This window comes from Stenotrophomonas sp. S49 (genome assembly GCF_016624905.1).
In the GTDB taxonomy this organism is placed as follows: domain Bacteria; phylum Pseudomonadota; class Gammaproteobacteria; order Xanthomonadales; family Xanthomonadaceae; genus Stenotrophomonas.
This window is the reverse complement of the sequence record NZ_JACVUD010000017.1, coordinates 1-55,618: the sequence shown is the minus strand read 5'-3', so window position 1 is coordinate 55,618 and position 55,618 is coordinate 1. Positions and strand designations below refer to the sequence as shown.

The following is a 55,618-nucleotide window of genomic DNA, read 5'->3' as shown; positions in this document are numbered from 1 at the left end:
CCCCCCCCCCCCCCCCCCCCCCCCCCCCCCCCCCCCCCCCGACTCTACGAACGGCAGAAGCAGTCGAGCATGGCTCGACTCTACAGAATGCCTGCGCCTCAATCGCTGCAGCTGCCACCATCGCTGCCACCGCTATCACTGCTGCGGTCCGATCCGCCATGGCTGTGGCTGCTGTGGCTGTCACTGGAATAACTGCCCGAGGAATCGTAGCTGCCACCGCCACTGCCATCGGCCCGGCTACTGGACCCGTCAGCCGTGGCCGCGGCCATGCACAGGATCGCCCCCACCAACGGCAGCAGCCAGACCAGCAGCAGCTGCACCGTCCGCCCACCCGCCGACACATCTTCGCGCCCCAGTACCACGAAGGTGGCGACGAGGTTCAAGCCCACTACCAGGGCGACCAGGATCAGGGTTACCACCAGCATGCTGTGTCTCCGTAAGGGGGAACTGGTCCGGTCATGGTGCACCCATCAGTGCCTTGATCCGCGCGCGCTCCTCCAGCGGCCGCTGGAAGTCCATCGGATACACCGGCGCATGGCGCTCGCCTTTCAGGAGAAACAGGCCTTCGCTGTGCAGATAGGCGCCACGGGCGCGACCCAGGCTGTCATGCCACATCGTCCACAGCGGGACCCTGATCGTGCCCGGGACCTTGCGGGACGAGCGCAGCACGTCCTGCACCTGCAGCACCAGGCGGATTTCATTGCTCACGCCCGGCCCCGTAGGGGCGCCTGGATCGGTCAGTGGCCGCCCCCTGCCATCGACCAATTCCACCGCCACCACCGTGGCCCGGACAATCTGGTCGGCCTCGGCAACCATTTCCTGCAACGGCTTGGGCGCCAGCGAGGTGGCCAGTGCCGGCATGGCCGCGCCTAGGCACAGCAGCCCAGCCAGCAGGATCGCGGGGGATTTCATGGCGGTACTCCGTCCCTGGATGCCCGCTGACGATAGTACCGCCGCGCCGGTTCGCCCTGCCTGTCATGAAGATGGGACAATGTGGGGCGCGCCGGCCCGGCCCTGTGGGTCCGCCGGCCCCCTTGCACCACACGGAAGAAGAAGAACAACAACATGCTGAAAGTCATTTTCGATACCGACCCGGGCGTGGATGACGCCCTGGCCCTGCTGTACCTGCACAAGCACCCGCAGATCGACCTGGTGGGCGTGACCACCACCTTCGGCAACGCCTCGGTGGAATCGACCACCCACAACGCGCTGTACCTGAAGCAGGCCTGGGGCTTTACCGCCCCGGTCGCGCGTGGCGCAGGCGGCCCGCTGCAGCCCGAGGCCACCCCGGAAGCCTGGCCGGTGCACATCCACGGCCACAATGGGCTGGGCAACCACCCGGTGCCCGCCACGCTGGACGTGGCCGCCGATGCGCGCCCGGCGCACCAGCTGATCATCGACCTGGTGCGCGCGCACCCGGGCGAAGTGACCCTGGTGGCCGTAGGCCGCATGACCAACCTGGCCCTGGCCCTGCAGCAGGCACCGGATATCGCCGGCCTGGTGCGCGGCGTGGTGCTGATGGGCGGCGCCTTCCACGTGAACGGCAACATCACCCCGGCCGCCGAGGCCAACATCTGGGGCGACGCCGAAGCGGCCGACATCGTGTTCACCGCGCAGTGGCCGGTGACCGCCATCGGCCTGGACGTCACCACCCGCGTGGAAATGGACCGCGATGGCCTGGACCAGCTGGCCGCCATCGGCGGTGCCGATGCCGAACTGGTGCGCGCGTTGTCGCAGGATTACGTGGACTTCTACCTGCAGGCCGGGCACAAGGGCATGGTGGTGCACGACTGCTGCGCCTGCATCGCGCTGACCCGCCCGGAGCTGTTCCAGTTCGAACGCGCCAGCGTGCGCGTGGCCACCGACGGCGTGGCCCGCGGCATGACCATTCCCAAGCCGGAAGGCCTGGCCTTCGGCCCCAGCGTGTGGGATGGCCACGTGCTGCAGTCGATCGCCATCGGCGTGGATGCGGCGGCCGTACTGGACGATATCGCGCAGACCCTGAAGGTCTGATCGCCTAGCGTCTGGCCCTGCCCGGGGTTGTCTCGGGCAGGGTCCACAGCACCGGCAGCACCAGCACGGCCACCAACGCGATCATCGCGCCCGGCGCCGCCGCCCAGCCGCTGCGTTCCACCCACCACTGCGCCAGCCAGGGTGTCGCCCCGCCGAACACCGCCGTGGCCATGGTCACGCCCAAGGCCAGCCCGCTCACCCGGCCCTCGCCGGGAAACTGCTCGGCCGTGGCCGGTGCGGCCACCGCGCTCACTCCGCCGGCCACGCAGGCCAACACCACCGCCGCCAGCGCAATGCCCAGCGGCGAGGCCTGCGCCATCGCGCCGAACATCGACAGCGGCAGCAGCGCCGCCAGCGCGGTGAGTACCAGCAGCAGCGGACGCCGCCCGAAACGGTCGGACAGCGCGCCGCACAGCGGCGTGATCGCAATCACCGCCACCGCCGCAACCGTGGACAGCCACAGCGCATCGCCCTCGTCGTGGCCCTGCGCATGCAGGAACGCCGGCACATAGGTGATGCCCACGTAGTAGGTGATCGACCCGAGCGCGGAAATCGCGAACGTACGCGCCACTGCGCCAGGATGGTGGCGCAGGACGTGCCGCAGCGGCGTGGCCGGAACGCTGCCCTCGCGCCGCTGCCGCTCGAATTCGGGGGATTCGTGCATGCCCGAGCGTGCAATCAGGATCACCAGCGCCAGCGCGGCGCCGACGAAGAACGGAATGCGCCAGCCCCAGCCATCCAGCTGCGCCGGCGTGAGCAGAGCCACCGTCACCGCGGAAATCGCCACCGCCAGCAGCGCGCCGACCTCACTGGCGGCCGACGCCAACGAGGTGACCAGGCCGCGCCGCCGCGCCGGTGCGCTTTCCAGCAGATAGGCCACCACGCCGGTGTATTCGCCGCCCACCGAGAACGCCATCACGCAGCGCAGGAGCAGCAGCAGCACGCCGGCCGTGGTGCCCGCCGTCGCTGCGGTCGGCAGCAGGGCGGTGGCCAGCATCGCCGCCGCCATCAACGCCATCGAGGCCAGCAGCATCCAGCGCCGGCCAAGACGATCGCCCAGGTGGCCGAAGCACAAGGCGCCCAGCGGACGCATCAGATAGGAGACCGCGAAGCCGGCCAGGGTGACCAGCATGGCCTGATCACCGCCACCGAAAAACACCCGTGACAGCACGGTGGCGAAGTACAGGTACAGGGTGAAGTCGTACCACTCCACCACGGTGGACAGGCCAGCCACCCACATCGAACGCTGCCGCGCCGCCGTCATCTCATTCATGGCCGCAAGGTGTCACGCGCGCAGTGACGGCGCAGTGCACCGGGGTCAGAGCCCTTTGCCGATGGCAAAGGGATCTGACCCCTGCTCTTCATCCCGGCAGCTGCAGCAGCGCCTGCAGACCGCCACCGTCGCGGTTGCGCAGCTGCAGCGAACCGCCCAGCGACTGCGCCAGCTGCACGGCAATGGCCAACCCCAGCCCGGTGCCGCCGGTATCGCGGTTGCGCGACTGTTCCAGGCGATGGAACGGCGCCAGTACCGCCTGCAGCTCGGCCTCGGGAATGCCGGGGCCGCGGTCGGACACGGCGATCCACACCTTGCCCGCCGCATCGCGCCCCGCCTCGATCTCGGCGCTGCCGGCGTAGCGCACTGCGTTGTCGACCAGGTTGCCGACCACCCGCCGCAGCGGCTGCGGCCAGGTCTGCACGGTCAGGCCCGCGGGCGCGCCACCCGTAACCGGCTTGCCCATGTCTTCATAGTCACCCACCACACTGGCCAGGAACGCGCCCAGATCCATCGCCACCGGCGCGCCGCTGGCCACATGGCTGCTGCGGGCATAGGCCACGCCTTCGCGTACCAGTTGCCCCAGGTGGTCCAGGTCATCCAGCAGGCGCTGCTGGGTGGCATCTTCGGGCAGCGTTTCCACGCGCAGCTTCATGCGCGTGATCGGCGTCTGCAGATCGTGCGAGATGGCCGCCAGAATCTGCAGGCGCTCGCTGACATGGCCACGGATGCGTGTCTGCAGGCCATTGAGCGCCGCGGCCGCCGCACCGACTTCGGCCGGCCCATCCTCTGCCAGGGGCGCGGCATCACTGCCCGGCTGCAGTTGTTCAACCGCCTGCGACAGGCGCGCCAGCGGCTTCATGGCCAGGCGCACCGCCAACCATGCGCACGCCAGCAACAGGGCCAGCTGCAGCAGCAGCACCGCCGGCAGCCAGCGCGCCAGCGGCAGCCCCGAAGGGGTCACTTCGATGGTCAACGGCGTGCCGTCGTGCAGCTTCAGCTCCACTTCGAAGCGCTCCGGCAGGCGTGCAACCTGGCGTGCCTGCAGCGGATAGCGGTGTTCCAGGCTGTCATCGATGATCGCGGTAACCTGGCGCGCACGCTCGGTTTCCAGCGCCGGCCCCGCTGCCGCCGGGCGCAGGAGGTAGCGATACGTGCGCCGCTCCAGCCGCGGCACCCAGGCCGTACGCTCACTGGCCGGCAGGTGCTCCAGCAGGGCCACGCTCACCGCCACGTCTTCGTCCAGGTTGCGCAGCATCATGCTGCGGGTGGCCTGGTAGCGCTCGAAGAACAACAGGCCGAAGGACAGCGCGTGCGCCAGGGTCAGCCCACCCAGCAACAACAGCAGCAGGCGCGCGGACAACGTGCGCGGCCACGGAAGGCGGCGCGCGACGGTATTCATTCCTGCGGTCCCAGCAACTGCACCGGTACGCTGAACACATAGCCTTCGCTGCGCACCGTCTTGATGTAGGTCGGCTCGCGCGCATCATCGCCCAGGCGCTGGCGCACGCGGCTGACCAGCAGGTCGATGGAGCGGTCGAACAGTTCGGCATCGCGACCCTGGGTGAGGCTGAGCAGCTGGTCGCGGCTGAGCACGCGGTTGGCATGGTCCAGGAACACGCGCAGCAGGCGGAATTCGGCGCCACTGAGCGGATAGGCCGTGTCCTGCGCATCCAGCAGGTGGCGTGCGGTGGTATCCAGCCGCCATTCGCCGAAGGCCAACTGGCGGCCGGCTTCGCTCACCTGCAGGTTCGGCGGCAGCATCTGCGTGCGGCGGATCACCGCATTGATGCGTGCCAGCAGTTCGCGCGAGGAGAACGGCTTGGTCACGTAATCATCGGCGCCCATTTCCAGGCCGATGATGCGGTCGGTTTCATCATCGCGCGCGGTCAGCAGCACCACCGGCACCGCTCGATGTTTGCCCGCACGCAGGTTGCGGCACAGGCTCAGGCCGTCCTCGCCGGGCATCATCACGTCCAGCACCACCAGGTCCACCGCGTGGGTATCCATCAACGCGCGCATGGCCCGCCCGCCGTCGGCCTGGCTGACGCGCAGGCCATTGCGCTGCAGGTAGTCGGCCAGCATCTGCCGGATGTCGCTGTCATCGTCGACGACAAGAATATGCGGTACGTGGTTCATGGCGTTCTCGATGAAGACAGGGAAAGGCCGCGCGGCGCGGCCATGGTAGCGCGGCTCAGGGGCTGGCCAGCAGGCGCTGGATCTCGCTTTCGGTACGTGCATAGTCGCTTTCGCCGTAGTGCCGGTAGACCACCCGGCCCTGCCGGTCGATCAGGTACAGCGCCGGCCAGAAGCGGTTGCCCCATGCGTTCCAGATCCGGTACTGGTTGTCCTGCACCACCGGCCAGGTGATATCCAGGCGACGGATCGCGTGGCGCACGTTGCCCTGCAGTCCCTCATAGGCGAACTCGGGCGTGTGCACGCCCACCACGCGCAGGCCCTTCGGTGCGTAGCGTGCGTGCCACTGGTGCACATAGGGCGCCACGTTCAGGCAGTTGCTGCAGGCATCGGTCCAGAACTCGACCAGCACCACCTGCCCGCGCAACTGCTCCAGGCGCAGCGGCGGGCTGTTGTGCCAGGGTCCGCCGCCGTCGAAACCGGCCGCGGCAACGGGCTCGGCCGGTTGCGCGTCTGCGGCGGGGCTGGGCCAGACCAGCAGCAGTGCCGCGCCACCGATCAGGGCCAGCAGCAACGGCAGGGCGTAGGTGCGCAGCGTGGCCATCGCTCAGCCCCCCTGCTCGGCCAGCGGCAGCTCGGCCGGCTTCACCCCCGCCGCTTCCAGTATGGTGTCGGCCACCTGGGCCGGGTGCGAGAGCAGCGACACGTGGCTGCTGCCGACCGACTGCAGCTGTGCCCCGATGCGCTTTGCGGTGGCGGCCTGCAGCTGCGGCGACAGCATGCGGTCGTCGCGACTGAGCACGTACCAGCTCGGCTTGCCACGCCAGGCGGCGGTGGTGACGACTTCGCCAAGGGCGCTGGCCTTCAGTGGCACCTGGGTGCTGTACAGCAGCGCTGCGGTCTTTTTCATCACGTCCGGCGCGAAGTCTTGGGCGAAGGCATCGGCCGGCAGGCTCAGGTAGCCATCGCGGTCCTGCAGGCGGGTCAGGCCCGGACCCACCGGGAAACCTTCGCCCTGCTGTGCCGACGATTGGCCGACATCGGGTGCGAAGGCGGCCACGTAGACCAGCGCCTGCACCTTGGGATCGTTGCCCGCTTCGGTAATGACCGTGCCACCCCAGCTGTGGCCGACCAGCACCACCTTGCCGGGCGCCGCGGCGATCGCACGACGGGTGGCCGCGACATCGTCGGCCAGAGACGTGAGCGGGTTCTGCACCGCCACCGCCGGTACCTTCCAATCGTGCAGCGTGCTGATGACCTTGTTCCAGCTGGAGCCATCGGCGAAGGCGCCGTGCACCAGGATGACGGTGGGGGGCGCGCCGGCATCGGCCTGCGCGGCGAAGGCGGGGGTGGCGGCGCCAGCGATGGCCAGGGCGGCGGCAAGCAGGGTGATGCGGATCATGGGAGCACTCCAGGGTTGGGAGTGGCCATTTCCGCCTGCGGGTGTATCGGCGCTGTTTCGCTGCAGGGCCGAGTTGTACCGGACTGTAGGGCGGTAGCGGGTTTCTACAATGGAATACATTCGGCCGCCGGTCGTCCTCGTGCGTACGTGCGGGCAACCTTTACCACCCGGTAGCGGGGGGGGGCGCCCCCCGCCCCCCCGCCCCCCCCCCCCCCCCCCCGCCGCGGGGCCGCTGTGCATGGCGGTCCAAAACCCATCACCCCCCGGTAGCGCCGGGCCACGCCCGGCGAACGCGCGACCCGGCGTCTTTGTATCGGACTGTACGAAACCCGTGCCCCAGCCACAGTGGCTGACAAAACCCCGGGCAACGGCACACGTTGCCGATACCTGCGTGGCTCGAAATGGTCTCCATCGACCACTGGCCCGCAGGACACCTCCATGATCAGCACCGCCGCTTCGCGCTATACCCCCCGCCTGGATGCCGTTGGTCGCTGGCTCTCGCCGCTGGCCCTGCGAGCACTGCTGGCCTGGGAATTCTTCGAATCCGGCCGCGAGAAGCTGGGCGGGCAGAACTGGTTCGCCGATCTGGACGGGCGCTTCCCGTTCCCGTTCTCCACCCTGCCGGCGTCGCTGAACTGGCAGTTGGCCACCTGGCTGGAGCTGGTCGGTGCGGTGCTGTTGCTGCTGGGCCTGGCCACGCGTTCGGTGGCTTACATCTTCTGGGTGCTGACCATCGTCGCCATTGCCGCCGTGCATTGGCCCGACCAGTGGAACGGCCTGGGCGAACTCTGGCAGGGCTATGCGATCACCGACCAGGGCTACGGCAACTTCAAGCTGCCGCTGCTGTTCCTGGCCATGTTGCTGCCGCTGATCCTCAACGGTGGCGGCGCACTCAGCCTGGATCAGCTGCTTGCCGGCCGACAGCACGCCAGGGTTGGCGATGACGGCCTGGGCTGGGGCGTCAGCCTGATCGCCCTGCTGCTGCCCGTCGCCGCGCTGCTGCCCGGCACCGGTTTCGGCGGCGCCGCGCTCGGCGGGGCCCTGCTGCTGGCCTACGCGCTGCGCCGTCGCCGCAGCGCCTGATCCAGCGCACTCACTGCGCATCCCATTCGCTTTCCGTCGCGCCATGCGGCGTCCATCCCGCACGCCCTGCGTGCAATCCCAAGGAGTCACCACCATGTCCGTCTCGACCAAGAACACGTCTGCTTCCCGCCTGCCGCGCATCGGTGCCATTGGCATCGCCCTGGCCGGTGGCCTGCTGCTGGCCGGCCAGGCCGCTGCGATCCAACCGTTGGCGATCAGCGCGGTATCCATGAGCGCCGCCGCCGAAGGCAAGTGCGGCGAAGGCAAGTGCGGCGCCAATAAGGCCAGCACCAGCAAGCCCGCTGGCAAGGCCAAGGTGGCCGAAGGCCAGTGCGGTGAAGGCAAGTGTGGCGATGCCTCGTTTGCCCGCACCGACCGTGACCACGACGGCCGCGTCTCGCGGGCCGAGTTCAACGCCGTGGCCGGCAAGCGCGCCGCCGAGTTCGATCGCATCGACACCAACCACGATGGCTACATCAGCGAACAGGAAGCACACGACTACCTGCGCAGCGTCTACACCGCCCACGGCAAGCCGATGCCGAAGGGTCTGTTCTCGCGCGTCAACGACTGATTGACCCCACCCGGCGCCGCCGCAACGGCGGCGCCCTTGCCCAGGAGTAAGCGCATGCACACGCCCCTGCCCCCTGCCAGCGCCGGTCTTGGCCTGCGCCGCGGCCTGATCGATGAACTGCTGGCCATGCCGGCCGATGCCCTCGATTTCCTGGAAGTCTCGCCGGACAACTGGATCGGCGTGGGCGGCGCCCACGGTGCCGCGCTGCGCCAGCTGAGCGAGCGCCATCGCCTGACCTGCCATGGCCTGTCGTTGTCGCTGGGTGGGCCGGACCCGCTGGACCAGACCCTGCTGGCGCAGACCCGCGCTTTCCTCGATCTGCACCAGGTGCAGCTGTACAGCGAACACCTGAGCTACTGCGCCGCCGGCGGCCAGGTCTACGACCTGCTGCCGCTGCCATTCACTGCCGAAGCGGTACACCACGTCGCCGGTCGCATCGCCCAGGTGCAGGACATGCTGGGGCGGCGCATCGCGGTTGAAAACATTTCCTACTACGCCGTGCCGGGCGCGGACATGAGCGAGATCGACTTCATCAATGCCGTGCTGGACGAAGCCGACTGTGACCTGCTGCTGGACGTGAACAATGTCTTCGTCAACGCCTGCAACAACGGCTACGACGCCTTCGATTTCCTGGCCCGTGTACCGGCCCACCGCGTGGCGTCGCTGCATGTGGCCGGGCACTTCGACGAAGACGACGGCTTCAAGATCGACACCCACGGCGCGCCGGTGAAAGGCGTGGTGTGGGCGCTGCTGCGCGAGGCGTACACGCGTGTTGGCGTGCAACCCACCCTGCTGGAACGCGATTTCAATTTTCCGCCGCTGGCCGAGCTGCTGGCTGAGGTGGAACAGATCCGCCAGGCCCAGGTCGATGTGCTGCAGCCCGAGGTGGCCCATGGCTGAGACACTGGCCACCCTGCAGCAGCGCTGGGCCGGGCATGTGCGTGACCCGTCGATGCCGGCACCGGCGGGCATCGACACGCGGCGGCTGGCGGTGTATCGCCGCCTGTGCATCGACAGCCTGGACAGCCTGCTGGCCGGCAGCCTGCCACGCCTGCAACAGCACCTGGGCGCGCCGCGCTGGCGCGGCGTGGTCGAGCATTACTACGCCCGCCATGCCTGCCATACCCCGTTGTTCCCGCAGATTGCCGGCGAATTTGCCGCCTGGCTGGCGACGCAGGACACGCTGGCACTGCCTGGCTGGGCCGCAGAACTGGCGCACTACGAAAGCACGCAGCAGGCGCTGCACATCGAGGCACGCGATTCCGGGCAAGCGCTCGAACAGGCCGCAACGGGCACGCATGTGCTTGCACTGTCCGCACACGTGCGTGTGCTGGGCTACCAGTGGCCGGTGCACCAGGACGAGCCGCTGACCACGCGACCCGCGGCGGCGCCTACCCTGCTGTTGCTGCATCGCCACGCCGATTTCAGCCTGCACACGCAGGTGCTGGCACCGCTGGCCTACGCCCTGCTGAGCGCATTGGGCAATGACGGTGCGCGCGTGGATGAGGCACTACAGGTGCTGGCCGACGCTCACGAAGTCGACCCCGGCGAACTGCAGGCCGCCACCGCACCGCTGCTCGCCCACCTGTGCGCCGCCGGCGTGCTGGTCGCGGCGCGCAGCGCCTGAACCCTGCGGCCACCGGCCGCCCTTCCCTTCTTCCTCGATCGAGGTCTGACCATGGCTGCTTCAACCCCTTCCTCCCTGCACGGCTGGCGCCTGTTCGTGGCCATCGCCGTGGTGCTGATCGCCTTCGCAATGGCCGCATTCGCTCTGCAACCCGACGTGGTGGAGGGCAGTCGCGCGGCCATCCGGGTGACCGCACGCACCTCGTTCGTGCTGTTCCTGGCCGCGTTCACCGCGTCGTCGTTCGCCAGCCTGCTGCCCGGGCCAACCACCCACTTCCTGCTGCGCGAGCGCCGCATCATCGGCCTGTCGTTCGCGTTCTCGCACCTGCTGCATGCCGTGGCGATCACCACGTTCGGCATGCTGAACCCGGCGTTCTGGCCGGCGCGCTCGGCCCTGGCCAACCTGCCCGGCACGGTGGGCTACGTGGCGATCCTGGCGTTGGCGATAACCTCGCACCGCGGCATCGCCCGGCGCATGGGGCCCACTGCATGGCGACGCCTGCACACCACGGGCATGTGGATCATCGCCGCAGTGTTCACCTACTCGTACTTCAAGCGCGTACCGGTCAATTTCTGGTACGCCGTGCCTTCGGCCCTGCTGTTCACCGCCTTCGTGGTGCGCGCCATTGCCAAGCATGCTCAATCGCTGAAGCGCAGTGTGCATGCACGGCCGCTGCGGGCGGGGTGATGAGCCAGGGCGCGCGGGGTCGGAACCCTTTGCCGGGCAAAGGGATCTGCCCCATCAGGCATCACGTGCAGCACAATAGGCGCTGTAGGCCTCCACGATCTTCTGCATCCTGGCCTGCTGCTTCGTGCCCATCGGCACCCGCTGCACACGCTTGTACAGGGTTTTCCACATGTACCCGGAACGGAAGAAGTACGGCCGCACTTCCAGGAAGGTCAGCACCACATCCACGATATTTGGGTTGTGCCGGGCAGCTCCTGCAGGGCATGGTCGTAGCCGCCGGGAAACACCAGCTGCGGGTAGCGCTGGTTGAACTCCGCGCACGCATCCGCATGTCGCTGCTTCTCTTCGGGCCCCCGCCAGCGCAGTGCGGCCGTCTCGCGGATGAGCTGCTGCAGCCGGTTGATTTCATCCGCGTTGGCGCGTATCAGCCGTTCCATGGGTGCGCGGGTATGGGACATGGCTCCTCACCTGGAGTGCGTAGGGGTCAGAGTCCTTTGCCGATGGGAAAGGGATCCGACCCCATCAGAATTCACGGCGCGCGGCGCAAGGTGAACAGGGTGATTTCCGAAGGCACGCCGATGCGCGCGGGGAAACCGGCCCACAGCCCGGCGCCGTTGCTCACGTACAGGGTCATGCCATCCACCTCGTAGCGGCCGGAGACAAAACCACCGTTGGCACGCTTCACCAGCTGGTCCATGCCGATGATCTGCCCGCCATGGGTATGGCCGGACAGCTGCAGCTTCACTCCGCGCGCGGCGGCATCGGCGGCATTGCGCGGGCGATGGTCTAGCAGGATCACCGGTGCGGCCGGATCGGCACCGGCCAGCGCCGCCTGCAGGTCGGGCAGCGGCAGGCCGTAACGCGCCGCGACCGGATCGGTGACACCGGCGACGGTGATCGCTGCATCGCCGCGACGCACCTGGGTATGGCTGTTTTCCAGCACCTGCATGTGCAGCGCGCGGAACGCCTGCATCCATTCGCGGTACTGCGCGTAGTACTCGTGGTTGCCGGTGATGGCGATCACCCCGTCGGGGGCCTGCAGTTCACCCAGGGGTTGGAAATCATCGCGACGCGCAGCCACTGTGCCATCGATCAGGTCACCGGTGATCACGATCAGGTCCGGCTTCAGCGCATTGCTTTCGGCCACGACCCGGCGCACCCAGTCGCCAGTCAGCAGGCGGCTGGCGTGGATGTCGGTGAGCTGCAGTACGCGGTAGCCGTCGAACGCCGCCGGCAGCCCGGCGATGCTCACTTCGATCTGCCGCACCTTGGGTACCGCCATGCCCTGGCTGACACCATAACCACTGAGCAGCAGGGCCAGGCCAGCCGCCAGCGGCCGCAGCATGCGGGCGCGCAGCGCTGTCACCACGCGCGGCCAGCGCAGCAGGCGCGACAGCAGCAGGCCCGCATCCATCACCAGCAGGGCCAGCGCCAGCAGCAGCACGGCAGTGGAACCGGTGGCCAGCACGGCGATGGCCAGCTTGGGAATTTCCGGCGAGGCCATCGTGCCCCAGAAGGTGGCGACAATGCGCAGCTGCACCGCCAACGCCACCAGCAGCAGCGACAACAGCGCCTTGGCCCAGAGCGGCAGCCGCAGCGGCCAGAAAAGGCGCCAGGCCACGTACAGGCCCATCAACAATCCAACAGTACTCAGCACAACGTGAATCCAGAACGTGGGGCGGCCATGGTGACCGACCAAGGTTGCAAAAGGTAGAGTCGAGCTTGCTCGACTTCCCCAAAGGTAGAGTCGAGCTTGCTCGACTTCCCCAACGGTAGAGTCGAGCTTGCTCGACTGCTTTTCGCAGAAACAGTCGAGCAAGCTCGACTCTACGAAAAAATTGCTGCGCGTTACGACGCCAGACGCTTCACGCGCAGGCGGGCGATGCGGCGGGTTTCCATGGCCAGCACGGTGATGCGGAAACCGGCCACGTCCACGCTGTCGCCCACGTCGGGCAGGCGCCCCAGCTGGTCCAGCACCAGGCCGGAAATGGTCATGTAGTCGGCGCTGCGCGGCAGCGCCACGCCAGTCATCCGCTGCAGGTCATCCAGGGTCAGCGCGCCATCGGCCTCCCATTCGTCCTCGCCCTGCGCCACCACGCCGTAGCGCTCGTCCTGGGTGTCGGCCAGATCGCCGGCAATCGCAGCCAGCAAGTCATTGGCGGTCACCAGGCCTTCCACGCTGCCGTACTCGTCCACCGCCACCGCCAGCGGCACCGGGTGCTGGCGGATCAGCTCCAGCGCCTGCAATGCACTGGCGCTGGACAGCACGTACTGCGGCGCGCGCAGGTTGGCCTCCAGCTGCAAGGGCCGGCCCTGCAGCAGGTCGGCCAGCAGGTCGCGGCTCTGCACCACGCCCCGCAGGCTGTCCAAATCACCCTCGCCCACCAGCAGTCGTGTATGCGGCGACGCCACCAGGCGCGCCACCACATCCTCGTGGCCACGGGCCAGGTCGATCCACTGCACATCGGCACGTACGGTCATCACGCTGGACACCGACCGATCGGCCAGGCCCAGCACGCTGCGGATCATCTCGTGCTCGGCCGGCTGCAGGCGCTCCTCATCTGCATGTTCTTCCTCGCCGTGACCATCGTCGTGGCCGTTGGCCGGGCGTGCCCCCAGCATGCGCAGCACGGCGTCGGCGGTACGCTGGCGGAACGGCTGCCGGCGCTCGTTGCGCTCACGGTTGAAGCGCACCCACTGGTTGAAGGCTTCCACCAGGATCGAGAACGCGATGGCCGCGTACAGATAACCCTTCGGAATCTTGTAGCCCAGGCCTTCGGCCACCAGGCTGAAGCCGATCATCAGCAGGAAGCCCAGGCACAGCACCACCACGGTGGGGTGCTTGTTGACGAAGCGGGTGAGCGGCTTGCTGGCCAGCAGCATCAGCGCCATGGCGATGGTCACCGCGGCGTACATCACGCCCAGGTTGTCGACCATGCCGACGGCGGTGATCACCGAATCCAGCGAGAACACCGCATCGAGCACCACGATCTGCGCCACCACCATGGCGAAACTGGCGTAGACCTTCTTGCCATCGTCGTGGTGCTGGCGGCCTTCCAGCCGTTCGTGCAGTTCCATGGTGCCCTTGAACAGCAGGAACAGGCCACCGCCCAGCAGGATCAGGTCACGCCCGGAGAAGCTGTGCTCGAACAGCACCAGCAGCGGCTCGGTCAACTTCATGATCCACGACAGTGCCGCCAGCAGCACCAGGCGCATCAGCAGGGCCAGGGCCAGGCCGATCACCCGTGCGCGGTCGCGCTGGTGCGGGGGCAGCTTGTCGGCCAGGATCGCGATGAACACCAGGTTGTCGATGCCCAGCACGATTTCCAGCACGATCAGGGTTGCAAGGCCCATCCAGATCGAGGGGTCAGCCAACCATTCCATTTCAGTTCCGTTTGTTCAGTAGTAGGGGAAGAAACATCAGCGTTCAGTCGTCCTGCTGGGCCTGTCTGGGGTCGTGCCCCAGCAGGTCGCCCGGCGTGCACTGCAGCTCGCGGCAGATCGCATCCAGGGTGGAAAAGCGGATGGCGCGGGCCTTGCCGGTCTTCAGGATGGACAGGTTGGCCAGGGTGATGTCGATGCGCCCGGCCAGCTCGGACAGGGTCATGCCGCGCGCCTGCAGCATGCGGTCCAAGGTGATGATGATGGCCATCAGTGCGCGCCCATCAGATCACGCTGTCCAGGTCGTCGCGCATGGCTGCACCCACGGCGAACACGCGCGCCAGCACGAACAGCATAAGCACCGCCAGCAGGCCGGTGATGGACATGCCACCGCCCACTTCCATCCAGGCAAAATCCGGCCCCATCCAGCTGGCGTAGATGCCGATGATGATCGACAGGGTTTCCATGGCCAGCATCAGCCAGGCCATGCGGTGCAGGCGCAGCGCGTTGGCGTGGTTGAACGGGCGCTCACGGGCGGCCGAACGCAGCAGCCGCGCCAAGTGCCGCAGGAACACCAGGCACAGCACCAGCAGCGCCACGATGGTGCCCAGGCCCAGGCAGAAATGCAGGAACAGGTCGTTGCCATGCAGGGCGGCCGCCGTAGCGTCGTGCACGGTATCCATCAGCCAGCGGCGGTCGTAGGCGACCAGCGGCACCGCCAGCAGCGCGGCCAGGATGCCCAGCCAGCACATTGCCCGCACCGCCTGCACGGCGGTCTGGGCCAGGGTGAACACGCCGCGCGCAGGTCGGGCACGGGCAGAACGAGCGGTCAAGCAGCCTCCGGCGTGGGGCAGATCACCTGCCCGGTGGATTTATCGATAAACGATATACCACATCCGGGTCGGGGTGGCTGAACCGCTACTTGGCGACCGCCGGAGGCGTTGTGTCCTGGCGCATGGCCTCGCCCGGCGTGGCCGAGGCCATGGCCTGCACGCCGGCTTCGGCCGCCTGCCGGGTGACCAGGCGGAAGCGCACGCGCAACGCGCTTTCCCCGGGCGTGGCCCAGCCGTACTGGATCGCCACCTGGTCGGCCGACAGCGGCCCGCGGCCGGGCAGCGAGCGCACCTGCAGCGGCTTTGGCGCGGCCTGCATCAGCCGTGCGAAGCCCTTCTGCACCACCGCCGGTTCGGCCTTTTCCGCGTAGACGGTGCAGGTGCCATCGTCGGCCCAGCTGACCGCGTAGCGACCACTGGCCAGCGGCACCATCCAGGCCACACCGCCCTGCCCCTGCAGCAGCGTGGCGGCTTCGGCCGGCGGCAGCGGGCTCAAGCCGTTGGCATCCATAAGTGCCTGCAGCCGGGCCGGCGCGCCGATGTGCTGCATGCAGGCCGTATCGAACAGCTCGCTGAAGGGGTCCTGGGTGGCCGCCGCCTCCTTCGGCGCGCGCGCCGGCTGCGCCGCGGCCAACGCAGGCACCAACAGACCGGCCATCAACCAGGGCACCGGGCGCATCGCAACTCCATCATGGGAAAACTGCGGGGAGGATGGCAAAAGCCGTGGGCGCAGTGCAATGCCGGCGCAGCTTGACACCGCCGCGGCCGCGCAGGATCATCAATTAACGAATTAGTTAATTAATGCCCTATGGATCGCATCTTCGAAGCCCTCGCCTCCGGCGCCCGCCGGCAGATCCTGGCCTACCTAAGTGCCGGCGAACTGAGCGCGGGCGAGCTGGCCGAGCGCTTCGATTTCAGCAAGCCGGCGCTGTCCAGCCACCTGCGCATCCTGGAAGACGCCGGCCTGATCGAACGCGAGAAGCGCGGGCAGTTCGTGTATTTCCGCCAGGTGCCCGAGCGCCTGGCCAACACGCTGTTCTCCTGGGCCGCTGAAGTGTGTCCGGTCGGTGGCCCGCTGAAGCGCGAAGCCCGCTCCCGCCGCAAGTCCCCTGCCCGCTGACAAGGAGTACGACGATGCCTGGTTCGACCCGCAACAGCCGCTCGTTTCCAGGTGTCCAGCTGCCCGCCCAGGACGGCGCCGGTCCCATCGAAGTCACCCTCATCGCCCAGCTCGGCATCGGTGCCGGCGATGCGCTGGTGAAGGATGCCGGGGAGCGCCAACGCCACCATCCGGCCTTCATCGATGCGCTGGATGAGCCCTCCGCGCGGCTGGGCGGGATGCACCTGCAGCACGGCGATGCGTCCTCGTTGTACAGCTTCGTGGTGGGTGCCGGCGGCCACCCGTTCCACCGCCATGCCGGCCCGCGCATGTTCACCGCCATTGCGGGCAGCGCTGGCGCGGAGCTGCGCTTTGCCACCGCCAGCGATGCGCAGATCGCCACCGATCCGGCCAGCTTCCAGCGCAGCCTGCGGCGCATCCGCGTTCCACCCGATTGCCTGTTCACCGTGCGCTTCGGCGGCGGCACCTGGCATCAGTTCGCCTCCAGCCACCGGGCACACCCGGCACTGTTCGCGCTGTCGTGCCACAGCAATGAACTGGCCGGCGCGATGAGCGATGCCACCCGCGCCCAGGTGCAGGCAAACCAGGCCGACATTCCCAGCCTGACCGACGTACTGCCGCAGGCATGCTGGCCCAGCGCCGCGACACTGGCCAGCGCGCCCCTGCTGCAGTTGTCACTGCAGGCCGCGCCGCCCAGCGTGTGTGCGCGGTTGTGCGCGCAGACCCGTGCGCTGCTGGGGCCGCTGCGCCGTATCAACCTGCGCCCGCTGCGTGGGTTCGTCGAACGCAGCACGCCGCGCTATCCGGTGCAGCATGCCGCGGCGGCCACCCAGGGCATGCTGTACCGCGCCCTGCCCCACAGCGATTACCACGACCTGACCGTGCTGCAGCTGCGCCCCGAACAGTGTGCCGGACGCTCGGCATCGGCCCTGCTGGCCGATGTACTGGACGGTTTCCTGCGAAACCCGCCGGGCGGCGTGGGCCAGCTGATGGCCCTGCGCAACCGCCTGGTGGCGCCGCTGCGCCTGCGTACCTCGCCGCTGGGCTGCCCGGTGTCGTCGCTGTTGTCCGCCGATCGCAGCCGACTGTTCGCCGGCCGCTTCCCGGTGCTGGATGCAACGGTGGATGCGCAGGACCGCAGCGCCGAAGTGCTGCTGGGTGCCGATGATCGCCACCTGCGTTTCCGCAGCAGCGTGCGCGTGCAACTGGCCGACGATGGCAGCGTGCAGATCAGCCTGGGCTCGCGCGTGCAGACCCACAACCGCTTCGGCCGCCTGTACATGGCGATGATCGATGCCGTGCACCGCCATTACATCGCCCCGGCGCTGCTGCGGCGTGCGGTGGAACATGCGCTGGCGCCGGAACTGGCCGACTGGGTGGATGACGGCGCGCCGGTGGCGGGCTGAGCCGCCGGGCATGGCCCGGCGCTACCTGGCGTTCAGACCACCAGCTCGCCCTGGTCTTCGCCGTCCCAGTAGTGGATGCGCTGCGCATGCACGTGGATCAGCACCAGGCCCGGCGTGTCCACGCCCTGCTCGAACCAGCGCTCCAGGTCTTTTACCCAGTGTTCGGCCAGCACCGCACGTTCGCGGATGGTGGAGGCGCGGCCTTTCACGTGCACGAACAGCGGCGGCTTTCCCAGCAGTGACTTGCTGCCGGTGAAACCCAGCGCGACCTTCGGGTCGGCTTCGATCTGGCGCACCATGTCCGTGCTTTCCAGGGCGAAGAACCAGCTGTCGCCGTCGTAGTCCACGTCGCCGTTGTTGCTCATCGGGCGGCCATCGATCTCGCCGGCGGCATGGGTCTGCAGCATCGCAAAATCGATGCCAGCCATTTTCTTCGCCAGTTCGGGCAGGGTCAGCGTGGTCATGGTTCGGTCTCCTGGGGCGTGCGGCCAGCGTCCGCCCGCGCAGGTAAGGCGGGCGTGCAGGTCCGTCGCGGCGGATTTCACGCGTCCGCCAAGCCGGAATCAGATCCAGCGCTGGTCCAGCAGCTCGCGCTTCACGTAGGCGTAGAACACCGGTGCGGCCACCAGCCCAGCCAGGCCGAAAGCCGCTTCCATCACCAGCATCGCCAGCAGCAGTTCCCACGCACGTGCCTGGATCTCACCGCCGACGATGCGCGCGTTGAGGAAGTACTCCAGCTTGTGGATGACGATCAGGTACAGCAGCGCCGCCACCGCCACGTAGAACGACACCGACAGCGCCACGATGGTGATGACGGTGTTGGAAATGATGTTGCCCACCACCGGCAGCAGGCCAGCCAGGAAGGTGATCAGCACCAGCGTCTTCGACAGCGGCAGGTGCACGCCGAACAGCGGCAGCACGCCCAGCAGGAACACCGCGGTGAACACCGTGTTGAGCAGCGAGATCTTCACCTGGGCGAACACCACCTGGCGGAAGGCCACCGCCAGGCGCGTGGTGCGGCCGACCAGTTCCTGCGCCAGCGGGCCCATCTTCGGCAACGGCAGCTCGTCGTACAGGGCGATCATCGCGCCCAGCACCATGCCGATCAGCACGCGCACGCCCACCTGCACCACCGACGTACCGGCCACGCCCAGCTGCCGCTGGTGTTCGGCGGCCCATTCGTTCAGCGCCTCGCGCAGCCGGGTCAGGTCTTCGGGAATGTAGGGCTGCAGCAGCGCGGGCACCTGGTGGCGCGAGGTGTTGAGGATGTCCATCAGCCGCGCCAGCAGCACGTCCGGGCCACCGGTCTCGTTGCGGAAGAACGAGGCCACGCCGATGCCGGCCAGCACCAGCGCACCGATGATGACCGCCGACAGCAGGATGACCGCGAAGGCGCGTGCGCGGCCCGGCGGCAGCTTGCCTTCCACGGTATTGGCCAGCACGTGGGTCAGCTGGAACACCAGCAGGCCCGACAGCAGGGTGACCACCAGGCCCAGCTTCAGTGCCAGCCACATGCCCAGCAGCATCAGCAGCCAGGCGGCGATGCGCGCGGCGGGGGGCTTGGGCAGGGCAAGGACGGCGTCGTTCATGGCGGTGCATTCCGGCGGGGTGGCCCATGGTAGTGGATTGTGCAGGCTCGGCCGGCGCACACTGGCGCCCCACCCTGCCGCAAGGACGCCCCATGTACCGTCTGCTGTGCATCCCCCTGCTTGCGCTCGCCGCCGGCAGCAGCTTCGCCGCCGACACCACGCCCGTACCGCCGCAGGTGCAGGCCGACGTGGAAGCCATCGCCCGCGAACTGCTGAAGGTGCAGCGCAGCGACGTCGAGCTGTCCTGCCCGAAGGCGGTGGAGAACGCGCGCTACGGTCTGGAAACGATGCTGGAAGTGGGGGCGAAGAACGCCGCTGGCGGCTACATCGATGCGGCGAAGTACGAGGCCATGGCCGCACCGATGCGCGATCTGCTGCCGCAGATCACTGAAGCCGACTGCGAAGCTGCAAGCGGTGGCCAGCGCGATTTCTACCAGTGCATGTCCAGCGACTACAACCACGTGCTGGCCTGCGCACAGGCGCACCTGAAGTAACCGCGCGCCCCGCCCTGCGGCCGCCGCTCAACCGTTGGCCGGGGCGGCCGTCGACCCGCGCAGCATCAGGCTGAAATCCAGCGTCTGCTGCAGGGGCACATCGACGCGCTCGATGATGGCCAGCAACAGGCTGACCGCACGCGCCCCGATGTCCCGCATCGGCTGGCGGATGGTGGTCAGCGGCGGCGTCAGGAAGCGCGACGAGGCCAGGTCGTCGAAGCCGACGATGGACACCTGGTCCGGCACGCGGATGCCGAGATCGCGGCATGCGGAAAGCGCACCCAGCGCCATCTGGTCGCTGAAGCAGAACACCGCGGTCGGTGCGAGCGGACGCGCGAGCAGTGCCGTGGCCGCCGCATGACCGGACTCCAGCGAGAAATCACCGGGTACGACGCTCAAGCCGCGCAGCCGACCGCGCGCCTTGCCCGCCGCGCGCACGCCTTCCAGCCGCTGCTGGTGCAACGGGTTGTCGGGCGGGCCGCCGACCACGGCGATGCGCTCATGGCCGAGGGCATACAGGTGTTCCATCACCGTGCGCGCAGCGGCGGCATTGTCGATATGCACGCTGGGAATGCCCAGCGCGGGATCGAATTCGCAGCCATTGACCACGGGCGCGGCCACGCCCAGCGCCTGCACGATCTCGCGCGCGGTGGGCGGCAGCCGATGGCCGAGCACGATCAGGCCATCGGCCTCGTTGCGCCGGAGCATCTGCGCGTAGCGTTCCTCGCGGTCGGGCTGGTGCTGGGTATCGCCCAGCAGTACCGCGTAGCCGACCGCCTGCGCGGCCTCTTCGGCGCCCTGCAGGATCTGCGCGAAGAACGGGTTGGCGATGTCCGGCACGGTCACCAGGATCTTGCCGCTGCGCTGGGTCTTCAGCGTGCGGGCCACCGTGTTGGGCACATAGCCCAGCTTGGCGGCCGCCTGTTCGATGCGCGCGCGGGTGGCCGGCAGCACTTTTTCCGGCCGCGACAGGGCCCGCGACACCGTCCCTGCGGAGACGCCTACGTGCTTTGCGATGTCGTAGATGGTTGCCATGGTCCTAGCTCCTGTTGCCGCTGTGCACTGCACAACGGATCTGCGGAAAGCCCATGCTAGGGTAATGCAATCGATTGCATCGAGGGCGAATCAACGTGGGGACGCTCAAGGGTCCGGCGCTTTTCCTGGCGCAGTTCATCGGCGACAAGGCTCCTTTTGATCGGCTGGACACGCTGGCCGGATGGGCCGCGGGGCTGGGCTATTCTGGCGTACAAGTGCCCACCACTGCGCCTCACCTGTTCGACCTGGCCGAGGCGGCGCGCAGCCAGGCCTACTGCGACGATGTCGCGGCCATGCTGGCCGGGCACGGTCTGCAGATCACCGAACTGTCGACCCACCTGCAGGGCCAGCTGGTCGCCGTCCACCCCGCCTATGACAGTCTGTTTGACGGGTTCGCACCGCCCGCGCAGCGCGGCGATCCGGCCGCCCGCCAGGCCTGGGCCGTCGATCAGCTGTTGCTGGCGGCCCAGGCCAGCCAGCGCCTGGGGCTGACCGCACATGCCACCTTCTCCGGCGCGCTGGCCTGGCCCTATCTGTATCCCTGGCCGCAGCGGCCCGCCGGTCTGGTGGACGCAGCCTTCGCCGAACTGGGCCGCCGCTGGCGCCCGATCCTCGATGCCTTCGATGCCTGCGGCGTGGACCTGTGTTTCGAGATCCATCCGGGCGAAGACCTGCACGACGGGGCAACCTTCGAGCGCTTCCTCGACGTGGTCGACCACCACCCCCGCGCGAAGATCCTGTACGACCCCAGCCACCTGCTGCTGCAGCAGATGGACTACCTGGGCTTCATCGACCGCTACCACGCGCGCATCGGCATCTTCCACGTGAAAGACGCCGAATACCACGCCAGTGCCCGCAGCGGCGTGTATGGCGGCTACCAGGACTGGATCGATCGCCCGGGCCGGTTCCGCTCGCTCGGCGATGGACAGGTGGACTTCAAGGGCATCTTCTCCAAATTCGCGCAGTACGACTTCCCCGGCTGGGCGGTGCTGGAATGGGAGTGCTGCCTGAAGCACCCCGAGGACGGCGCACGGGAGGGCGCCGCCTTCATCCGCGACCATATCATCCGGGTGACCGAGCGCGCCTTCGATGACTTCGCCGACAGTGGCACCGACGCCGCATCACTGCACCGCATGCTGGGAATCTGAGCCGACACCGCCCCGGGAGGGCAAGCCATGACGCACGCCATGTCGCGCTTGGGCGCGATGATGTTTCTGCAGTTCTTCATCTGGGGAGCGTGGTTCGTGACCCTCGGCACCTACCTGGTGCAGGGCCCGTTGCAGGCCAGCGCCAGCCAGGTGGCCACCGCATTTCTCAGCCAGTCCATCGGTGCGATCGTCGCCCCCTTCCTGGTCGGCCTGATCGCCGATCGCTACTTCGCCGCGCAGCGCATCCTGGCGGTGCTGCACCTGGCCGGCGCGGTGCTGATGTGGCTGGCCTCCACGGCCACCAGCTTCAGTTTGTTCTCCGCCTGCGTGATGGGCTACATGCTGCTGTTCATGCCGACGCTGGCGCTGGCCAACAGCGTGGCGATGCGGCACATGCAGTCGCCGGAAAAGCAGTTCCCGCTGGTGCGGGTGGCCGGCAGCATCGGCTGGATCATCGCCGGCGTGCTGATCGGCTGGCTGGGCTGGGAACAGGCGCACCGGCTTGAACTGACGTTCCGGATGGCGGCGGTGGCATCGCTGGTGCTGGGCCTGTACGCCTTCACCCTGCCGCATACGCCGCCGCTGGCGCAGCAACGCGATGCCGGGCTCGGGCAGATCCTCGGCCTGGATTCGCTGCGCCTGCTGAAATCGCGCGCCTACCTGGTGTTCTTCCTGGCCTCCATCGCCATCTGCATTCCGCTGTCGTTCTACTACAACTTCACCAACCCCTATCTCAACGACCTGGGCGTGCACGGCGCCGCCGGTCTGCAGTCGCTGGGCCAAGTGTCCGAAGTGCTGCTGATGCTGGCGATGCCGTTCCTGTTCGTGCGGCTGGGGGTGAAGACCATGCTGGCGGTGGGCATGGCTGCCTGGGTGCTGCGCTATGCGCTGTTTGCCTTCGGCGATGCCGGCAGCGGCTTCTCGCTGCTGGTCATCGGCATCGTGCTGCACGGCATCTGCTACGACTTCTTCTTCGTCACCGGGCAGATCTACACCGATGCACATGCCGGCCCGGCCGCGCGCAGCAGCGCCCAGGGCTTCATCACCCTGGCCACCTACGGCGTGGGTATGTTGATCGGCACCTTCCTGTCCGGCACGGTGGTGGAGCACTACACCACGGCCGCAGGGCCCGACTGGCAGCAGATCTGGCTGTTCCCCGCCGGCGTCGCACTGGTCGTGCTGATTGCCTTCCTGCTGCTGTTCCGCGACCGCCCCGCCGTTGCGGCGGCGCCAACCACGCACTGAGGAGCGCCGTCGATGCCCAAGCCTGGAATCGCCATCATCGGCACCGGTATGATCGCGGCGGTGCATCGCCGCGCCGCCCTGCTGGCCGGTGCCGAAGTGCGCGGCGTGGCGGCGTCCACGCCGCAGCGCGCGCGCGATGTGGCGCAGGCGTGGAATCTTGCGCGCGCCTACCGCGATATCGACGACGTGGTTGCCGATCCACAGGTGCAGGTCGTGCACGTGTGCACGCCCAATCACCTGCACCGGCCCATGGCGCAGGCCGCACTGGCCGCCGGCAAGCACGTGGTCTGCGAAAAGCCGCTGGCCACCACCCTGGCCGATGCGCAGGCGCTGGCCGCGCAGGCCGCATCCAGCGGCTTGGTGGCCACGGTGCCGTTCGTCTATCGCTACCACCCGGTGGTGCGGGAAGCGCGCGAGCGCATCGCCGCCGGCGACATCGGCCCCCTGCATCTCATCCACGGCAGCTACCTGCAGGACTGGTTGCTGGACCCGGCCAGCAACAACTGGCGCGTCGACCCGATGCTGGGCGGCACCTCGCGCGTATTCGCCGACATCGGCTCGCACTGGTGCGACCTGGTGGAATGGGTCAGCGGCGAGCGCTTCGCCGAAGTCAGCGCGGCCTTCGCGACGGTGATCGCCGAGCGCAGCGCCGGGGGCGCACAGAGCTTCAGCACACCGGCGGCAGGCGGCGCGACGCAGGCGGTGTCCAGCGAGGACGTGGCCACCGCGATGTTCCGTACCGGTGCAGGCACGCTGGCGTCGCTGACCGTCAGCCAGGTGTCGGCGGGCCGCCACAACCGCCTCTGGTTCGAGATCGACGGTGCCAACGCCAGCGTGGCCTTCAACCAGGAAGACCCCGAGCGGCTGTGGATCGGCCGGCCCGACCAGCGCGAGGAGACCTTCGTGCGCGGCCCAGGCGCCGGCAGCGACGAGCAGCGCCGCCTGTCGGCCTTGCCGCCGGGCCATGCGCAAGGCTACGCGCAGTGCTTCGAGGCGTTCGTCGCCGACACCTATCGCGCCATCGATGGCGAGCGGCCGCAAGGCCTGCCCACCTTCGAAGACGGCCTGCGCTCGGCACTGATCATCGAACGCGTCATCGCATCGGCCGGGTCGCGCGCCTGGGCCGCCATTGAATGAACCCCGGGAGCACGCACCGATGAAGGCATCAACAGGAAGGATCGCAACCTTGGCACTGCTGCTGCTCACTGCCCTGCCCGCGTTCGCCGCGGAAACCCGCAGCCCTGAAAAGCCCATCGCGGTGCAGATGTACACGCTGCGCAACGCCGGCACGCTCGACCAGCAACTGAAGATCGTCCACGACGCGGGCGTGCAGGCGGTGGAAACGGTCGGCACGCAGAACGTCAGCGCCGCCGAACTCAAGCAGCTGCTCGACAAGTACGGAATCAAGGCGATCTCCTCGCACACGGCACTGGCCGATCTGCGCAACGACCTCGATGGCGCGGTGGCCTTCAACCGCGCGATCGGCAACACCACGCTGGTGGTGCCCTACCTGGACAGCAAGGACCGCCCGCGCGATGCCGCAGGCTGGACCGCACTGGGCCAGGAACTGGGGCGCATCGCCAAACAGGTGCAGGCCCAGGGCATGCGCCTGGCCTACCACAACCATGATTTCGAGCTGGTCGACTTCGACGGCCGTACCGGTCTGGAACTGCTGTTCGACGCTGCCGGCCCCGACCTGCAGACCGAGTTGGACCTGGCCTGGGTGGCGCGTTCGGGCCATGACCCGGCGGTGATGCTGGGCAAGTTCCGCAGCCGCCTGTTCGCGGTGCACGCCAAGGACAACGCCGCCAAGGGCCAGGCCGAAGACGAAGGCGGATTCGCCGCCGTCGGCCAGGGCGTGCTGGACTGGAACGCGATCCTGCCGGCCGCGGCCGACGCGGGCGTGAAGTGGTACATCGTCGAGCACGACCAGCCGCGTGACCCGGCCAAGGTGATCCAGACCGGCGCCGACTACCTGCGCAAACACCTCACTGTCACCCTGCCCGCCCACGCATCGCGCTAGCCCGCCAAGGAGTTTCGTTTGAAAACCGTCCTGACCCTGGCCCTGACCCTGTGCACGGCGACCGCTGCGCTCCCCGCCTGGTGCAAGGAAGATCCCGCCGCCGGTGCCAAGCTGTACGCGACCAACTGCGTGGCCTGCCACGGCGCGGACCGTGCGGGCATGCCCGGCGCGTTCCCTGCGCTGACCGACATCGGCAAGCGGCTGCCGCCTGCCCAGATCAAGGAAAAGATCAGCAAGGGCGGCGGGCTGATGCCACCCTTCTCGCACCTGTCTGCGCAGGAGATCGATGACATCGCCAGCTTCCTGGCGAAATAGGCGCGGGCGTTACAGCTCGCGCACCCAGATGTTGCGGTAGCTGACCTTGGACGCGTGTTCCTGCAGATACAGCGGCGCGCATCCATGTGGCGAATACGACGGCGCACCGATGTATTCGGTCAGGCCCGCAAGCACGGTGTCGTTCTGTACCAGCACGCCGTTATGCAGCACGGTGATGCGCGCCGGCGAGGTCAGCCCGCCACCGGCCGAGAAGCGCGGCGCCTTCCAGATGATGTCGTACGCCTGCCACTGGCCCGGCGCGCGCGAGGCATTCACCAGCGGCATGGCCTGCTTGTAGATCGAACCGGCCTGGCCGTTGGCGTAGGTCGGATTGTCGTGGCTGTCGAGCACCTGCAGCTCGTAGCGCTCCTGCAGGAAGATGCCGCTGTTGCCACGGTCCTGGCCCTGGAAACCCTTCGTTTCAGTGGGGCTGCGCCACTCGACGTGCAACTGCATGTCGCAGAAATGCTGCCGGGTACGGATGCCCTTGCTACCCGGCACCACGGTCATCGCACCGTTGGCCACTGTCCACGGCACGCGACCGCCCTGCTCGGCCTCCCAGGCGGACACATCCTTGCCATCGAACAACACGATCGCATCGGACGGCGCCGCGCCAATCGGGGTTGCGACGGCAGGCACCGCTGCCCATACCTCGGTCTTTGTCGGGTCGCGCTCTGCGCCGGCCTGCGCGAACACCGGCACCGCCGCCAGCACGCCTGCGGCCATCAAGAAAGATCTGATCATCCTGTCATGCTCCATCAGCTGGTGGCCCAGGCCGGCGTGCCTGGCGCGTATGCCATGTCGCCATCGTAGCGTCCCGGCACGGCGACGTACTTCAGCACTTCGGTCGCGCCCGGCTTGGAGGTGAAGAAGCCGAAGATGGCCAGTTGCTTGATCATGGTGAACGGATGCGGCATCGCCTTCGCGGTCTCGGCGGTACCGGTCTCGCTCACGTCCACTGTGCGCCTGCGGGCTTCGGTATCCAGCGTGCGCAGCAGATCGGTGCGCGCCTCGGGTGCAAGCGCGACGAAGCTGCCGCCGGCGCGTTTGTCGATGTCGGCCAGGCCGGCACGGAACGTCGCCTGCTGCCGGGCGGTGTAGCAGTCGGTCACGAACCGCGCCATGAAGGCGCCGGTTGCCGCGTCCTTCGCGCCCGGCGTCTGCGTGCGTGGCAGGATGGTCTCGGCGATCTCATCGAGCGTGGCGATCTCGGCGTCGGTAAAGTGCACGCCCGCTGCGGCCTGCGGCAGCTTGCCGCTTGCCAGCGCAGGCAGGCCGACCATGGCCGCGCCGGTGGCGGCGACAATCATCTTCAACAGTTCACGGCGGTCCATCACAGATTCCCCGCTTTCAGTTCGCGCACCGCGTGATCGGCCGCCCGCGCGGTCAACGCCATATAGGTCAGCGACGGGTTCACGCAGGCACTGGAGGTCATGCACGCACCGTCGGTGACATAGACGTTGGGCGCATCCCAGACCTGGTTGTGCGCGTTCAGCACCGACGTCCTGCGGTCACGCCCCATGCGCGCGGTGCCCATCTCGTGGATGCCCTTGCCCGGGGCGTAGTCGTTGTCGTGCATCTCCACGTCCTTGACCCCGGCCGCTTCCAGCATCTCGGCCGCATCGGCGGCCATGTCCTTGCGCATCGCCTTTTCGTTCTCGCGCATCGCCACGTCCATCGCCAGCACCGGCAGCCCCCACTTGTCCTTGCGGTCGTGGTCCAGGCGGATCGTGTTGTCGTGGTGGGGCAGCATTTCGCCGAAGCCGGTCATGCCGATGCGCCAGTCGCCGGGCAGGCTCAGCGCCTCCGTCAGGTCGGCGCCGATGTTCAGCTCGGCAATCTCGCGCGACCAGCCGTTGCGACTGGCGCCGCCCTGGTAACCGAACCCGCGCAGGTAGCCGCGCTTGTCCGCCGCCACGTTGCGGAAGCGCGGTATGTAGAAGCCACAGGGTCGGCGGCCGAAGTAATACTTGTCGTCGTAGCCTTCCACGCGCCCCGAGGCGCCCGCACCGAAGTGATGGTCCATGACGTTGTGCCCCAGCTCGCCGGACGAGGACCCCAGGCCCCCTTCCCATACATCGGTTGCCGAGTTCATCAGCAGCCAGGTCGAATTGAACGAGGACGCGTTGAGGAAGATGACCTTGGCCGTGTACTCGTAGGTCTGGCCGGTCTCGGCGTCGAGGACCTGCACACCACGCGCGCGCTTGCGGTCCTTGTCGTAGAGCACTTCCTTGACGATCGAGAACGGACGCAATGTCAGGTTGCCGGTCTTCATCGCCGCCGGCAGCGTCGCTGCCTGGGTGGAAAAGTAGGCGCCAAACGGGCAGCCGAGGATGCACTTGTTGCGGTACTGGCAGTTGACCCGGCCCTGCTCGGGCATCGGCTTTGTGATGTTGGCGGTGCGCGAATGGATCATGTGGCGCGTGCCGCCGAAGGCTTTCTGGATCCGCGCGGCCACGTCCTTCTCGACGATGTTCAGCGGGATCGGCGGCAGGAACTCACCATCAGGCAGAACGTCCAACCCCTCGCGCGTGCCGGCGATGCCAGCGAACTTCTCCACGTGGTCGTACCACGGCGCGATGTCGGCATAGCGGATCGGCCAGTCGGTGGCGATGCCGTCCTTGAGGTTCGCTTCGAAATCCAGATCGGAGAAGCGATAGCTCTGCCGCCCCCACATCAGCGAACGGCCACCGACGTGGTAGCCGCGGAACCAGTCGAAGCGCTTCGTTTCGATGTAGGGCGAGTCCTGTTCGTCGGCCCACATGCCCTCCAGGTTCTCGGCCAGCGCATAGTCGCGCATCAGCACCGGGAAGGCCGCCTTCATCGCCTGGGTCGGCCGGTTGCGATGCGGGAAATCCCACGGCTCCTTCATCGCATTGACGTAGTCCTTCACGTGCTCGATGTTGCGCCCGCGTTCGAGCATCAGCACCTTCAGACCTTTCTCGGTCAGTTCCTTCGCTGCCCAACCGCCACTGATTCCCGAGCCAACAACGATGGCGTCGTAATGATTATCTGCCATGGGTCTATCACCTGGGTGGATATCGTTTCAGACGTCGCAGAGACGGATCGCCTCGCGCAATGAGCCAATGGGATCGGGCGCGGCAGGCATGAATTCCTGCGCCAGATACCCCTCAAAACCGGTGTCGCCGATCGCGCGACAGATGGCCGGATAGTTCAGTTCCTGCTGGTCGCCGATCTCGTGCCGGCCAGGCACGCCTGCGGTGTGGTAGTGCTTGAAGTACACGTGGTGCCGACCGATGGTGGCGATGATGTCGCCCTCCATGATCTGCATGTGGTAGATGTCGTACAGCAGGCCGAAATTGTTCGAACCCAGCCGCTTGCAAAGCGCCACGCCCCAGTCGGAGTGGTCGCACAGATAGTCGGGATGATCGACCCGGGAGTTCAGCAGCTCCATCACCAGCACCACGCCGCGCTTCTCGGCATGGCCGAGGATGCGCTTGAGCCCGGCCTCGGCATTGGCCAGGCCCTGCTGCGGGTCCATGCCATTGCGGTTGCCGGAGAAGCAGATGAGGTTGCGATAGCCGGCGTCGGCCACCTGATCGATGTGCCGCGTGTAGCGCAGAATCAGTTCATCGTGGAATTCGCGGCCGGCGAAGCCCTTGGTCAGGCCCAGCTCGGCACCGTTGCACATCGAGCTGTAGACGCCATGGGCCTTCAGGGTGGGCCAGTCCTCCGGGCCGACCAGATCGATGGCGGCGAAGCCAAGACCCTTCACGGTCTGGCAGAGCTGGGCGACCGACAACTGCGGGAAGGTCCAGCGAGCGACAGCGTGCTTCAGGCGGCCTTTGAGGGGTGCAGCATCGGCGAGGACTGGCCACGCGCCTGCAGCGGCAACACCCAGTCCCACGCCCCCGGCAAGTGCGACGCGCAATGCGTCCCGGCGTGTGATGCCCGGCGCCGGTGCCGGTCCGCTTGAATGAATGGCCATCCACTTCCCGGCCTCCCAACCGGTAGCAAACGCAAACGATTCACTGCAATGCAATCGATTGCACCATACGGGAGGAAGTATTTTTTTTGCAAGACGCGGTGCACGAAAACGCATGCTGCGGGGCACCACTGCGATGACATCGTGGAAAAAGAAAAGCCCCGCCTGAGCGGGGCTTTCTTTTCTGCTGCAGACGCGCGTTCGATCAGAACGGAATATCGTCGTCAGCGAAGTCGTCCATCGGCGGTGCCTGCTGCGGCTGCGGGCGCTGGTTGCCACCCTGGTTGCCATAACCGCCGCCCTGGTTGCCGCCCTGGTTGCCGTAGCCGCCACCCTGGTTGCCACCGCCCTGGTTGCCGTAACCACCGCCCTGGCCGCCACGCTGGCCGCCGCCGCCGTACTCCTGGCGCGGGGCCTGCTGGCGCTGCGGACGGTCGCCGCCGTAGTTACCACCACCACCGCCGCCGCCGCCGTCACCGCGGCCGCCCAGCATCTGCATTTCATCGGCAATGATGTCGGTGGAGTACTTCTCCACGCCATCCTGGCCGGTGTACTTGTCATAGCGCAGGCTGCCTTCGACGTAGACCGAGCTGCCCTTGCGCAGGTATTCGCCAGCGATCTCGCCCAGCTTGCCGAAGAACACCACGCGGTGCCATTCGGTGCGTTCCTGCTGGTTGCCGTCCTTGTCCTTGCGGACGCTGGTGGTGGCCAGGCTGATGCGGGTGATCGCCATGCCGCCCTGGGTGTACTTCACGTCCGGGTCGTTGCCGAGATTGCCGACCAGGATGACTTTGTTGATGCCGCGCGCCATAGGTACCTTCGTCCGTTGTCCAAGGGCAGGCCGCCAGTGATAGCACGCCGTGACCGGGCATGCCGTGGCCGGGGCCACCCTTGGTGAAATTTGGGGGATGCAAGAACGGTACATCTTAACATCGCCACCGGCCAGCGCCTGCCCTGCGACGACCGGCGCGGCCCGGCGGAACCCGGGAAAACCGTTGCAGGGCAATGATTTGCGGCTGAAGAACCGGGGCTCCACGGGCCGCCGTGACCCGCCCGGCGCGCAATCCGGCCGGTTCGATGCAGACAGTGGCGCAGCACGCGACCTGCGCCACGGCCATGGCAGATGCGGCACGGTCACGAGCGGGCCAACGCCTGTCTCGGCCGGGCCCACCGCATGGCATCATGCGTCCTGCACCGCCCGTTCTTCCCCACCCGGACAATGACGATCAAAGGCAAAGCCACTTCCCTGGACATCGCCCACCTGGCCGGGGTGTCCCAGCCCACGGTGTCGCGCGCCCTGCGTGGCAGTCCGATGGTGAATGCGGAAACCCGCGAGCGCATCCTGCGCATCGCCCGCGAGCTGAATTACAAGGTCGACAAGAACGCGTCCAGCCTGCGCCTGCGCAATGCCGGTACGCTGGCGCTGCTGTTCTTCGAAGATCCCACCAACGACGATTCGCTGATCAACCCGTTCTTCCATTCCATGCTGGGCTCGATCACCCGCGCCTGCGCCCTGCACGGGCAGGACCTGCTGGTGTCCTTCCAGCAGCTGTCCACCGACTGGCAGGCCGACTACGAAGACAGCAACAAGGCCGACGGCATCATCCTGCTGGGCTACGGCGATTACCACCAGTCGCGCGACCGCCTGCAGCGGCTGGTCGAACAGGGCACGCATTTCGTGCGCTGGGGTGCGGCCCTGCCCGGCCAGCCCGGGGTATCGATCGGCAGCGACAACTTCCAGGGCGGGCATGACATCACCGCCCATCTGCTAGACCAGGGTTGCCGCCGCATCGCCTTCCTCGGCCATGCGTCCAGCCATTACCCCGAATTCGAAGAGCGCTATCGCGGCCACGTGGCAGCGCTGCATGCGCGCGGGCTGCGTGCCGAGCCGGCATTGCAGCACGATGCGATCACCACCGAAGCGTCCGGCTACGAGGCCTGCCTGCAACTGCTGGGCAGCGGCGGCCCGATCGATGCGATCTGCGCGGCCAGCGACCTGATCGCCATTGGCGCGCTGCGTGCCCTGCGCGAACGCGGCCTGCGCGTGCCGCAGGATGTGGCGGTGACCGGCTTCGACGATATTCCGCTGGCGGCCTCGGTATCGCCGCCGTTGACCACCGTGCAGCAGGACACCAAGCAGGCCGGGCAGTTGCTGGTGGAAAAGCTGCTGGCGCTGATCAACGGCCAGCCGGTGGACGGCCTGAGCATTCCGGTGAAACTGGTCGCGCGCGAGTCCTCGCTGCACCGGTGACCGGTAGCGTCGAGCTTGCTCGACTGACGCACCCCGCCCGTAGAGTCGAGCTTGCTCGACTGGCCCCTTGGTAGAGTCGAGCTTGCTCGACTGCTGTGCGCAGAGCAGTCGAGCAAGCTCGACTCTACGAAGCAAAGCCAGAGCAGTCGAGCAAGCTCGACTCTACGAAGCAAAGCCAGGGCAGTCGAGCTAGCTCGACGCTACGCGAAGTCCTTCAGGATCTCGCCCACGCCGCTCGGGGAAACTTCGAAACCCAGCGGGGTGCCGGGGTTGATCACTACGCCGTAGCCACCGGGCACGCGGCGCAGCACGTCCAGCATCAGCCAGCGGATCTGGTGCGGCGCCTGCTGGCTGTAGATGCCCACACGCGCAGGGTCGGTGAATACCGCCACGTGCAGGGTGCCCTGCTTGTCGAACAGCAGCGGGTCGAAGCCGCTGCCGTCGGGGGTGACCAGGCTGCCGGTCAGCAGCACCACCTCGGAGGCCACGAAGGCTTCCATGAAGGCGCGGATCGGTACGGCTCCGTCCATGGCGGCCTTCAGCAGGGTTTCAATCGGGGTCTGCGGGGCAAGGTCGGTCATGGCGGTACGGCAGGCAATCAGGGGGGCCCATTGTAGAGTCGAGCTTGCTCGACTGCGCGAAGAGCGTGCCAACCAAGGTTGGCACCTACCAGAGCGGTAGCGCCGGGCCATGCCCGGCGGCGCCCTCAGCGCCCCAGCCGCTGGTCCCGCGCCTGCTGGTCGGCCATCGCCTTGGCCAGTTCGGCCTGCAGCGCTGGCTGCTTCACCTGCGCATCCAGCACATACACCTTCACCCCGTGCGCGGGTACCTCGGTCTGCAGACGGCCCTTCACCTTCACTTCGCCGCCGCCCAGCGCATCGCGCCAGGTGCCGGCCTGCAGGTAGCGCTCCACGCTGAAGGTCTTCGCCGCATCGCCCTTGTTCAGCAGCACCAGCGCCGTCTGCGCCACATCGCCGTGCTGCAGCACGCGCAGGAACACCGCTTCATCACCCTGCAGGCGCTCGTTCACCTGCAAGCCGCGCTGTAGGGCCGGGGTGGCTTCGCGCAGCTTGGCGATGCGCTGCAGCGGCGCGAAGATCGGGCTCTGCGGCGCGGCGTCCACGCGCCGCTGGCCGAAGTAGGCGCGGTTGCCGGCATGTTCGGCGCGGCCGCGCATGAATCCGGTTTCCGAACCGTAATAGACCACCGGAATGCCGCGTGCGGTGAACAGCCAGTTGTGCGCGTCGATGAAGCCGTTGTCGCTGGCCTGCAGGCGCGGCATGTCGTGGTTGTCGTAGAAGCTCATCAGCTCGTACGGGTTGGCATACGGCCCGCCACTCAGGTGCAGCGGTTCGGCCAGGGTTTCAAAGCCCTTGCCAGCGGTGCCGAAGGTCTGTTCCAGCGCGCCGCGCAGCGGGAAATCCAGCACGCTGACGTTGGCATTGGCCGGCCAGGTGTGCTCGGCAATGCTGGCCGCGTTGTAATCGAAGGCTTCGCCGAACATGAACATGCCCGGGTGCTGCGCCCGGATGCGGCTGACGAATTCATGCCACCACGGGTGTGGCAGCCAGCCGATGGTGTCGATGCGCAGCGCATCCACGCCCTGCGCGGTCCACTGCAGGTACGCCCCCACCAGATAATCCATCACCGCCGGGTTGTTCTGGTTGAAGTCGGACAGCTCGGCCAGGTTGCCGTCGAAGATCGAGCCGTTCTTGCTGTCGACCGGGCCGATGTTGTTGTAGAAGGCGTGCAGCGGGTTGTGCTGCGGGTCCAGCTTCTGCGGCGGCAGGTTCTGGTGGTCGGCAACCAGCTTCCCATCCTTGTCGAAGATCTGGCCGAACTGCGGCTGCCGCTTCGGCATGGTCCATGCCGGCGAACCATGGTTGCCGACGATGTCCAGCACCACCTTCAGGCCGGCATCGTGCAGTCCCTTGTTCAGGCCGGCGAAATCCAGATCCTTGCTGGGCAGGTGCTCGTCGAGCTTGTAGAAGTTGATGCCCCAGTAGCCGTGGTAGCCGGTCTTGCCGCGGTCGGTCAGCGTGCTGGTGCAGCTGATCGCCTTGCTGCCGGTAAAGGCTTCGTCCGGGTTGTCGACGATGGGGGTGATCCATACCGCACCGAAACCGAGGTTGCGGATGTACTGCGCGTTGTCCAGCACGCCGCGAAAATCGCCGCCCAGGTAGCCGATGTTGCCATCCACCTTGTCCGGGCACGGCACCGGAATATCGAACGTGCGGTGCTTGCCGCCCTGGTCGCGGTGGTCGTTGGACGGATCGCCATTGACGAAGCGATCGGTCACCACGAAGTACACCGCATCGCTGGCGAACGGCTCGGTGGTGCCGACATACGCCGGGCGCGGCGCGGCCATGGCCTGGCCGGCAAACAGGGCTACACAGACAGCAACAGGCAACACAGCACGCATCACACCACCTCCGAACGCGACGGAACCCGCAGCACGCACACACCGGCCAGCAGCAGGCTGCAGCCACCCAGCACCAGCACGTGCATCGGCTGGCCGCCCAGCCATGCGCGCAGGGCAAAGCCAAGCGCACTGGCCGCGACCAACTGCGGGATCACAATGAAGAAATTGAAGATGCCCATGTACACGCCCATCTTCCTGGCCGGCACACTGTCAGACAGCAGGGCATACGGCAGCGACAGGATCGACGCCCAGGCAAAACCCACGCCCACCATCGACAGCAGCAGCCAGTGCGGATCGCGGATGAACATCAGCGAGATCAGGCCGGCGCCGCCCAGCCACAGATTCACCAGGTGGCTCCAGCGCAGGCCCACGGCACGCACCATCAACGGAATGACCAGCGCGGCCAGCGCGGCAAAGCCGTTGTACGCGCCGAACAGCACGCCCACCCAGTTGGCACCTTCGTTGTAGGCGGCCGACTGCGGATCGGTGGAACCGAAGTGGGTGCCGGCCACCGCGGCCGTGGTGTAGATCCACATGGCAAACAAGGCGAACCACGAGAAGAACTGCACCCAGGCCAGGCGCCGCATGGTGATGGGCATCGCCCGCAGATCGTCGACGATCGCCGCCAGCATGTGGGTGCCCGGCAGCGATCGGGCCACCGCCAGCAGCAGGCCGTAGCCCGCGCACAGGCCGGCCAGCACGTACAGCATCTTGTCGCCCTGGCGCCAGGCGATCAGCACCGCCAGCAGCAGGCCCACGCCCAGCCACAGCGCCACCTGCGCCCACGGCGCGGGGCCGTTCACTGCGGCGGCAGCGTGGTGTGCCGGCGGTTCGGCGTCATCGAAGCCGGCCAGCTCGGTGGGCGAATACTCACGCGTGCTGACCACGGTCCAGGTGATCGCTGCCAGCAGCACCACGGCACCGAAGTAGAACGCATAGCGCACCGTGTCCGGCACTTCGCCGGCGGCCGCCGTATTGGCCACGCCGAAGTGGGCCAGGATGAACGGCAGGAAGCTGGCCACGATCGCACCCACGCCAATGAAGAAGCTCTGCATGGCGTAGCCGGTGGGCCGCTGGCGCGGGGCCAACTGGTCGCCAACGAACGCGCGGAACGGTTCCATCGACACGTTGATGGAGGCATCGAGCACCCACAGCGTGCCGGCGGCGATCCACAGCGTGGGCGAATTGGGCATCACCAGCAGCGCCAGCGTCGTCAGCACCGCGCCGATCATGAAGAACGGCCGGCGTCGCCCCCAGCGCGTCCAGGTGCGGTCAGACAGGTAGCCGATCACCGGCTGCACCAGCAGACCGGTCAGCGGCGCGGCGATCCACAGCCCCGGCACCGACTCCATGTCCGCACCCAGCGTTTCGAAGATGCGGCTGGCGTTGGCATTCTGCAGGGCAAAACCGAACTGGATGCCGAGAAAGCCGAAGCACATGTTCCAGATCTGCCAGAACGACAACTGCGGTTTGGCAGGACGGCTCATCGGCTACCCTCGACTGCGGCCACCGGCGCCACCTTCAGCGCCTGCACCTGGGCCTGGTTGAGCACGCCATCGCGCCCACCCTTGCCGCCGGTGTAGTGCGCGAAGTGCTGCAGCGCGCTCATGTTGAAGCCCTCTTCCAGCTTCACCGTGCATCGTCCCTTGGGCACGCTGAAGGTTGCGGCGGTGGAATCCTGCGCAGCCACGCTGTGCGGCAGCGTCACCGTCAGGCGCTGCGCGGGCTGGCCCGCGCACTGCACCGCCAGCTGCTTCACCGCGGCGGTCACCCCGGTGTTGATCGGGCCATTGGGGTTGTTGTACTGCAGGCGCAGCCGCACCGGCCCGGCCTTGGCCGCAGTGAACTGCCACTGGCGCGCGCCGCGCAGCACCTGCTGCGGGCCGACACACAGCATCGGGCTGTGCAGCGATTCCAGCGCGCCCTCGCGGCGGGTCAGGCTCAGGCAGTGCTGCAGGCCGTCATCGCCCAGGCGTGCCACGCCCTTGCTGATCGCCGTCACTGCGCGGCCGTCCTGCCACAGCACCTGGCCCTCGGCCACCGGCACGGTCCAGCCCTTGCCGCTGCGCCGCGCCTGCGGTGCGGCCGGGGTTGCCGGCGCGCGCGCATTGGCATCGGCGGTGCTGGCGGGCAGCGCGCGCGACGGCGCGGCCACCAGCTGCACCGTGGTGGTGGTGCCGCGCGTCTTCACCTTGCCGGCCACCAGCAGGCCATCACCCACCTGCTTCGGGCGCTCCAGCACGTAGCGCTTGCCGTTGGCGTCCAGGCTGATGCGGCGCTGCTTGCCGAACAGCTCGGGCACCAGCGCAGCCGGCAGTTTGGGCTGCACGCTGCCATCGTCCTGCACGCCGAACACCCCTTCGGTGACCATGGCCAGGTAGCCGGCCACCGACCACAGCTGGCGCTCGGAATTGACCACCGGCCCGCTCAGCGCGCCTTCGTCCACATGCACGGCCTGGCTGACCAGTTCGTAGTTCTCCATGTTGGAACCGGCCAGCGCCGCGCCCTGCATCAGCGAGCGGATCTCGGCGGCGATGCGCGGCGCGTCGTCCAGCTTGCGCGCGGCGCGCAGCGAATAGGCGCTGACGAACGGCCAGATGGCGCGGTTGTGGTAGATCGGCTGCTGCGCTTCCTGCGGCCACACCACCGGGCTGCCGGCCGGCCCCATCGGGTAAGCGGCCAGCGCACGCTGTGCGCGCTCGGCGGGCAGCACGTCGGCCAGGATGCCCAGCGACAGGCCCAGCAGGTCCACCTTGGCGTACGGCACCGGGTGCGCCGCTTCGCCGATGTAGCTCATGTACTGGCCCATGTCCTGCCGCCAAAAGCGCGCATCGATCTGCAGCGCCAGCGCATCGGCCCAGGCCTTGTACTGCTCGGCGCGCTCGTCGCCCAGCTGCGCGGCCATCTGCTGGGCCAGGCGCAGGGCCTGGTAATGCAGCACGTTGGTGGACAGCGCGTAGGAATCGCCGATGAAGCGCACGTTCTCGCGCGTCCAGTCCGGGTAGGTCTGCTCGCGCCAATCCAGGAACGAAGTCTCGCCGCGGTACAGGCCCATCTGCGGGTCGAACACCATCGCCCGGTCCTGCGCCAACGTGCCCTGCAGCGCCTGCCAGACCTGGTCGGCGAAGGCCGCATCATCCAGCAGATGGCGCGCGGCCAGGAACCACACCACGCGGTCGCTGCTGATCGGCCAACTGCCGCCCGAGCCAGTGTCCTGGGCCACGAACAGGCCGGGGGTATGGCCATCGCGCGCGGCCGACAGCTTGAACTGCAGCGACTGCCGGGTGCGCTGCGGGTCCAGTTTCGCCAGCGCCAGGTCGGCAGCGAAGCTGACATCGCGGGTCCACACGTACGGCCAGCGCGCGCCGGTCTGGAAGCAGTCGCAGGGCACCGGGCGGCCTTCATCGAAGGCCGGATCGCGGATCGCGTCCACGCGGTCCTGGTCCATTTCCTGCTGGGCCAGGGCGAACAGCGCATCGAACATCACGCTGCCGGTCTGGCTGCGCATGGGCGCGGCGGCAATGCGCACCTCGCCCTTGGGCGCATGCAGCACGAAGCTGCCCTTGGCAGCGGTTTCGGCACGCGCGTGGCGGCCGTTGAATTCCAGGTCGGCCGCGTGCGCGGTCGTTCCCAGCGCTGCCCCCAGGGCAGCCGTCAGGCAAATGATCTTCAGCATCGAAGCGGCAGACCGGCTTGCGCCCGTCGACCTCCCTCCCTCTCTGCACCGTTGTGGGTCCGCGCCACCGGAACCGGTGCGCGGGCGCGGCCCCTCCCTCAAGGTGCCTTGCCCCATGGTAGACGCGGCGCCGTGGCCTGCGTCCAGTTGCATACGTATTCATGGCCATCGCGTGAAGACCGGGCGCCGTGCTGGCTTATGGTCCGGGTCTGCCAATGGCGCCTTGGGAGGGGAAATGCCGGCTATTTCTGTTGCAGTCCGCGCGATGTTCGCGCCGGTGTTTGGCATGGCCCTGCTGGGTCTGGCGGTGGTGGCCCAGGCCGCGCCGCAGGTTACCCGGCTGGAATCGCCGGGCAAGGTGCTGGCGGTCAGCCTGGTGCTCGATGGCGGTACCGCGCGCTACCGGGTGGAACGCCTGGGCGCGCCCGTGGTGGACGATTCCAAGCTGGGCTTCGTGCTGCGCGACGGCCGCCTGGACCGTGATTTCGTCCAGCTGGGCGAACAGCGGCGCAGCGTGGACGAGACCTGGGAACAGCCCTGGGGCGAGCGTCGCGTCACCCGCAACCACTTCAATGAACTGACCGTGCAGCTGGCCGAAAGCACCGGCAGCAAGCGCCGCGTGGACGTGGTGTTCCGCGTCTACGACGATGGCCTGGGCTTCCGCTATGCGTTCCCCGAACAGCCCAACCTGCGTGAGGCGATCATCGATGACGAACTGACCGAATTCGCCATCGCGCCCGATTCGACTGCGTGGTGGATTCCGGCCGGCGAGCCGATCCACTACGAGTACCTGTACCAGCGCACGCCGCTGCGCGAGGTGCCGCTGGTGCACACGCCGATGACCCTGCGCAGCGTGGATGGCCTGCACGTGGCCATCCACGAGGCCGCGCTGGTGGACTACGCCGGCATGTGGCTGCGCCGCACCGAAGGCCAGCGTTTGCGCGCCGAGCTATCGCCTTCGGCCGAAGGCTGGAAGGTGCGCCGCGCCCTGCCCTTCAGCACCCCGTGGCGCACGCTGCAGATTGCCGACCGTGCCGGCGGCCTGGTCGAATCGGACCTGATCCTCAACCTCAACGAACCCAATGCGCTGGGTGATGTGAGCTGGGTGAAGCCGGCCAAGTATCTGGGCGTTTGGTGGTCGATGCACCTGGACAACGAAAGCTGGGCCACCGGCCCGAAGCATGCGGCCACCACCGCCAAGACGAAGAAGGTGATCGACTTCGCCGCCGCGCACGGCTTCCGTGGCGTACTGGTGGAAGGCTGGAACCCCGGCTGGGACGGCATGTGGGTGGGCAATGGCTATGACTTCGACTTCACCCGCGCCACCGCCGATTTCGATATCGAAGCCCTGTCGGCCTACGGTCTGAAGAAAGGCGTGCACCTGATCGGCCACCACGAAACAGGCTGTGCCATCGAACACTACGAAGACCAGCTGGATGCCGCGCTGGACCTGTATGCGCGCCTGGGCGCGGACCAGTTCAAGACCGGCTACGTCTGCGATGACGGCCAGGTGGACCGCCGCAACCCGGCCGGCGGCCCGCTGTGGCGGGAGTGGCACGACGGCCAGTTCATGGCCCGCCACCATCTGAAGGTAGTGCAGGAAGCGGCGAGCCGGCACCTGTCGGTGAACCCGCACGAGCCGATCAAGGACACCGGACTGCGCCGCACCTACCCCAACTGGATCTCGCGCGAAGGCGCGCGCGGCATGGAATACAACGCTTGGGGCCAGCCGCCGAACCCGCCCGAACATGAGGTCAACCTGGTGTTCACCCGCATGCTGTCCGGGCCGATGGATTACACCCCCGGCATCCTCAGCCTGAAGGGCCGCCACGGCCAGGCCATTCCCAGCACGCTGGCCCGCCAGCTGGCGCTGTACGTGGTGCTGTACAGCCCGATCCAGATGGCCGCCGACCTGCCCGAGCATTACCTGCAGCATCGCGAGGCGTTCCGCTTCATCGAAGACGTGGCGGTGGACTGGGAACAGAGCCGCGTGCTCGATGGCGAAGTGGGCGACTACGTGACCCTGGTGCGCCGCGACCGCAACAGCCGCGACTGGTTCCTGGGCAGCATCACCGACGAGCACGGCCGCATGCTGCCGGTGTCGCTGGGCTTCCTGGAACCGGGCGTGCGCTACCGCGCCGAGATCTACCGCGACGGCGACGGTGCGGACTTCCGCAGCAACCCGTTCGCGTTCAAGCGCGAGACGCGTGAAGTCACCAGCGCCGATGCCCTGACGCTGGTGCTGGCACCGGGCGGCGGCCAGGCGATCCGCTTCACGCCGATCCACTGAACACCCGCACTTCTGCAACGGCGGGCATGGCCCGGCGCTAACGGGAGCGCAGACTGGAATCGTTTACAACGCTGCAAACGCCATTGAATACGTATGCAGGGTGATTCCGCCGAACAACGCGCTGCCTACCATAGCGGCGACGACAGCGGCCACCGCGTCGCACGTTTCCGGCCCCGCCGGGACGACCACAAAATGCTCTACAACATTGCCTGGGAGGGGAAAATGTTGAACCACAAGCGCAGCGCGCTGAGTCTGGCGCTGGCCGTCGTACTGGTGCCGTCGCTGGCATCGGCGCAGTCCACCGAAGCCACCGCCACCGATCCGTCCGCCACCAACCTGGACACCGTGCAGGTAACCGGCATCCGCCGCGGCATCGAAAACGCCATTGCGGTGAAGCAGAGCGCCACTTCGGTGGTCGAAGCGATTTCCGCCGAAGACATCGGCAAGCTGCCCGATGTCAGCATCGCCGAATCGCTGGGCCGCCTGCCCGGCCTGGCTGCCCAGCGCGTGGCCGGCCGTGCCCAGGTCATCAGCGTGCGCGGCCTGTCGCCCGACTTCGCCACCACCCTGCTCAACGGCCGTGAAGTGGTCAGCACCGGCGACAACCGCAGCGTTGAATTCGACCAGTACCCCTCGGAACTGGTGAACGGCGTGACCGTGTACAAGACCCCGGACGCGGCCCTGGTCGGCCAGGGTCTGTCGGGCACCATCGACATGCAGACCGTGCGCCCGCTCAGCTTCCCCGAGCGCGTGATCGCCGTCAGCGGCCGCCTGCAGAAGAGCTCGCTGGGTGAAGCGGCCAACGTCGATGAATTCGGCAACCGCTTCAGCGCCAGCTACATCGACCAGTTCTTCGACAAGACCCTGGGCATCTCGATCGGTTACGCGCACAGCGACAACCCGATCCAGGAAAACCAGGTGGGTCTGTACGAACCGTGGACCACCGAGCAGACCACCAACGGCAACCGCCCGGGTCTGGCCGCTGGCACCTACTTCTCCGATGGCATCAAGGCCCTGCGCCGCACCGGCAACAACAAGCGCGACGGCGTGATGGCCACCATCCAGTTCCGGCCGAACAACGCCTGGACCAGCACCTTCGATGCGTTCCACACCGAAGCCGAACAGATCGACACCGCCAACCAGTTCGAGGTCAACCTCAGCAACTACAACGGCGGTTACACCCCGGGCCTGCTGATCAGCAACCCGCAGGTCAATGCCGATGGCACCTTCACCGGGGGCACCGCCAGCGGCGTGTACCCGCTGGTGCGCGGCATGTACAACAAGCGCAAGGACAAGATCGATGCGTTTGGCTGGAACAACGAGTTCACCTTCGGCAGCGTGAAGCTGGTGGCCGACCTGAACTACTCCAAGGCCACCCGTGACGAACTGAACCTGGAAAACAACCTGCAGCTGACCCCGATGCCGCAGCTGGACACCATCGGCCTGGTGGTGAACCCGAACGGCTTCTCGCAGATCTCGCCGGGCCTGGATTATTCCAACCCCGATGCGCTGTTCCTGACCAACACCATCTACGGTTCCGGCTACGGCAAGGTGCCGCAGGTGGAAGACCGCCTGAAGGGCGGCAAGCTGGCGGCCACCATCAGCCTGCCCGAAGCGATGGCGTCGTGGGCACCGGACTTGGATATCGGCGTGAACTACGCCGACCGCCGCAAGACCAAGACCCAGTCCGAAGGCAACATCCTGCTGGGCGCCCAGGGCGATGCCAACATCGCCTCGGACCTGCAGTATTCGCCGGTGAACCTGGGCTTTGCCGGCATCGGCAACATTCCGGCCTGGAACGTGCCGGCCGCCGTGGCCCGCTACATGACCTTCAATCCGGTCGACAACCTGGATTACCTGATTCCGAAGTCGTGGGTGGTGGAAGAGAAGATCACCACCGCCTGGGCGCGCCTGAACATCAACACCGACATCGGCGTGGTGGGCGTGCGCGGCAACATCGGTGTGCAGATGCAGCACACCGACCAGAGTTCGGATTCGCGCTACTGGGACAGCTCGCAGCCGGCCGGCAGCAACATCCAGCCGTACTCCAACGGGAAGACCTACAACGACTGGCTGCCCAGCTTGAACCTGGCCTTCATGTTCCCGCATGAGCAGACGCTGCGCTTTGCCGTGGCCAAGCAGGTCGCCCGCCCGCGCGTGGACCAGATGCGCGCTGGCCTGGAATTCGGCGTGGATACGGCCACCGGCAAGCCCGGCGGCAGCGGCGGCAACCCGCTGCTGGACCCGTGGCGCGCCACCGCCATCGATCTGTCCTACGAGAAGTACTTCGGTGAAAAGGCCTACGTGGCCGCTGCCGTCTTCTACAAGGATCTGAAGAGCTACGTGTACACCCAGTCGGTGGACAACTACGACTTCACCGACCTGCTGGGCAGCTACGTGCCGCCGCCGGGCATGACCGTGCCGGTGCTGACCACCGGTACGTTCTCCTCGCCGCAGAACGGCAAGGGCGGCACGCTGAAGGGCCTGGAACTGACCGCATCGTTCCCGCTGGACATGCTGACCGACAGCCTGCGCGGCTTCGGCGTGCAGGCCAGCGCCACCTTCAACAAGAGCGACATCGAGATCCTCGACCCGGAAAGCGCCTCCAGCGTGGGTACCGATCCGATCAGCCTGCCGGGCCTGTCCGACCGCGTGTACAACTTCACCGCCTACTTCGAGCGCAACGGTTTCGAAGCACGCGTGAGCCAGCGCCGCCGTTCGGATTTCATCGGTGAAATCGGCAACTTCAACGGCAACCGCACGCTGCGTTACGTGGTGGGCGAGAACGTGACCGATGCGCAGGTCAGCTACACCTTCAGCGACAGCAGCGCCCTGCGTGGCCTGACCCTGCTGCTGCAGGGAAGCAACCTGACCAACGAGCCGTACCGCACCTACGCCGGCACCAAGGATCGCCCGCTGGAATACATCGAGTGGGGCCGCACCTACGTGCTGGGCGTGAACTACAAGTTCTGACCCACGCCGGGGAAGCCACCGAAAACCCGCTGCGCAGGCAGCGGGTTTTCTTTTGCGCGCGTTGGTAGATGATCGGCCGTGCCCGTCCACGCGTGGCGTGGATCTACTGAAATGCCCATCCACGCATGGCGTGGATACCCAAACCCCAGGCCACCACGCACAAAAAAGGGACGGGGCGCTTCGGCCCCGTCCCCGCAAGTACCGCCACCGGAGAAATCGGTCAGCTGCGTCGGGCGCAATACACCGCGCGCGGCGGCAGCCACAGTTCATTGCCTTCCACCGTGCCCGCATCCGGGCCCGGCACCGCCACCTGTTCCCAGCGGCCTTCCGGCAGCGGATGGCTGACCGGCGCTGCCGACAGGTTGAAGGCCAGCAGAAGGGTTTCATCTGCAAGCATACGCTGGAAAAGCAGCACCGGCTCGGCGCTGTCCAGGAATTGGATGTCGCCATGCAGCAGGGCCGGCTGGGTACGCCGCCAGGCCAGGAAATCGCCGAAGGCACTCAGCACCGAGTACGGGTCGGCCTGCTGCACCGCCACCGCGGCGGCACGGTGCTCGGCCGGAATCGGCAGCCACGGCTTGCCGGTGGTGAAGCCGGCCAGCGGGGCATCGGTCCACGGCAGCGGCGTGCGGCAGCCATCACGGCCCTTGAAGTTGGGCCAGAAGGTGATGCCATACGGGTCCTGCAGATCCTCGAACGGCACCTCGGCCTCGGCCAGGCCCAGTTCCTCCCCCTGGTACAGGCAGACCGAACCGCGCAGCGAGCACAGCATGGCCACCAGCATGCGCGCCAGGCGCGGGTCGGCCGGGTGGCCGCCCCAGCGGCTGACCGCCCGCTCCACGTCATGGTTGGACACCGCCCAGCACGGCCAGCCCTCGGTCATCACCGCTTCCAGGCGCGAGACCGTATCGCGGATATAGGCCACGCTGTAGTCGTCCACCAGCAGCTCGAAGCTGTAGCCCATGTGCAGGCGGCCGTCCTGGGTGTACTCGGCGGTGGTGGCCAGCGAATCTTCCGACGAGATCTCGCCCAGGCTCACCGCGCCCGGGTACTGGTCCAGCAGCGCGCGCAGCTGTTCCAGGAACGGCAGGTTTTCCGGCTGGGTATTGTTGTAGTAGTGGTACTGGTAGGCGTACGGGTTGTCCGGGCTGAAGCCGCGGCCCACCCGCTTGTCCGCCGGCTTGGGCGGGTTGTCGCGCAGCTGCGCGTCGTGGAAACAGAAGTTGATGGCATCCAGGCGGAACCCATCCACGCCGCGGTCCAGCCAGAACCGCACGTTGTCCAGCGTGGCCTGCTGCACCGCCGGGTTGTGGAAGTTCAGGTCCGGCTGGTCGACCAGGAAGTTGTGCAGGTAGTACTGCTCGCGGCGCGGTTCCCACTGCCAGGCGCCGCCGCCGAACAGCGACAGCCAGTTGTTGGGCGGGGTGCCATCCTCGCGCGGGTCGGCCCAGACATACCAGTCCGCCTTCGGGTTGCTGCGGTCCTGGCGGCTTTCACGGAACCAGGCGTGCTCGATCGACGTATGGCTGAGCACCTGGTCGATCATCACCTTCAGGCCCAGACCGTGCGCCTTGGCCAGCAGGCGGTCGAAGTCGTCCAGGTTGCCGAACAGCGGGTCCACATCGCGGTAATCGGCGATGTCATAGCCGAAATCGGCCATGGGCGATCTGAAGAACGGCGAGATCCAGATCGCATCCGCGCCGAGCGCGGCAATGTAGTCCAGACGCTCGATGATGCCCGGCAGGTCGCCTACCCCGTCGCCGTTGGCGTCGAGGAAACTGCGCGGGTAGATCTGGTAGATGACGGCTCCGCGCCACCATGGATTGTGCGACATCGACAGCCCCCCTCCGGGCATGCGGGACCCGCCGGAAGCGGGCCGAAAAGCAACTCCGGCAAGCTTAGCGGCGGCCTCCCGGCGATGGCGCTGGCTGCATACGTATTCACGCCGCAGGGCCGGCCAGCGGCCCGCGAAAAGACCGGTCGGGTCGGTTTCCGCCCGAATTCACGGCCAGCGCCTATAATCGGGGGGAGCCTGAAAGCCTGATCGCATGACCATCACTGAAGACACCCGTCCCGCCCTGGGCCTGCCCCAGATCCAGTCGCTTGCTGCGGCCGACATGGCCGCCGTCGATGCCCTGATCCGGCGCCGGCTGTCCTCGGACGTGGTGCTGATCAACCAGATCGCCGACCACATCATTTCCGCCGGCGGCAAGCGCCTGCGCCCGATGCTGGTCATGCTGGCCGGCCACGCGGTCGGTCAGGCCGGGCCGGAGCACCACCAGCTGGCGGCCATCATCGAATTCATCCACACCTCCACCCTGCTGCACGACGATGTGGTGGATGAATCCAGCCTGCGCCGTGGCCGCAGCACCGCCAACGCCCTGTGGGGCAATGCGCCCAGCGTGCTGGTGGGCGATTTCCTGTACTCGCGCAGCTTCCAGCTGATGGTGGAACTGGACCGCATGCCCGTCATGCAGATCCTGGCCGACACCACCAACCGCATCGCCGAAGGCGAAGTGCTGCAGCTGCTGCACGTACACAACCCGGACACCGACGAAGCGGCCTACCTGCGCGTGATCGAGCGCAAGACCGCGGTGCTGTTCGCCGCCGGCACCCGCCTGGGCGCGCTGGCCAGCGGCCAGGACGAAGCCACCCAGCAGGCCCTGTACGACTACGGCATGCACCTGGGCTACGCCTTCCAGATTGCCGATGACGTGCTCGATTATTCGGCCAATGCCGAGGAACTGGGCAAGAACCTGGGCGACGACCTGGCCGAGGGCAAGGCCACCCTGCCGCTGATCCACGCCATGGCCCACTCCGACCCGGCCACCCGCGAGCGCCTGCGCAGCATCGTGCAGGACGGCGACGCCTCGGCCATGCCGGAAGTGCTGGCCGCGATCCGCGCCACCGGTGGCCTGGACTACAGCCGCCGCCGCGCCGAGGAATACGCCGAAGCCGCCGAGCGCGCGCTGGATGGCCTGGGCGACAACGATGCCGTGGCCGCCCTGCGCGGCCTGGCCCGCTACGCGGTGCAGCGCTCGCATTGATCGGCACAGAAGCATCGGTGGGTGCCGACCGTTGGTCGGCCCCGCGAGTTTTACCGGAACCGTTCCTCGAAGAACTCATCCAGCGCCTTCCACGCGCGCTTGGCCGCGCGTTCGTTGTACTGGCACCCCGGCGGGCTGTTGGCATCACGCTCGGCAAAGCAGTGCACCGCGCCGCTGTAGTTGGTGAATTCCCAGTCGACCTTGGCCGCGTCCATTTCCTTCTGGAAACTGCCGATATCCTCGGCCGTCACGCTGGTATCGTCGGCGCCATTGAGCACCAGCACCGAAGGATGCGTGCCACCGGCCTGTGCCGGCAGCGGTGAGCCCAAACCGCCGTGCAGGCTGACCACAGCGGCCAGCGGTGCCCCGGCACGGGCCAGTTCCAGCACCGTGGTGCCACCGAAACAGAAGCCGACCGCACCGATCCGGCTGGCATCCAGCGGCGCCTTGCCGGCCTGCGCCTTGAGCACGTTCACCGCTTCCAGCGCGCGTGCGCGCAGCAGCGGCCGGTCATTGCGCAGCTTGGTTGCCACCGGGCCGGCCTCGGCATCGGTCTTCGGCCGCACGCCCTTGCCGTACACATCGGCCACCAGCACCACGTAGTCATCGCCGGCCAACTGCTTGGCCTTCTCAATCGCCGATGCGTTCACGCCCTTCCAGTTGGGCACCATCACCAGGCCGGGGCGCCTGTCATTGTCGCCATCGTCGTAGACCAGCACACCACTGAAGGTCGTGCCCTGGTGCGTCCATTCCACCGGCTGGGTCTTCATCGCCGCCCAGGCCGGCATCGCCGCCAGCCCCAGCACCATCGCCACACCATACCGCCAGCTGTTCATGTGCCTGCTCCAGAGATTGGGGAAGCAGGCTGCACGGTGCCCACGCCTGCCAGTGCGCATTCTGCATTGGCGGCGTGACGCAGGTGTGGTTGGATAACCCCCTGTTCCTGCTTCCCTGCAATTGAATGAACCTGGTAGACCGTTTCCTGTCCGGCCTTGTTGCCCGCTTGCCGGAAGACGACGCCCCGCAATGGGCCCACGTGCAGGGCGCCAGCGCCGACGACCTGCAACGCCTGCGCTCGCAGTGGCCGCAGGTGCCCGACAGCCTGCTGCAGCTGCTGTCGCGCGTGGATGGCACGCACTACCGTGAATACCCCGGTGGCGAGGTCTGCGTGCTGGTGCTGGGCTCGGACGTGGGGGACTACCCGTACTTCCTGCGCTCGGTCGAACAGATCTTCGAAGACCAGCGGCAGTGGCACGACAGCATCCGTTCCATCTACGAGGAATGGCTGGACGACGAGCCGGACATCCTCGGCGCCGGCATCGACGGCGATCTGCCGATGAACCGTCGCCTGTGCTTCTCGCACTGCATGAACAACGGCGGCACCTCGATGCTGTACCTGGATTTCGATCCCGCCCCAGGCGGCACCGTCGGCCAGGTGGTGCGCTACCTGCACGATCCGGACAGCTACGCAGTGATCGCCCCCAGCTTCGATGCCTACCTGCAGGACCTGATCGACCGCGATTACAGCTTCATCGAGTAGATCCACGCCATGCGTGGACGGGGCTCACGCGCTCTCACCTGCGTTCGATCCACTCCAACGTTCCCGGTTCGAACGCCAGCAGATCGGCCGCCGCCAAGCGCGCACGCGACCAGCGACGTTCCGGCGGCGTCGGCTGCCTGGCCCCCACCGAACCGTCGTACTCGCGCACCAACAGGCCAATACGCGCTGCACCTGCCTGAAGCAGCGCATCAATGCGCTGCAACCACTGCCCGGCATCGCCCAGCGCTTCTTCGCGACGTACCTGCTGATCCTGTTCATGCCGGGCCAACTGCTCGGCCAGCGCGCGGGCGATCTTCGCTTCGCTCCAGCCCTTCTTCCGCCAGCGGTCGGCATCGCCCCTCCATTCCGGCTCGGCCCGCGCCGACGCCAGCGCGGTGCCGCAATCGCAGTGTGCGGCGCTCAGCCACGGCTGCCAGCCGGGCCCCACCGCGGCCTGCAGGCTGGGCGAATCCTGCGCGAACAGGCACCGGCCACTGCGGGTGAAGATCGCGGCGGCGTCAACGTGCGCAAGCGAGGTGGGCAGGAACACGGTAATGAAGGTGCACATCGGGCTTCTCGAATCCGTCCGGGAATGCACCCATCGTAACTCGCTGGGGTCAGAGCCCTTTCCTGCGGAAAGGGATCTGACCCCTGGATCTGCCTCAGCCGATGCCCAGCCCCGGAATCGCGCTGATGCTGTCCGGGTTGAACCCGGCCAGTTCGGCGAAGTGGCGGCCGCGCGCCACGTAATCGCGGTAGGCACCAAAGCTCGGCGCCCCCGGCGACAGCAGCACCACCCCGCCCTGCGTACCCAGCGCCGCGCGTGCCAGCGCCATCGCCTCGGGCAGGTCGCCCGCCGCGTGCAGGCCGAAGCGGCCGGCATCGGCCAGCGGCTGCAGCATCGCGTGGATGCGTGGGCCGTTGCTGCCCATCGTCACGATCTCCACCGGCGGCACGTCGTGCGCCATGTGCTGCATGAAATCGGTCCAGTCCAGGCCACGGTCGTGCCCGCCCACCAGCAGCGCGATGCGCTGGCCGGCGAAGCATTCCAGCGCGGCCAGGCTGGCGTGCGGCGTAGTGCTGATCGAATCGTTGACGTAGGTCAGGCCATCGGCCACGCCAATGCGCTGCAGGCGGTTCGGCAACGGACGGAAATCCTGCACCGCCGGTGCCAGCGCCACCGCATCCAGCCCCAGCGCTTCCAGCGCGGCCAGCACCGCGCACAGGTTGCCGCGGTTGTGGCGGCCGGGCAGCGGCGTGTTGCGGGTATCGAACACCGCCTGCTCGCCGCGGTGCACGATGTCGCCGCGCATGTGCCAGCCCTGCGGCTGGTTGAACCAGACCACCTCGCTGTCGGGCAGCGCCAGGGCGGCCAGATGCGGATCGGCGGCATTGAGCACGGCGATGCACGGCGCCGCTTCAGTCACCAGACGCAGTTTGTCTTCAATGTAGCGCTGCTCGCTGCCGTGCCAGTCCAGGTGTTCGGGGAACAGGTTCAGCACCACCGCCACCTGCGGCCGTGCGCCACTGCGCGCCACTTCGCCGGTCTGGTAGCTGGACAGTTCCACCGCCCAATAGTCCGGCGCGGGCTGCGGGTCCAGCACCTCCAGCAGCGGCAGGCCGATGTTGCCGACCAGGCCGGTGCGATGGCCGGCGGCACGCAACAGGTGCGCAACCAGCGCGGTGGTGGTGCTCTTGCCCTTGGTGCCGGTCACGCACACGGTGTCGTGCAAGATGCCATCGGCACCGGCATGTTCGGCGAACCACAGCGCGGTGCCGCCGATGAAGACCGTGCCCTGCGCGGCCGCCGCCAGCGCGATCGGCTGGTACGGGCTGATGCCGGGCGACTTGATCACCACATCGAACGCGGCCAGCGCCTCGGCGGTGGGTTCACCGCGCACGTCCAGCCGCCCCTGCGTTTCCGCACGCGCCGCCTCGGCCTCGGCGGCCGGGCAGAACAGGCTCAGGGCCAGCGCGGGCAGGCGCGCACGCAGCACCGCGAATGCCGCACGGCCCTCACGTCCCCAGCCCCACAGCGCGACGCGCCTTCCTTCAAGCTGCGAAATCTTCACGCACCTGTTCCCACAACGCGGCCGGAATGCGGTGCTCGCCCTGCAACAGCAGCAGCGGCGCCAGTTCCAGTTCAGCGGCGTCCAGCTGCGGCTGGATCTCGTTGCAGAAGCGCTTCACCAGCACGTCTTCCTTCCATTCCGGGCGCTGCGCCAGGGTCGCCATCGCCGCACGCGATTCGCGGCCTTCGCCCACGCATTCGAACGGCTTGTGGTCCTGGAATTCCAGCAGCGCATCGAAGCCAGCGGCCTGCTCGGCATCATCCAGCAGGTTGCGGCCGAAGATGCGCACCAGGCGCGTCTTGGGCATGAACGGTGCCAGCGCCAGGAACACGAAATGGCACTTCGGGCAGACGCCGCACCAGCGGTTCACCGGGCGCTCGCCCAGGATGTGGAAATTGCGGTTGCAGCTGGAGAAATGCGCGTCGTAGAAATCGGTCTTGGCGAACTGGCGGGCCACTGCCAGCTCGGACATCGGCCGCAGCAGCGAGTAATAGTGCAGATCGGCGGCCACCTGCTGCTGCACGTGGTTGCCGAAGGCCTGCTCGAAGGCCCAGCCCTTGGACCACTGGTGGTTCACTTCACCGGTGCCGGGAATCTGGCTGCCGTAGCTGGCCGAACGTTCGTTGGAGAACACCACCTGGTCCACGCCCTGCAGCAGCGCGGCCAGCACCATGATCGCCGAGTTCACCGCGGTGACCGGAATATGGCCGTTCCACGCGCCCTGGCGGTTCAGCTCGAACAGTTCCGGGGCCAGCGCGCGGCCCAGGTTCAGGGTCGGCAGGCCGGTGCGCTCGGCACAGGCGCGGATCAGCTGCGAACCGCCGATCCAGGTCACCGTCTCGTCCACGCCGGCACGGCGCAGCGCTTCAATACTGACCAGCGAATCCTTGCCGCCGCCGATGGCCACCAGCGCGTGCGGCTGCAGGCCCAGTGCCGGCGCCTGCACCGCCTCGCCCTGCACCGGCAGGCGGAAGCGCCCGCGCAGGTTCAGGCCGTTGCGGTAGGCGAACTCGCCCAGACCATTCAGGTAGATCGTTTCCACCAGCGCAGCGGTATCGGCATCGATCGCATAGCTGTCGATGCTGACCGTTTCCGGCACGCCCGCCTTGTAGTAACTGACGCCGGCGATCAGGTGCAGCAGCTGCAGTGCGCGCTGCACGGCGGCGGCGCGCGCGTCGTCCAGTACGAACGGCGCACCGGGCACGCTGATGGTTTCCACCATCTCAGGGCCGTCATCGAAAGCGTAGACCAGCTTGGCCACGCCGGTGTCCGCGGCGAATTCGCAGCGGACGAAGCGGAAGCGGGAAACCTGGTGTTTATCGAAAGCAGTCATGGTGGATCCAGTTCAAGCGCGGTCAGGCGCGACCCGCGCGTGTACGCGGGTCGTGTCGGTGGGCGGGTGCAGGGTGCGAAGGCTGGCGATCACTCGATCACGTCTTCGCGCGGCATCGCCCGCTGGTTGTAGGTGTTGGACATCACATAGCCGTAGGCACCGGCATCGGCGATCAGCATCACATCGTCCGGCGCGGTGGACACCGGCAGCTTGCGGCGCTTGCCGAACACATCGCTGGACTCGCAGATCGGGCCGACCACATCGAATGCCGCTTCGGCGTATCCGCCCTGGCGGCTGAGGTTCTCGATGTCATGCCAGGCGTCGTACAGGGCCGGGCGCATCAGCGTGTTCATGCCGGCATCCAGGCCGACGCGGCGCACGCCGTCCTTTTCCACCACCTGGGTGGCGTGGGTCAGCAGCACGCCCGATTCGGCCACCAGGTAGCGGCCCGGCTCGATCGCCAGGCGGAACGCCGGGTGCAGCGCCTTCACTTCGGCCAGGCCTTCGGCCCAGGCGTCCAGGTCGAACGGCTCGTCTTCTTCGCTGTACGGAATCGGCAGGCCGCCACCGATATCGATGGTCTGAACGCTGCCGATGCGGCGGGCGAAACCGGCCAGTTCATCGCACATCAGGCGCCAGTGCTGCGCGGTTTCCACGCCGCTGCCCAGGTGCGCGTGCAGGCCGACCACGCGGGTGCCCAGCTCGGTGGCCGCGCGCACGAATTCGTCCACGCGGGCAATCGGCAGGCCGAACTTCGACTCCTTGCCACCGGTGCGCACCTTGGCATGGTGGCCTTCGCCACGGCCCAGATCCACGCGCAGCCACAGTTCGCGGTTGCGGAACAGGTCCGGCCAGCGCTGCAGCGCCTCCACGTTGTCCACGGTCACGGTCACGCCCAGGGCGAACGCGGCTTCGTATTCGCTGCGCGGGCAGAAGCTGGGGGTGAACAGCACGCGCTTGGGCGACAGTTCCGGCAGGTGCTGGAACACGTGCTTCAGCTCACCGTGCGAAACGCATTCCAGACCGAAGCCTTCGGCTTCCAGCAGCTGCAGGATGGCCGGGTGGCTGTTGGCCTTGATCGCGTAGTAGCGCTGGTCGATCGGCTTGATCGCGGCCAGCGCGCGGGCGCGGGCACGCACGGTGGGCAGGTGGTAGACGTAGCGCGGCGTGCCGGCGTCGGCCAGCTGCAGCAGGTGTGCACGCTGGCCACGCCACCACGGCGTGCCGCGCGGGCGCACGGTGCCGGCAATCTCGCGCCAGCGCGGGCCAAACACTTCGGTTTCTTCCACCGGCATGGCGCCGCTGTCGATCAGCTCGGCATGCAGGATCGGCAGCAGGCCATCGGCATCGGCCTCGTCGATCACGAAGGTCAGGTTCAGGTCGTTGGACGACTGCGAGATCATGTGCACGCGCTCGCGGCCGAACGTGGCCCACACGTCCGACAGCTTGTGCAGCAGCGAACGCATGCCACGGCCGACCAGGGTGATGGCCGCGCACGGCACGATCACCTTCACCTTGCAGATCTGCGAAAGGTCAGCCGACAGCGCGGCCAGCACATCGGTGTTGACCAGGTTCTCGGACGGGTCCAGCGACACGGTGACGTTGGTTTCGGCCGAACCGATCAGGTCCACCGACAGCCCGTGCTTCTTGAACAGGCCGAACACATCGGCCAGGAAGCCGACCTGCTGCCACATGCCGATGCCTTCCATCGACACCAGCACGATGCCGTTGCGGCGGCTGATCGCCTTCACCCCCGGCACCGGCGCGGCATTGCCATCGATGCTGGTGCCCGGCAGTTCCGGGCGCTCGGTATCGAGGATGGCCATCGGCACACCGGCGTCGCGGCAGGGCTTGATCGAGCGCGGGTGCAGCACCTTGGCGCCGGTGGTGGCGATTTCCTGCGCCTCGTAATAGTCCAGGCGGGTCAGCAGGCGCGCGTCGGGCACGTCCTTGGGGTTGGCGCTGAACATGCCCGGCACGTCGGTCCAGATTTCCACGCGGCTGGCGCCCAGCAGCGCACCGAAGTACGCCGCCGAGGTGTCCGAACCACCGCGGCCGAGGATGGCGGTACCGCCGTCGGCATGGCGGGAAATGAAGCCCTGGGTGATCAGCAGGCGGGTCGGCTGCGCGCGGAAGCGCTGCGCCCATTCGCCGTCGGCACGCCACCGGCAGTTCACCGACAGGCGCTGCGACCAGTCGCTCTGGTTCGGCTGCGGCGGCATCGCGTCCAGCCACTGGCGGGCATCCATCCAGCCCATGTCCAGGCCAGACGCGTGCAGGTAGGCTGCGCCCAGGGTGGAAGACAGCAGTTCGCCCTGGCCCAGCACTTCGGCCTGCCAGTCCAGCGTACGGGTGGCGGCACGCGCATCGTCCAGCAGGCCCTGCAGCACGGCCAGGCGCTCGGCCAGCACGTCGTGGCCCAGGCCCAGTTCATCCAGGAAGCCCAGGTGGCGTTCGACCAGCGCGGCCACGCGGTCGCGGCTGTCGGCGGCGCCATCGGCAATAGCGGTCAGCTCATTGGTCACCCCAGACAGCGCCGAGACCACCACCAGCACGCGCGAGCCGGTTTCTTCCGCGCGTTTTTTCGCCAGCTTCCCGATCGTGTCCCAACGGTGGCGACGCGACACCGAGGTGCCGCCGAACTTCAGTACGATCCAACGATCGACAAGGGGGGAAGCTGACATGGATAGGCTATGTGTAATGTGGGGAAGCCGCCCACGGGGGCGGAACCTTCGATTCTAAGCCCAATGGACCCGCCGATGCCCGCCTTCCGCTACCTGCAGCTCGATGTCTTCGCCACCCAGCCCGGCCGCGGCAACCCACTGGGGGTGGTGCTGGGCGCCGAGGGCCTGTCCGCGGCCCGCATGCAGGCCCTGGCCGCTTGGCTGAACCTGTCCGAGACCGTGTTCTTCCTGCCCCCCAGCGCGCCCGGCGCCGACTACCACATCCGCATTTTCACCCCGGCCAGCGAACTGCCGTTTGCCGGCCATCCCAGCGTGGGCGCGGCCTGGGCGGCGGTCACCCGGGGCCTGGCGCACCCGCGCGACGGCGCGCTGGTCCAGCAGTGCGCGGCCGGGCTGCTGCCGGTGCGGGTGAGCGGCGCGGCCGATGCCCCGCACATCGAACTGGCCAGCCCGCCGGCCCACCGCCTGCAGACCGCCCCCGGCGCGGTGCCGGACGCGCTGCTGGCACGGGCCGCCGACGGCCAGGCACCCGAGCTGTGGGACAACGGCCCGCGCTGGTGGCTGCTGCCGCTGCGCGATGCCGCCGCAGTACGCACGTTGGCGCCGGACATGGCCGCCCTGCGCGACTGGAGCAGTGCCACCGACGCGACCGGCGTGGTTGTGTTCGCCGCCGAAGACGCAGCGCAGCACCAGTGGGTGGTGCGCGCGTTCTGCCCCGGGGATGCGGTGAACGTGCCCGAAGACCCGGTGACCGGCAGCGCCAACGCGCTGATCGGCGCCTGGCTGCGCGAGCGCGGCGTGCTGCCCGGCGGCAGCGGCAGCTACGTGGCCAGCCAGGGCCGCGAAGTCGGCCGCGATGGCCGCGTCCATGTGCGGGTGGATGCCCAGGGCACGGTGTGGATCGGCGGCCAGGTGCAGTGCGTGATCGACGGCCTCATCAGCTGGTAGCGCCGGGCCATGCCCGGCGGCATCACCGCACCGCGCTGCGCGCTCGCGGGGCATGGCCCCCGCGCTACCATCCCCCATTTCGTTGGAGCTGCCCCTGATGTCCGCACGCCGTTTCCTGCAACTGGATGTGTTTTCCCCGCGCGCCGGCGCCGGCAATCCATTGGCCGTGGTGCTCGATGCCGAAGGCCTGGACGACACCACGATGCAGGCCATCGCGCGCTGGACCCGCCTGCCGGAAACCACCTTTGTGTTCCCGCCCGAAACGGCCGGCAGCAGCTACCGCCTGCGCATGTTCAGCCCGCAGAAGGAAGTCCCGTTCGCCGGCCACCCCAGCGTCGGCACCGCGCATGCGGTGCTGCTGGCCGGGCTGGCCACGCCGGTGGACGGCGTGCTGGTGCAGGACGGCATTGCTGGCGCGCTGCCGTTGCAGGTGATGGGCGAAGGCGCGCAGCAGCGCATTGCCATCCGCACCCCGCGCGCGCAGCTGGCCGAGACTGCGACGGCCGATGACCCGCGCCTGGCCGCTGCGCTGCAGGGCTGGCCGCTGGGCACCCTGCCCCCGGCACGCATGCAGGGCGGCCGCAGCTGGTGGGTGGTCCAAGTGGCCGACGAAGCACAGCTGCGCGCACTGCAGCCGGACTGGGATGCGATCGCCACCCTGGCCGAATCCACCGACAGCATGGGCGTGTTCGCCTACGCCTTCAGCGATGGCAACGAGGGCTACGACCTGGCGGTGCGCGCGTTCGTCGGCAACGGGCGGCGCTTCGAAGATGCCGCTTCGGGCGCGGCGAATGCCGTGCTGGCGGCCTGGCTGGACCTGCGCGGGGTGCTGCCGCGCGGTCGCGAACCGTATGAAGTCAGCCAGGGCCGCGAGGTCGGCCACGATGCGCGCCTGACCCTGCGGGTGGATGCGGACGGCGAAGTGTGGTCCGGCGGCCAGGTGCAGACGGTGATCGTCGGCACCCTCGATTGGTGATCCCGTGGGGGGGGGGGGGGGGGGCCGCGGCCGCCCCCCCCCCCCCCCCCCCCCCCCCCCCCCCCCCCCCCCCCCCCCC

At 67.8% G+C, this 55,618-nt stretch carries 53 protein-coding genes; 21 read left to right on the top strand and 32 right to left on the bottom strand.

Features of this window, described 5'->3' with window-relative positions:
* Positions 1-98: 98 nt before the first annotated feature.
* Together IAE58_RS06135 and IAE58_RS06130 are read right to left on the bottom strand one after the other, a co-directional pair.
* Positions 99-425: a hypothetical protein gene (locus IAE58_RS06135; RefSeq protein WP_199932278.1), complete on the bottom strand. Its 327-nt coding sequence runs from the start codon at positions 423-425 to the stop codon at positions 99-101.
* A gap of 31 nt (positions 426-456) precedes the next feature.
* Positions 457-912, bottom strand: coding sequence for a hypothetical protein (locus IAE58_RS06130; protein WP_199932279.1), 456 nt, complete (start codon positions 910-912; stop codon positions 457-459).
* 153 nt (positions 913-1,065) lie between these two features.
* Here IAE58_RS06130 and IAE58_RS06125 point away from each other — a divergent pair, with 153 nt between their 5' ends.
* Entirely contained in the window at positions 1,066-2,013 is a 948-nt protein-coding gene (locus IAE58_RS06125) for a nucleoside hydrolase (protein WP_199932280.1), read from the top strand.
* Between the two features lie 4 nt (positions 2,014-2,017).
* Here IAE58_RS06125 and IAE58_RS06120 read toward each other — a convergent pair whose 3' ends face one another.
* The 5 genes from IAE58_RS06120 to IAE58_RS06100 all read right to left on the bottom strand — a co-directional run bounded on the left by IAE58_RS06120 (position 2,018) and on the right by IAE58_RS06100 (position 6,824).
* Positions 2,018-3,277 (bottom strand): MFS transporter, encoded by a 1,260-nt coding sequence (locus IAE58_RS06120; protein WP_199932332.1) that lies wholly within the window; start codon positions 3,275-3,277, stop codon positions 2,018-2,020.
* 97 nt (positions 3,278-3,374) lie between these two features.
* Positions 3,375-4,688: a HAMP domain-containing sensor histidine kinase gene (locus IAE58_RS06115; RefSeq protein WP_199932281.1), complete on the bottom strand. Its 1,314-nt coding sequence runs from the start codon at positions 4,686-4,688 to the stop codon at positions 3,375-3,377.
* A complete protein-coding gene (locus IAE58_RS06110) occupies positions 4,685-5,425 on the bottom strand; it encodes a response regulator (protein WP_108748893.1) in 741 nt (246 codons plus the stop codon). The genes IAE58_RS06115 and IAE58_RS06110 overlap by 4 nt, the downstream gene beginning before the upstream one ends.
* A gap of 55 nt (positions 5,426-5,480) precedes the next feature.
* Positions 5,481-6,026, bottom strand: a complete 546-nt coding sequence (locus IAE58_RS06105) for a redoxin family protein (protein WP_199932282.1) — start codon at positions 6,024-6,026, stop codon at positions 5,481-5,483.
* A gap of 3 nt (positions 6,027-6,029) precedes the next feature.
* Positions 6,030-6,824: an alpha/beta hydrolase gene (locus IAE58_RS06100; protein ID WP_199932283.1), complete on the bottom strand. Its 795-nt coding sequence runs from the start codon at positions 6,822-6,824 to the stop codon at positions 6,030-6,032.
* Positions 6,825-7,262: 438 nt separating this feature from the next.
* Here IAE58_RS06100 and IAE58_RS06095 point away from each other — a divergent pair, with 438 nt between their 5' ends.
* From IAE58_RS06095 to IAE58_RS06075, 5 genes are all read left to right on the top strand, one after another.
* Entirely contained in the window at positions 7,263-7,907 is a 645-nt protein-coding gene (locus IAE58_RS06095; protein WP_199932284.1) for a DoxX family protein, read from the top strand.
* 94 nt (positions 7,908-8,001) lie between these two features.
* The gene (locus IAE58_RS06090; protein WP_199932285.1) at positions 8,002-8,478 is read left to right on the top strand and encodes an EF-hand domain-containing protein; all 477 of its coding nucleotides are present in this window, start codon (positions 8,002-8,004) and stop codon (positions 8,476-8,478) included.
* A 54-nt stretch (positions 8,479-8,532) separates the two neighbouring features.
* A complete protein-coding gene (locus IAE58_RS06085; protein ID WP_199932286.1) occupies positions 8,533-9,378 on the top strand; it encodes a DUF692 domain-containing protein in 846 nt (281 codons plus the stop codon).
* Positions 9,371-10,105, top strand: a complete 735-nt coding sequence (locus IAE58_RS06080) for a putative DNA-binding domain-containing protein (RefSeq protein WP_199932287.1) — start codon at positions 9,371-9,373, stop codon at positions 10,103-10,105. The genes IAE58_RS06085 and IAE58_RS06080 overlap by 8 nt, the downstream gene beginning before the upstream one ends.
* Positions 10,106-10,156: 51 nt before the next feature.
* Positions 10,157-10,792 carry a ferric reductase-like transmembrane domain-containing protein gene (locus tag IAE58_RS06075; RefSeq protein ID WP_199932288.1) on the top strand — a complete coding sequence of 212 codons (636 nt, stop codon included), beginning with the start codon at positions 10,157-10,159 and terminating at the stop codon, positions 10,790-10,792.
* A 54-nt stretch (positions 10,793-10,846) separates the two neighbouring features.
* Here the strand turns inward: IAE58_RS06075 and IAE58_RS19970 are convergent, their stop codons facing one another.
* The 7 genes from IAE58_RS19970 to IAE58_RS06045 form a co-directional block, all read right to left on the bottom strand.
* Positions 10,847-11,020 (bottom strand): hypothetical protein, encoded by a 174-nt coding sequence (locus tag IAE58_RS19970; RefSeq protein WP_233614500.1) that lies wholly within the window; start codon positions 11,018-11,020, stop codon positions 10,847-10,849.
* A complete protein-coding gene (locus IAE58_RS19965) occupies positions 11,005-11,250 on the bottom strand; it encodes a hypothetical protein (RefSeq protein ID WP_233614501.1) in 246 nt (81 codons plus the stop codon). The genes IAE58_RS19970 and IAE58_RS19965 overlap by 16 nt, the downstream gene beginning before the upstream one ends.
* Before the next feature lie 71 nt (positions 11,251-11,321).
* Positions 11,322-12,458, bottom strand: a complete 1,137-nt coding sequence (locus IAE58_RS06065) for a metallophosphoesterase (RefSeq protein WP_199932333.1) — start codon at positions 12,456-12,458, stop codon at positions 11,322-11,324.
* 182 nt (positions 12,459-12,640) lie between these two features.
* Positions 12,641-14,176: a TerC family protein gene (locus tag IAE58_RS06060; RefSeq protein ID WP_199932289.1), complete on the bottom strand. Its 1,536-nt coding sequence runs from the start codon at positions 14,174-14,176 to the stop codon at positions 12,641-12,643.
* 43 nt (positions 14,177-14,219) lie between these two features.
* A complete protein-coding gene (locus tag IAE58_RS06055) occupies positions 14,220-14,444 on the bottom strand; it encodes a helix-turn-helix transcriptional regulator (protein ID WP_108761466.1) in 225 nt (74 codons plus the stop codon).
* Between the two features lie 13 nt (positions 14,445-14,457).
* Positions 14,458-14,925: a DUF2975 domain-containing protein gene (locus tag IAE58_RS06050; protein WP_108748882.1), complete on the bottom strand. Its 468-nt coding sequence runs from the start codon at positions 14,923-14,925 to the stop codon at positions 14,458-14,460.
* A gap of 166 nt (positions 14,926-15,091) precedes the next feature.
* The gene (locus tag IAE58_RS06045; protein ID WP_199932290.1) at positions 15,092-15,685 is read right to left on the bottom strand and encodes a hypothetical protein; all 594 of its coding nucleotides are present in this window, start codon (positions 15,683-15,685) and stop codon (positions 15,092-15,094) included.
* Positions 15,686-15,814: 129 nt separating this feature from the next.
* Between IAE58_RS06045 and IAE58_RS06040 the strand changes: the two genes are divergently transcribed.
* Entirely contained in the window at positions 15,815-16,126 is a 312-nt protein-coding gene (locus tag IAE58_RS06040; protein WP_199932291.1) for a metalloregulator ArsR/SmtB family transcription factor, read from the top strand.
* Between the two features lie 14 nt (positions 16,127-16,140).
* On the top strand, positions 16,141-17,532 hold the full coding sequence (locus IAE58_RS06035) for a DUF2867 domain-containing protein (RefSeq protein WP_199932292.1): 1,392 nt from the start codon (positions 16,141-16,143) through the stop codon (positions 17,530-17,532).
* Positions 17,533-17,564: 32 nt separating this feature from the next.
* Here IAE58_RS06035 and IAE58_RS06030 read toward each other — a convergent pair whose 3' ends face one another.
* A complete protein-coding gene (locus IAE58_RS06030; protein WP_199932293.1) occupies positions 17,565-17,996 on the bottom strand; it encodes a pyridoxamine 5'-phosphate oxidase family protein in 432 nt (143 codons plus the stop codon).
* A 99-nt stretch (positions 17,997-18,095) separates the two neighbouring features.
* Positions 18,096-19,121, bottom strand: a complete 1,026-nt coding sequence (locus IAE58_RS06025; protein WP_108752436.1) for an AI-2E family transporter — start codon at positions 19,119-19,121, stop codon at positions 18,096-18,098.
* A gap of 92 nt (positions 19,122-19,213) precedes the next feature.
* Here IAE58_RS06025 and IAE58_RS06020 point away from each other — a divergent pair, with 92 nt between their 5' ends.
* Positions 19,214-19,615: a hypothetical protein gene (locus tag IAE58_RS06020; protein WP_199932294.1), complete on the top strand. Its 402-nt coding sequence runs from the start codon at positions 19,214-19,216 to the stop codon at positions 19,613-19,615.
* Between the two features lie 27 nt (positions 19,616-19,642).
* Here the strand turns inward: IAE58_RS06020 and IAE58_RS06015 are convergent, their stop codons facing one another.
* Positions 19,643-20,650 (bottom strand): LacI family DNA-binding transcriptional regulator, encoded by a 1,008-nt coding sequence (locus IAE58_RS06015; RefSeq protein WP_199932295.1) that lies wholly within the window; start codon positions 20,648-20,650, stop codon positions 19,643-19,645.
* A 95-nt stretch (positions 20,651-20,745) separates the two neighbouring features.
* On the opposite strand from IAE58_RS06015, the gene IAE58_RS06010 reads away from it, so the two are divergent.
* From IAE58_RS06010 to IAE58_RS05990, 5 genes are read left to right on the top strand one after another with little or no spacing between them, the layout of a single operon-like run.
* A complete protein-coding gene (locus IAE58_RS06010; protein WP_199932296.1) occupies positions 20,746-21,798 on the top strand; it encodes a sugar phosphate isomerase/epimerase family protein in 1,053 nt (350 codons plus the stop codon).
* Between the two features lie 27 nt (positions 21,799-21,825).
* On the top strand, positions 21,826-23,043 hold the full coding sequence (locus IAE58_RS06005; RefSeq protein WP_199932297.1) for a nucleoside permease: 1,218 nt from the start codon (positions 21,826-21,828) through the stop codon (positions 23,041-23,043).
* 12 nt (positions 23,044-23,055) lie between these two features.
* Positions 23,056-24,180 carry a Gfo/Idh/MocA family oxidoreductase gene (locus IAE58_RS06000; protein WP_199932298.1) on the top strand — a complete coding sequence of 375 codons (1,125 nt, stop codon included), beginning with the start codon at positions 23,056-23,058 and terminating at the stop codon, positions 24,178-24,180.
* A 19-nt stretch (positions 24,181-24,199) separates the two neighbouring features.
* Positions 24,200-25,066, top strand: a complete 867-nt coding sequence (locus IAE58_RS05995) for a sugar phosphate isomerase/epimerase (RefSeq protein WP_199932299.1) — start codon at positions 24,200-24,202, stop codon at positions 25,064-25,066.
* Between the two features lie 18 nt (positions 25,067-25,084).
* Entirely contained in the window at positions 25,085-25,381 is a 297-nt protein-coding gene (locus IAE58_RS05990) for a cytochrome c (protein ID WP_199932300.1), read from the top strand.
* A gap of 9 nt (positions 25,382-25,390) precedes the next feature.
* Here IAE58_RS05990 and IAE58_RS05985 read toward each other — a convergent pair whose 3' ends face one another.
* The 5 genes from IAE58_RS05985 to ssb form a co-directional block, all read right to left on the bottom strand.
* Entirely contained in the window at positions 25,391-26,125 is a 735-nt protein-coding gene (locus IAE58_RS05985; protein ID WP_233614504.1) for a DUF1080 domain-containing protein, read from the bottom strand.
* Between the two features lie 14 nt (positions 26,126-26,139).
* Positions 26,140-26,715: a gluconate 2-dehydrogenase subunit 3 family protein gene (locus IAE58_RS05980; protein ID WP_199932302.1), complete on the bottom strand. Its 576-nt coding sequence runs from the start codon at positions 26,713-26,715 to the stop codon at positions 26,140-26,142.
* Positions 26,715-28,400 (bottom strand): GMC family oxidoreductase, encoded by a 1,686-nt coding sequence (locus IAE58_RS05975; protein ID WP_199932303.1) that lies wholly within the window; start codon positions 28,398-28,400, stop codon positions 26,715-26,717. Before IAE58_RS05975 ends, IAE58_RS05980 begins: the two co-directional genes overlap by 1 nt.
* 27 nt (positions 28,401-28,427) lie before the next feature.
* A complete protein-coding gene (locus IAE58_RS05970; protein ID WP_199932304.1) occupies positions 28,428-29,330 on the bottom strand; it encodes a TIM barrel protein in 903 nt (300 codons plus the stop codon).
* 202 nt (positions 29,331-29,532) lie between these two features.
* Positions 29,533-30,138 carry a single-stranded DNA-binding protein gene (ssb, locus tag IAE58_RS05965; protein WP_108761454.1) on the bottom strand — a complete coding sequence of 202 codons (606 nt, stop codon included), beginning with the start codon at positions 30,136-30,138 and terminating at the stop codon, positions 29,533-29,535.
* A gap of 408 nt (positions 30,139-30,546) precedes the next feature.
* Here ssb and IAE58_RS05960 point away from each other — a divergent pair, with 408 nt between their 5' ends.
* Positions 30,547-31,578, top strand: a complete 1,032-nt coding sequence (locus IAE58_RS05960; protein ID WP_108748864.1) for a LacI family DNA-binding transcriptional regulator — start codon at positions 30,547-30,549, stop codon at positions 31,576-31,578.
* A gap of 200 nt (positions 31,579-31,778) precedes the next feature.
* Here IAE58_RS05960 and IAE58_RS05955 read toward each other — a convergent pair whose 3' ends face one another.
* From IAE58_RS05955 to IAE58_RS05940, 4 genes are all read right to left on the bottom strand, one after another.
* Positions 31,779-32,159 (bottom strand): SseB family protein, encoded by a 381-nt coding sequence (locus IAE58_RS05955; RefSeq protein ID WP_199932305.1) that lies wholly within the window; start codon positions 32,157-32,159, stop codon positions 31,779-31,781.
* Between the two features lie 125 nt (positions 32,160-32,284).
* Positions 32,285-34,000: an alpha-amylase family glycosyl hydrolase gene (locus tag IAE58_RS05950; RefSeq protein WP_199932306.1), complete on the bottom strand. Its 1,716-nt coding sequence runs from the start codon at positions 33,998-34,000 to the stop codon at positions 32,285-32,287.
* Complete coding sequence (locus IAE58_RS05945) at positions 34,000-35,487, bottom strand: MFS transporter (protein WP_199932307.1); 1,488 nt, start codon at positions 35,485-35,487, stop codon at positions 34,000-34,002. Before IAE58_RS05945 ends, IAE58_RS05950 begins: the two co-directional genes overlap by 1 nt.
* The gene (locus tag IAE58_RS05940; protein WP_199932308.1) at positions 35,484-37,676 is read right to left on the bottom strand and encodes a Six-hairpin glycosidase-like protein; all 2,193 of its coding nucleotides are present in this window, start codon (positions 37,674-37,676) and stop codon (positions 35,484-35,486) included. The genes IAE58_RS05945 and IAE58_RS05940 overlap by 4 nt, the downstream gene beginning before the upstream one ends.
* A gap of 235 nt (positions 37,677-37,911) precedes the next feature.
* Between IAE58_RS05940 and IAE58_RS05935 the strand changes: the two genes are divergently transcribed.
* Both IAE58_RS05935 and IAE58_RS05930 read left to right on the top strand, forming a co-directional pair.
* The gene (locus tag IAE58_RS05935; RefSeq protein WP_199932309.1) at positions 37,912-39,966 is read left to right on the top strand and encodes a glycoside hydrolase family 97 protein; all 2,055 of its coding nucleotides are present in this window, start codon (positions 37,912-37,914) and stop codon (positions 39,964-39,966) included.
* Positions 39,967-40,188: 222 nt separating this feature from the next.
* Positions 40,189-42,939, top strand: coding sequence for a TonB-dependent receptor (locus tag IAE58_RS05930; RefSeq protein ID WP_164274295.1), 2,751 nt, complete (start codon positions 40,189-40,191; stop codon positions 42,937-42,939).
* A gap of 220 nt (positions 42,940-43,159) precedes the next feature.
* Here the strand turns inward: IAE58_RS05930 and IAE58_RS05925 are convergent, their stop codons facing one another.
* Positions 43,160-44,773 carry an alpha-glucosidase gene (locus IAE58_RS05925; RefSeq protein ID WP_199932310.1) on the bottom strand — a complete coding sequence of 538 codons (1,614 nt, stop codon included), beginning with the start codon at positions 44,771-44,773 and terminating at the stop codon, positions 43,160-43,162.
* A gap of 214 nt (positions 44,774-44,987) precedes the next feature.
* Between IAE58_RS05925 and IAE58_RS05920 the strand changes: the two genes are divergently transcribed.
* The gene (locus IAE58_RS05920; RefSeq protein ID WP_108752417.1) at positions 44,988-45,986 is read left to right on the top strand and encodes a polyprenyl synthetase family protein; all 999 of its coding nucleotides are present in this window, start codon (positions 44,988-44,990) and stop codon (positions 45,984-45,986) included.
* 50 nt (positions 45,987-46,036) lie between these two features.
* Here IAE58_RS05920 and IAE58_RS05915 read toward each other — a convergent pair whose 3' ends face one another.
* A complete protein-coding gene (locus IAE58_RS05915) occupies positions 46,037-46,822 on the bottom strand; it encodes a dienelactone hydrolase family protein (RefSeq protein ID WP_199932311.1) in 786 nt (261 codons plus the stop codon).
* Positions 46,823-46,947: 125 nt separating this feature from the next.
* On the opposite strand from IAE58_RS05915, the gene IAE58_RS05910 reads away from it, so the two are divergent.
* Positions 46,948-47,526: an SMI1/KNR4 family protein gene (locus IAE58_RS05910; protein WP_199932312.1), complete on the top strand. Its 579-nt coding sequence runs from the start codon at positions 46,948-46,950 to the stop codon at positions 47,524-47,526.
* Positions 47,527-47,560: 34 nt separating this feature from the next.
* Here the strand turns inward: IAE58_RS05910 and IAE58_RS05905 are convergent, their stop codons facing one another.
* From IAE58_RS05905 to IAE58_RS05890, 4 genes are all read right to left on the bottom strand, one after another.
* Positions 47,561-48,094 carry a hypothetical protein gene (locus tag IAE58_RS05905; RefSeq protein WP_199932313.1) on the bottom strand — a complete coding sequence of 178 codons (534 nt, stop codon included), beginning with the start codon at positions 48,092-48,094 and terminating at the stop codon, positions 47,561-47,563.
* 94 nt (positions 48,095-48,188) lie between these two features.
* Entirely contained in the window at positions 48,189-49,598 is a 1,410-nt protein-coding gene (gene murD, locus IAE58_RS05900; protein ID WP_199932314.1) for a UDP-N-acetylmuramoyl-L-alanine--D-glutamate ligase, read from the bottom strand.
* Positions 49,579-50,931, bottom strand: coding sequence for a UDP-N-acetyl-alpha-D-muramoyl-L-alanyl-L-glutamate epimerase (murL, locus tag IAE58_RS05895; protein WP_199932315.1), 1,353 nt, complete (start codon positions 50,929-50,931; stop codon positions 49,579-49,581). The genes murD and murL overlap by 20 nt, the downstream gene beginning before the upstream one ends.
* Before the next feature lie 89 nt (positions 50,932-51,020).
* Positions 51,021-53,615, bottom strand: a complete 2,595-nt coding sequence (locus IAE58_RS05890; protein ID WP_199932316.1) for a bifunctional aspartate kinase/diaminopimelate decarboxylase — start codon at positions 53,613-53,615, stop codon at positions 51,021-51,023.
* 75 nt (positions 53,616-53,690) lie between these two features.
* Here IAE58_RS05890 and IAE58_RS05885 point away from each other — a divergent pair, with 75 nt between their 5' ends.
* Together IAE58_RS05885 and IAE58_RS05880 are read left to right on the top strand one after the other, a co-directional pair.
* A complete protein-coding gene (locus tag IAE58_RS05885; RefSeq protein ID WP_199932317.1) occupies positions 53,691-54,563 on the top strand; it encodes a PhzF family phenazine biosynthesis protein in 873 nt (290 codons plus the stop codon).
* 97 nt (positions 54,564-54,660) lie between these two features.
* Positions 54,661-55,539, top strand: a complete 879-nt coding sequence (locus IAE58_RS05880; RefSeq protein ID WP_199932318.1) for a PhzF family phenazine biosynthesis protein — start codon at positions 54,661-54,663, stop codon at positions 55,537-55,539.
* The last annotated feature ends 79 nt before the right edge of the window (positions 55,540-55,618 follow it).

Coding starts and splice junctions, on each gene's coding strand:
- IAE58_RS06135 (WP_199932278.1), bottom strand. CDS start 425: ATGCTGGTGGTAACCCTGATCCTGGTCGCCCTGGTAGTGGGCTTGAAC.
- IAE58_RS06130 (WP_199932279.1), bottom strand. CDS start 912: ATGAAATCCCCCGCGATCCTGCTGGCTGGGCTGCTGTGCCTAGGCGCG.
- IAE58_RS06125 (WP_199932280.1), top strand. CDS start 1,066: ATGCTGAAAGTCATTTTCGATACCGACCCGGGCGTGGATGACGCCCTG.
- IAE58_RS06120 (WP_199932332.1), bottom strand. CDS start 3,277: ATGACGGCGGCGCGGCAGCGTTCGATGTGGGTGGCTGGCCTGTCCACC.
- IAE58_RS06115 (WP_199932281.1), bottom strand. CDS start 4,688: ATGAATACCGTCGCGCGCCGCCTTCCGTGGCCGCGCACGTTGTCCGCG.
- IAE58_RS06110 (WP_108748893.1), bottom strand. CDS start 5,425: ATGAACCACGTACCGCATATTCTTGTCGTCGACGATGACAGCGACATC.
- IAE58_RS06105 (WP_199932282.1), bottom strand. CDS start 6,026: ATGGCCACGCTGCGCACCTACGCCCTGCCGTTGCTGCTGGCCCTGATC.
- IAE58_RS06100 (WP_199932283.1), bottom strand. CDS start 6,824: ATGATCCGCATCACCCTGCTTGCCGCCGCCCTGGCCATCGCTGGCGCC.
- IAE58_RS06095 (WP_199932284.1), top strand. CDS start 7,263: ATGATCAGCACCGCCGCTTCGCGCTATACCCCCCGCCTGGATGCCGTT.
- IAE58_RS06090 (WP_199932285.1), top strand. CDS start 8,002: ATGTCCGTCTCGACCAAGAACACGTCTGCTTCCCGCCTGCCGCGCATC.
- IAE58_RS06085 (WP_199932286.1), top strand. CDS start 8,533: ATGCACACGCCCCTGCCCCCTGCCAGCGCCGGTCTTGGCCTGCGCCGC.
- IAE58_RS06080 (WP_199932287.1), top strand. CDS start 9,371: ATGGCTGAGACACTGGCCACCCTGCAGCAGCGCTGGGCCGGGCATGTG.
- IAE58_RS06075 (WP_199932288.1), top strand. CDS start 10,157: ATGGCTGCTTCAACCCCTTCCTCCCTGCACGGCTGGCGCCTGTTCGTG.
- IAE58_RS19965 (WP_233614501.1), bottom strand. CDS start 11,250: ATGTCCCATACCCGCGCACCCATGGAACGGCTGATACGCGCCAACGCG.
- IAE58_RS06060 (WP_199932289.1), bottom strand. CDS start 14,176: ATGGAATGGTTGGCTGACCCCTCGATCTGGATGGGCCTTGCAACCCTG.
- IAE58_RS06055 (WP_108761466.1), bottom strand. CDS start 14,444: ATGGCCATCATCATCACCTTGGACCGCATGCTGCAGGCGCGCGGCATG.
- IAE58_RS06050 (WP_108748882.1), bottom strand. CDS start 14,925: ATGTGCTGGCTGGGCATCCTGGCCGCGCTGCTGGCGGTGCCGCTGGTC.
- IAE58_RS06045 (WP_199932290.1), bottom strand. CDS start 15,685: ATGCGCCCGGTGCCCTGGTTGATGGCCGGTCTGTTGGTGCCTGCGTTG.
- IAE58_RS06040 (WP_199932291.1), top strand. CDS start 15,815: ATGGATCGCATCTTCGAAGCCCTCGCCTCCGGCGCCCGCCGGCAGATC.
- IAE58_RS06035 (WP_199932292.1), top strand. CDS start 16,141: ATGCCTGGTTCGACCCGCAACAGCCGCTCGTTTCCAGGTGTCCAGCTG.
- IAE58_RS06030 (WP_199932293.1), bottom strand. CDS start 17,996: ATGACCACGCTGACCCTGCCCGAACTGGCGAAGAAAATGGCTGGCATC.
- IAE58_RS06025 (WP_108752436.1), bottom strand. CDS start 19,121: ATGAACGACGCCGTCCTTGCCCTGCCCAAGCCCCCCGCCGCGCGCATC.
- IAE58_RS06020 (WP_199932294.1), top strand. CDS start 19,214: ATGTACCGTCTGCTGTGCATCCCCCTGCTTGCGCTCGCCGCCGGCAGC.
- IAE58_RS06015 (WP_199932295.1), bottom strand. CDS start 20,650: ATGGCAACCATCTACGACATCGCAAAGCACGTAGGCGTCTCCGCAGGG.
- IAE58_RS06005 (WP_199932297.1), top strand. CDS start 21,826: ATGACGCACGCCATGTCGCGCTTGGGCGCGATGATGTTTCTGCAGTTC.
- IAE58_RS06000 (WP_199932298.1), top strand. CDS start 23,056: ATGCCCAAGCCTGGAATCGCCATCATCGGCACCGGTATGATCGCGGCG.
- IAE58_RS05995 (WP_199932299.1), top strand. CDS start 24,200: ATGAAGGCATCAACAGGAAGGATCGCAACCTTGGCACTGCTGCTGCTC.
- IAE58_RS05985 (WP_233614504.1), bottom strand. CDS start 26,125: ATGATCAGATCTTTCTTGATGGCCGCAGGCGTGCTGGCGGCGGTGCCG.
- IAE58_RS05980 (WP_199932302.1), bottom strand. CDS start 26,715: ATGGACCGCCGTGAACTGTTGAAGATGATTGTCGCCGCCACCGGCGCG.
- IAE58_RS05975 (WP_199932303.1), bottom strand. CDS start 28,400: ATGGCAGATAATCATTACGACGCCATCGTTGTTGGCTCGGGAATCAGT.
- IAE58_RS05970 (WP_199932304.1), bottom strand. CDS start 29,330: ATGGCCATTCATTCAAGCGGACCGGCACCGGCGCCGGGCATCACACGC.
- ssb (WP_108761454.1), bottom strand. CDS start 30,138: ATGGCGCGCGGCATCAACAAAGTCATCCTGGTCGGCAATCTCGGCAAC.
- IAE58_RS05960 (WP_108748864.1), top strand. CDS start 30,547: ATGACGATCAAAGGCAAAGCCACTTCCCTGGACATCGCCCACCTGGCC.
- IAE58_RS05955 (WP_199932305.1), bottom strand. CDS start 32,159: ATGACCGACCTTGCCCCGCAGACCCCGATTGAAACCCTGCTGAAGGCC.
- IAE58_RS05950 (WP_199932306.1), bottom strand. CDS start 34,000: ATGCGTGCTGTGTTGCCTGTTGCTGTCTGTGTAGCCCTGTTTGCCGGC.
- IAE58_RS05945 (WP_199932307.1), bottom strand. CDS start 35,487: ATGAGCCGTCCTGCCAAACCGCAGTTGTCGTTCTGGCAGATCTGGAAC.
- IAE58_RS05940 (WP_199932308.1), bottom strand. CDS start 37,676: ATGCTGAAGATCATTTGCCTGACGGCTGCCCTGGGGGCAGCGCTGGGA.
- IAE58_RS05935 (WP_199932309.1), top strand. CDS start 37,912: ATGCCGGCTATTTCTGTTGCAGTCCGCGCGATGTTCGCGCCGGTGTTT.
- IAE58_RS05930 (WP_164274295.1), top strand. CDS start 40,189: ATGTTGAACCACAAGCGCAGCGCGCTGAGTCTGGCGCTGGCCGTCGTA.
- IAE58_RS05925 (WP_199932310.1), bottom strand. CDS start 44,773: ATGTCGCACAATCCATGGTGGCGCGGAGCCGTCATCTACCAGATCTAC.
- IAE58_RS05920 (WP_108752417.1), top strand. CDS start 44,988: ATGACCATCACTGAAGACACCCGTCCCGCCCTGGGCCTGCCCCAGATC.
- IAE58_RS05915 (WP_199932311.1), bottom strand. CDS start 46,822: ATGAACAGCTGGCGGTATGGTGTGGCGATGGTGCTGGGGCTGGCGGCG.
- IAE58_RS05910 (WP_199932312.1), top strand. CDS start 46,948: ATGAACCTGGTAGACCGTTTCCTGTCCGGCCTTGTTGCCCGCTTGCCG.
- IAE58_RS05905 (WP_199932313.1), bottom strand. CDS start 48,094: ATGTGCACCTTCATTACCGTGTTCCTGCCCACCTCGCTTGCGCACGTT.
- murL (WP_199932315.1), bottom strand. CDS start 50,931: ATGACTGCTTTCGATAAACACCAGGTTTCCCGCTTCCGCTTCGTCCGC.
- IAE58_RS05890 (WP_199932316.1), bottom strand. CDS start 53,615: ATGTCAGCTTCCCCCCTTGTCGATCGTTGGATCGTACTGAAGTTCGGC.
- IAE58_RS05885 (WP_199932317.1), top strand. CDS start 53,691: ATGCCCGCCTTCCGCTACCTGCAGCTCGATGTCTTCGCCACCCAGCCC.
- IAE58_RS05880 (WP_199932318.1), top strand. CDS start 54,661: ATGTCCGCACGCCGTTTCCTGCAACTGGATGTGTTTTCCCCGCGCGCC.